The sequence below is a fragment of the Brevundimonas sp. genome, assembly GCF_030656255.1.
Taxonomy (GTDB): domain Bacteria; phylum Pseudomonadota; class Alphaproteobacteria; order Caulobacterales; family Caulobacteraceae; genus Brevundimonas.
This window is the reverse complement of the sequence record NZ_JAUSOE010000169.1, coordinates 1-52780: the sequence shown is the minus strand read 5'-3', so window position 1 is coordinate 52780 and position 52780 is coordinate 1. Positions and strand designations below refer to the sequence as shown.

At 68.4% G+C, this 52780-nt stretch carries 56 protein-coding genes; 38 read left to right on the top strand and 18 right to left on the bottom strand.

Annotation, left to right across the window (positions count from 1 at the left end; genetic code table 11):
* From Q7J26_RS16920 to Q7J26_RS16905, 4 genes are all read right to left on the bottom strand, one after another.
* On the bottom strand, positions 1-600 hold a 600-nt coding region (locus Q7J26_RS16920), incomplete at its 3' end, for an ABC transporter substrate-binding protein (RefSeq protein ID WP_304937521.1).
* Between the two features lie 44 nt (positions 601-644).
* Positions 645-1829, bottom strand: coding sequence for an energy transducer TonB (locus tag Q7J26_RS16915; RefSeq protein ID WP_304937520.1), 1185 nt, complete (start codon positions 1827-1829; stop codon positions 645-647).
* Positions 1830-2449: 620 nt separating this feature from the next.
* Positions 2450-3433, bottom strand: coding sequence for a sensor histidine kinase (locus tag Q7J26_RS16910; RefSeq protein ID WP_304937519.1), 984 nt, complete (start codon positions 3431-3433; stop codon positions 2450-2452).
* Positions 3434-3522: 89 nt separating this feature from the next.
* Entirely contained in the window at positions 3523-4503 is a 981-nt protein-coding gene (locus Q7J26_RS16905) for an alpha/beta hydrolase (protein WP_304937518.1), read from the bottom strand.
* A 95-nt stretch (positions 4504-4598) separates the two neighbouring features.
* Here Q7J26_RS16905 and Q7J26_RS16900 point away from each other — a divergent pair, with 95 nt between their 5' ends.
* The gene (locus Q7J26_RS16900) at positions 4599-4775 is read left to right on the top strand and encodes a hypothetical protein (protein WP_304937517.1); all 177 of its coding nucleotides are present in this window, start codon (positions 4599-4601) and stop codon (positions 4773-4775) included.
* On the opposite strand, the gene Q7J26_RS16895 is transcribed toward Q7J26_RS16900, so the two are convergent.
* Positions 4772-6589, bottom strand: coding sequence for an ABC-F family ATP-binding cassette domain-containing protein (locus tag Q7J26_RS16895; RefSeq protein ID WP_304937516.1), 1818 nt, complete (start codon positions 6587-6589; stop codon positions 4772-4774). The genes Q7J26_RS16900 and Q7J26_RS16895 overlap by 4 nt on opposite strands.
* A 193-nt stretch (positions 6590-6782) precedes the next feature.
* Between Q7J26_RS16895 and Q7J26_RS16890 the strand changes: the two genes are divergently transcribed.
* The 6 genes from Q7J26_RS16890 to Q7J26_RS16865 all read left to right on the top strand — a co-directional run bounded on the left by Q7J26_RS16890 (position 6783) and on the right by Q7J26_RS16865 (position 11128).
* Complete coding sequence (locus tag Q7J26_RS16890; RefSeq protein ID WP_304937515.1) at positions 6783-7361, top strand: TetR/AcrR family transcriptional regulator; 579 nt, start codon at positions 6783-6785, stop codon at positions 7359-7361.
* Between the two features lie 10 nt (positions 7362-7371).
* Entirely contained in the window at positions 7372-7710 is a 339-nt protein-coding gene (locus tag Q7J26_RS16885) for a multidrug efflux SMR transporter (protein ID WP_304937514.1), read from the top strand.
* A 108-nt stretch (positions 7711-7818) separates the two neighbouring features.
* A complete protein-coding gene (locus Q7J26_RS16880; RefSeq protein WP_304937513.1) occupies positions 7819-8865 on the top strand; it encodes a chemotaxis protein in 1047 nt (348 codons plus the stop codon).
* Positions 8866-8909: 44 nt separating this feature from the next.
* On the top strand, positions 8910-9371 hold the full coding sequence (locus Q7J26_RS16875) for a YcgN family cysteine cluster protein (RefSeq protein WP_304937525.1): 462 nt from the start codon (positions 8910-8912) through the stop codon (positions 9369-9371).
* A gap of 205 nt (positions 9372-9576) precedes the next feature.
* The gene (locus Q7J26_RS16870; RefSeq protein WP_304937512.1) at positions 9577-9987 is read left to right on the top strand and encodes a hypothetical protein; all 411 of its coding nucleotides are present in this window, start codon (positions 9577-9579) and stop codon (positions 9985-9987) included.
* The gene (locus Q7J26_RS16865; RefSeq protein WP_304937511.1) at positions 9959-11128 is read left to right on the top strand and encodes a DNA-packaging protein; all 1170 of its coding nucleotides are present in this window, start codon (positions 9959-9961) and stop codon (positions 11126-11128) included. The genes Q7J26_RS16870 and Q7J26_RS16865 overlap by 29 nt, the downstream gene beginning before the upstream one ends.
* Before the next feature lie 55 nt (positions 11129-11183).
* On the opposite strand, the gene Q7J26_RS16860 is transcribed toward Q7J26_RS16865, so the two are convergent.
* A complete protein-coding gene (locus tag Q7J26_RS16860) occupies positions 11184-11462 on the bottom strand; it encodes a type II toxin-antitoxin system Phd/YefM family antitoxin (RefSeq protein WP_304937510.1) in 279 nt (92 codons plus the stop codon).
* 94 nt (positions 11463-11556) lie between these two features.
* Between Q7J26_RS16860 and Q7J26_RS16855 the strand changes: the two genes are divergently transcribed.
* The 3 genes from Q7J26_RS16855 to Q7J26_RS16845 all read left to right on the top strand — a co-directional run bounded on the left by Q7J26_RS16855 (position 11557) and on the right by Q7J26_RS16845 (position 13555).
* Entirely contained in the window at positions 11557-12726 is a 1170-nt protein-coding gene (locus Q7J26_RS16855) for a phage portal protein (protein ID WP_304937509.1), read from the top strand.
* A complete protein-coding gene (locus Q7J26_RS16850; protein WP_008260383.1) occupies positions 12723-12950 on the top strand; it encodes a hypothetical protein in 228 nt (75 codons plus the stop codon). The genes Q7J26_RS16855 and Q7J26_RS16850 overlap by 4 nt, the downstream gene beginning before the upstream one ends.
* Before the next feature lie 182 nt (positions 12951-13132).
* Positions 13133-13555, top strand: a complete 423-nt coding sequence (locus Q7J26_RS16845) for an HK97 family phage prohead protease (protein ID WP_304937508.1) — start codon at positions 13133-13135, stop codon at positions 13553-13555.
* Between the two features lie 21 nt (positions 13556-13576).
* Here Q7J26_RS16845 and Q7J26_RS16840 read toward each other — a convergent pair whose 3' ends face one another.
* Entirely contained in the window at positions 13577-13954 is a 378-nt protein-coding gene (locus tag Q7J26_RS16840) for a hypothetical protein (protein ID WP_304937507.1), read from the bottom strand.
* 125 nt (positions 13955-14079) lie between these two features.
* Between Q7J26_RS16840 and Q7J26_RS16835 the strand changes: the two genes are divergently transcribed.
* From Q7J26_RS16835 to Q7J26_RS16800, 8 genes are all read left to right on the top strand, one after another.
* Positions 14080-15321: a phage major capsid protein gene (locus tag Q7J26_RS16835; RefSeq protein ID WP_304937506.1), complete on the top strand. Its 1242-nt coding sequence runs from the start codon at positions 14080-14082 to the stop codon at positions 15319-15321.
* Between the two features lie 193 nt (positions 15322-15514).
* The gene (locus Q7J26_RS16830; RefSeq protein ID WP_304937505.1) at positions 15515-15781 is read left to right on the top strand and encodes a head-tail connector protein; all 267 of its coding nucleotides are present in this window, start codon (positions 15515-15517) and stop codon (positions 15779-15781) included.
* Positions 15778-16074 carry a phage head-tail adapter protein gene (locus Q7J26_RS16825; RefSeq protein WP_304937504.1) on the top strand — a complete coding sequence of 99 codons (297 nt, stop codon included), beginning with the start codon at positions 15778-15780 and terminating at the stop codon, positions 16072-16074. The genes Q7J26_RS16830 and Q7J26_RS16825 overlap by 4 nt, the downstream gene beginning before the upstream one ends.
* A complete protein-coding gene (locus Q7J26_RS16820) occupies positions 16071-16484 on the top strand; it encodes a DUF3168 domain-containing protein (protein WP_304937503.1) in 414 nt (137 codons plus the stop codon). The genes Q7J26_RS16825 and Q7J26_RS16820 overlap by 4 nt, the downstream gene beginning before the upstream one ends.
* Positions 16481-16891: a phage major tail protein, TP901-1 family gene (locus tag Q7J26_RS16815; RefSeq protein ID WP_304937502.1), complete on the top strand. Its 411-nt coding sequence runs from the start codon at positions 16481-16483 to the stop codon at positions 16889-16891. Before Q7J26_RS16820 ends, Q7J26_RS16815 begins: the two co-directional genes overlap by 4 nt.
* Before the next feature lie 11 nt (positions 16892-16902).
* Positions 16903-17223 (top strand): GTA-gp10 family protein, encoded by a 321-nt coding sequence (locus Q7J26_RS16810; protein ID WP_304937501.1) that lies wholly within the window; start codon positions 16903-16905, stop codon positions 17221-17223.
* 20 nt (positions 17224-17243) lie between these two features.
* On the top strand, positions 17244-17420 hold the full coding sequence (locus Q7J26_RS16805) for a phage tail assembly chaperone (protein WP_370651962.1): 177 nt from the start codon (positions 17244-17246) through the stop codon (positions 17418-17420).
* Positions 17410-17940, top strand: coding sequence for a phage tail tape measure protein (locus Q7J26_RS16800; RefSeq protein WP_304937500.1), 531 nt, complete (start codon positions 17410-17412; stop codon positions 17938-17940). The genes Q7J26_RS16805 and Q7J26_RS16800 overlap by 11 nt, the downstream gene beginning before the upstream one ends.
* Positions 17941-17994: 54 nt before the next feature.
* Here the strand turns inward: Q7J26_RS16800 and Q7J26_RS16795 are convergent, their stop codons facing one another.
* Entirely contained in the window at positions 17995-18696 is a 702-nt protein-coding gene (locus Q7J26_RS16795; RefSeq protein ID WP_304937499.1) for a DUF805 domain-containing protein, read from the bottom strand.
* 183 nt (positions 18697-18879) lie between these two features.
* Between Q7J26_RS16795 and Q7J26_RS16790 the strand changes: the two genes are divergently transcribed.
* The 8 genes from Q7J26_RS16790 to Q7J26_RS16755 all read left to right on the top strand — a co-directional run bounded on the left by Q7J26_RS16790 (position 18880) and on the right by Q7J26_RS16755 (position 29093).
* Positions 18880-19491, top strand: coding sequence for a DUF2460 domain-containing protein (locus Q7J26_RS16790; RefSeq protein WP_304937498.1), 612 nt, complete (start codon positions 18880-18882; stop codon positions 19489-19491).
* Positions 19492-19494: 3 nt separating this feature from the next.
* Entirely contained in the window at positions 19495-20139 is a 645-nt protein-coding gene (locus Q7J26_RS16785; RefSeq protein WP_304937497.1) for a DUF2163 domain-containing protein, read from the top strand.
* Between the two features lie 95 nt (positions 20140-20234).
* Positions 20235-20666, top strand: coding sequence for an NlpC/P60 family protein (locus Q7J26_RS16780; protein ID WP_304937496.1), 432 nt, complete (start codon positions 20235-20237; stop codon positions 20664-20666).
* 168 nt (positions 20667-20834) lie between these two features.
* Positions 20835-24572: a glycoside hydrolase/phage tail family protein gene (locus Q7J26_RS16775; RefSeq protein ID WP_304937495.1), complete on the top strand. Its 3738-nt coding sequence runs from the start codon at positions 20835-20837 to the stop codon at positions 24570-24572.
* Positions 24573-24660: 88 nt separating this feature from the next.
* A complete protein-coding gene (locus Q7J26_RS16770) occupies positions 24661-25581 on the top strand; it encodes a DnaJ C-terminal domain-containing protein (RefSeq protein ID WP_304937494.1) in 921 nt (306 codons plus the stop codon).
* A 45-nt stretch (positions 25582-25626) separates the two neighbouring features.
* Complete coding sequence (locus tag Q7J26_RS16765) at positions 25627-26784, top strand: phosphoserine transaminase (protein ID WP_304937493.1); 1158 nt, start codon at positions 25627-25629, stop codon at positions 26782-26784.
* Between the two features lie 134 nt (positions 26785-26918).
* Positions 26919-28214, top strand: a complete 1296-nt coding sequence (locus tag Q7J26_RS16760) for an adenylosuccinate synthase (RefSeq protein ID WP_304937492.1) — start codon at positions 26919-26921, stop codon at positions 28212-28214.
* Between the two features lie 75 nt (positions 28215-28289).
* Entirely contained in the window at positions 28290-29093 is an 804-nt protein-coding gene (locus tag Q7J26_RS16755; RefSeq protein ID WP_304937491.1) for a response regulator, read from the top strand.
* Between the two features lie 47 nt (positions 29094-29140).
* Here Q7J26_RS16755 and rpoH read toward each other — a convergent pair whose 3' ends face one another.
* The 3 genes from rpoH to Q7J26_RS16740 form a co-directional block, all read right to left on the bottom strand.
* Positions 29141-30028 (bottom strand): RNA polymerase sigma factor RpoH, encoded by an 888-nt coding sequence (gene rpoH, locus Q7J26_RS16750; RefSeq protein ID WP_304937490.1) that lies wholly within the window; start codon positions 30026-30028, stop codon positions 29141-29143.
* A gap of 243 nt (positions 30029-30271) precedes the next feature.
* Positions 30272-30577 (bottom strand): GNAT family N-acetyltransferase, encoded by a 306-nt coding sequence (locus tag Q7J26_RS16745; RefSeq protein ID WP_304937489.1) that lies wholly within the window; start codon positions 30575-30577, stop codon positions 30272-30274.
* A gap of 8 nt (positions 30578-30585) precedes the next feature.
* Positions 30586-31605: an RluA family pseudouridine synthase gene (locus Q7J26_RS16740; protein WP_370651961.1), complete on the bottom strand. Its 1020-nt coding sequence runs from the start codon at positions 31603-31605 to the stop codon at positions 30586-30588.
* Positions 31606-31686: 81 nt separating this feature from the next.
* On the opposite strand from Q7J26_RS16740, the gene Q7J26_RS16735 reads away from it, so the two are divergent.
* Positions 31687-32331, top strand: coding sequence for a DUF2799 domain-containing protein (locus Q7J26_RS16735; protein ID WP_304937488.1), 645 nt, complete (start codon positions 31687-31689; stop codon positions 32329-32331).
* A 4-nt stretch (positions 32332-32335) separates the two neighbouring features.
* Here the strand turns inward: Q7J26_RS16735 and fba are convergent, their stop codons facing one another.
* The 4 genes from fba to gap all read right to left on the bottom strand — a co-directional run bounded on the left by fba (position 32336) and on the right by gap (position 36042).
* On the bottom strand, positions 32336-33421 hold the full coding sequence (fba, locus tag Q7J26_RS16730; protein WP_304937487.1) for a class II fructose-bisphosphate aldolase: 1086 nt from the start codon (positions 33419-33421) through the stop codon (positions 32336-32338).
* A gap of 111 nt (positions 33422-33532) precedes the next feature.
* Complete coding sequence (gene pgk / locus Q7J26_RS16725; RefSeq protein WP_304937486.1) at positions 33533-34729, bottom strand: phosphoglycerate kinase; 1197 nt, start codon at positions 34727-34729, stop codon at positions 33533-33535.
* Between the two features lie 5 nt (positions 34730-34734).
* Positions 34735-35034 (bottom strand): hypothetical protein, encoded by a 300-nt coding sequence (locus Q7J26_RS16720; protein WP_304937485.1) that lies wholly within the window; start codon positions 35032-35034, stop codon positions 34735-34737.
* The gene (gap, locus tag Q7J26_RS16715) at positions 35035-36042 is read right to left on the bottom strand and encodes a type I glyceraldehyde-3-phosphate dehydrogenase (protein WP_304937484.1); all 1008 of its coding nucleotides are present in this window, start codon (positions 36040-36042) and stop codon (positions 35035-35037) included.
* A gap of 251 nt (positions 36043-36293) precedes the next feature.
* Between gap and Q7J26_RS16710 the strand changes: the two genes are divergently transcribed.
* The 11 genes from Q7J26_RS16710 to Q7J26_RS16660 all read left to right on the top strand — a co-directional run bounded on the left by Q7J26_RS16710 (position 36294) and on the right by Q7J26_RS16660 (position 48037).
* Positions 36294-36446, top strand: coding sequence for a hypothetical protein (locus Q7J26_RS16710; RefSeq protein ID WP_304937483.1), 153 nt, complete (start codon positions 36294-36296; stop codon positions 36444-36446).
* A 90-nt stretch (positions 36447-36536) separates the two neighbouring features.
* Complete coding sequence (locus Q7J26_RS16705; protein ID WP_304937482.1) at positions 36537-38288, top strand: dihydroxy-acid dehydratase; 1752 nt, start codon at positions 36537-36539, stop codon at positions 38286-38288.
* A gap of 6 nt (positions 38289-38294) precedes the next feature.
* A complete protein-coding gene (gene ilvC, locus Q7J26_RS16700; RefSeq protein ID WP_008260071.1) occupies positions 38295-39308 on the top strand; it encodes a ketol-acid reductoisomerase in 1014 nt (337 codons plus the stop codon).
* Between the two features lie 18 nt (positions 39309-39326).
* Positions 39327-41039 carry an acetolactate synthase 2 catalytic subunit gene (gene ilvG / locus Q7J26_RS16695; protein ID WP_304937481.1) on the top strand — a complete coding sequence of 571 codons (1713 nt, stop codon included), beginning with the start codon at positions 39327-39329 and terminating at the stop codon, positions 41037-41039.
* 1 nt (position 41040) lies between these two features.
* Positions 41041-41292 (top strand): ACT domain-containing protein, encoded by a 252-nt coding sequence (locus Q7J26_RS16690; protein WP_135193447.1) that lies wholly within the window; start codon positions 41041-41043, stop codon positions 41290-41292.
* Positions 41292-42536 carry a 2-isopropylmalate synthase gene (locus Q7J26_RS16685; RefSeq protein ID WP_304937480.1) on the top strand — a complete coding sequence of 415 codons (1245 nt, stop codon included), beginning with the start codon at positions 41292-41294 and terminating at the stop codon, positions 42534-42536. The genes Q7J26_RS16690 and Q7J26_RS16685 overlap by 1 nt, the downstream gene beginning before the upstream one ends.
* Positions 42529-43998 (top strand): 3-isopropylmalate dehydratase large subunit, encoded by a 1470-nt coding sequence (leuC, locus tag Q7J26_RS16680; protein ID WP_304937479.1) that lies wholly within the window; start codon positions 42529-42531, stop codon positions 43996-43998. Before Q7J26_RS16685 ends, leuC begins: the two co-directional genes overlap by 8 nt.
* Positions 43991-44575, top strand: a complete 585-nt coding sequence (leuD, locus tag Q7J26_RS16675) for a 3-isopropylmalate dehydratase small subunit (RefSeq protein WP_304937478.1) — start codon at positions 43991-43993, stop codon at positions 44573-44575. The genes leuC and leuD overlap by 8 nt, the downstream gene beginning before the upstream one ends.
* Positions 44575-45681: a 3-isopropylmalate dehydrogenase gene (gene leuB, locus Q7J26_RS16670; protein ID WP_304937522.1), complete on the top strand. Its 1107-nt coding sequence runs from the start codon at positions 44575-44577 to the stop codon at positions 45679-45681. Before leuD ends, leuB begins: the two co-directional genes overlap by 1 nt.
* 215 nt (positions 45682-45896) lie before the next feature.
* Positions 45897-47246, top strand: a complete 1350-nt coding sequence (locus Q7J26_RS16665; protein WP_304937477.1) for an ammonium transporter — start codon at positions 45897-45899, stop codon at positions 47244-47246.
* A gap of 95 nt (positions 47247-47341) precedes the next feature.
* Positions 47342-48037 carry a TorF family putative porin gene (locus Q7J26_RS16660; RefSeq protein WP_304937476.1) on the top strand — a complete coding sequence of 232 codons (696 nt, stop codon included), beginning with the start codon at positions 47342-47344 and terminating at the stop codon, positions 48035-48037.
* A 56-nt stretch (positions 48038-48093) separates the two neighbouring features.
* Here the strand turns inward: Q7J26_RS16660 and Q7J26_RS16655 are convergent, their stop codons facing one another.
* The 3 genes from Q7J26_RS16655 to Q7J26_RS16645 all read right to left on the bottom strand — a co-directional run.
* The gene (locus Q7J26_RS16655; protein ID WP_304937475.1) at positions 48094-50463 is read right to left on the bottom strand and encodes a glucan 1,4-alpha-glucosidase; all 2370 of its coding nucleotides are present in this window, start codon (positions 50461-50463) and stop codon (positions 48094-48096) included.
* A 9-nt stretch (positions 50464-50472) separates the two neighbouring features.
* The gene (locus tag Q7J26_RS16650) at positions 50473-52008 is read right to left on the bottom strand and encodes an MFS transporter (RefSeq protein ID WP_304937474.1); all 1536 of its coding nucleotides are present in this window, start codon (positions 52006-52008) and stop codon (positions 50473-50475) included.
* A gap of 142 nt (positions 52009-52150) precedes the next feature.
* Positions 52151-52780, bottom strand: a 630-nt coding sequence (locus Q7J26_RS16645) for a glycoside hydrolase family 97 catalytic domain-containing protein (protein ID WP_304937473.1), incomplete at its 5' end; no start/stop codon positions are given.

The following is a 52780-nucleotide window of genomic DNA, read 5'->3' as shown; positions in this document are numbered from 1 at the left end:
CAGATAGCCCTGCTGCACCGCCCGCTCGTCGGCCAGGAAGGGCGCCAGGTTGAAGGTGTATTTGCGCACCTGGTCGTCGGTGAAGCCGTATTTGGCCTTCAGCCAGACCCAGAAGGCGTTGATCGAGGCGTCGGCCAGCAGGAAGGGCCGGCCGGCCAGATCGGCGATGGTCTCCAGCGCCGGATCGGGGTGGGCGATCAGGACCTGGGGGTCCTTCTGGAAGAAGGCGGCGACGGCCTTAACGGGTGCGCCGGCCGCGACCAGGTTCATCGGGATGAAGCTGTTGGACCCCATGCCCAGTTCGACGGCGCCCGAGGCCAGCAGCTGCGGCACGTTCACGCCCGGCCCGCCCTGGACGATCTGGACGTTCAGCCCGCGCTTCTCATAGGCGCCGGTCGCCAGGGCCTGGTAGAAGCCGCCCTGCTCGGCCTGAGCCCGCCAGTCGGTGGCGAAACGCAGCCGCACCCGGCCCTGCTCATCCACCGGCGCCTCTGAGCGGTCACAGGCGCGCAGGCCCAGCGCCGCCCCCCCGACCACGGCCGCACCGCCCGCGAGCAGGGCGCGGCGACGGGTCAGCAGGCGATTCCCAAGCTGGATCATGGCCCTGCTTTACGGGGGGATGGGGGCCTTGGGAAGGCGGGGGTTCAGTTCTGATCCACGTCGGGCGCAGCCGTTTCGTCCCGCAGCTTGTAGCGGACGGGAACAACGCACCGGACGCCGGCCTCGAACCCCGGCGTGGCCTGGCTGGACTGCACCAGCCGCAGGGCGTCGACGCCGAAGGCGGCGGCCGGCTGGGCCTCGATCACCGAGGCGTTGCCGATCTGGCCCCAGGGGGCGATATCGAAGCGGATCAGAGCCCAGCCCTCGATGGAGCGGTCGCGGAATGCTCTCGGGAAACCCAGATGGGATCGGACCTTGAAGCGTTCGGCGACAGCCGGCGGGCACTGCTGAAGAAGATCTTGCCGCTGGTCCTCCGGAGGCATGGGGGGAGCCTCCAGAGTCTCGCCCAGGCGGTAGAAGTTGTAGACGCAGCCGACGCGGGCCGGGCCGGGGTGCATACGGCTGTCGGCGGTGGCGCGTCGGGCCTCGGCGTCCAGATCGACGTCGCCGGACGAGCCCAGAGTCTCGACATCGGTCGTACGACCCTCGGCGTCGATGTTCCAACGGACCACGGTCCAGCTGCGTCCGCCGGGCGGCGGGCGATGACCTTTTTGGAAGTCAGGATAGGCCATGACGGCGGGGCGCCGTCCGCCGAAGCGGTCGCCGCAGTCGGCGCCAGCTCCACCCAAACGTTTAGCCACGGCGTCGCGCAGGGCGCCACGGTCGCGGTTGACGGCGAAATAGTTCAGCAGGTCGGGCGTTTCAGCTTCGTCTACGCCGACCGCGCGCCAGTGAACGGTCAGGCGGCAATCCTTGCGCGCCTGGGCCGGAAAACGCCAGGCGGCGAGCCCGGCCTGGAGGGTGTCGAACAGGATGGGCGGCCCCTCATCCGGGCGGATGTCCAGGGTCCGTCCGTCGGGGCCGATCGAGAAAGCCAGGACCGCGTCGCCGTACGACGCGCCTTGACGCTGTGGCGCGGCGGCAAGGGGATCGTTGTAGGTCGGAGCGACCACGACCCCTTCGCACGTCGCCTCAGCCTGGGGCACGCGCAGTATGGCGGCCTCGACCGGTTCGGCCAGAGCGCCTGTCCTTACGATGATGGGCGGAGGCGGGGGCGTCGGAATGATGACGGGTGGGCCGACATATTCCGGCAGTTGGTCGGCTTTGGCCGAACCTGCCGCAACTGCGGCGGCGGCCAGGGCGTAGAGAGGGAATTGTATCGCACGCATGACGGCCTCCAACTGCACGGCATGGGTGCAGATGGCGCGGCGTCTGTCTAGCGTAAGTGTGTGAAATCGGAGCCAGAATTGAGCGAGGGGACGAAGCGTTCGGGGGGAACCCGTGCTCTTCGTCCCCTCGCCAAGTCCGGGTTGGACTTGGCCGGCTGGGTCTGGACCTTGGCGTCAGCGCCGTTTCGAGCGAACCCGAAAGGGCGGTCGGCTGTATCCTGTCGCGCTCCGGGTCTCTGGCGTCCCACGGCATTGCGTCCGCGTCGTCCGTCGATCCCGATCCGGTTCCCCCGTCCTTGTCGATCCTTAGACCGTCAAAAGACCGGGGCCGTGGATCCCGCCCGTCGCCCGTTACGATCCGAAGATCGCCCGATCGCGCCGGGTCGTAGAGCCGGGCCGGTTCGCTTGAGGCCGGGGTCTCCCCCGATTTCCGCGCCGCCGTGTCCCTCGGCCCGTTGACGTTCTCGCGAAACCCGCTATGAGGCAAGCGCCCGAACTCGCCCCGATGTGCACGATTGGCCCGGCGGCGGTGGACAAGTCTGTGAACATCGGTGGACGGATCGAATTCGCGTTGGCGGATCAGTGTTTTGTCTTGTCCACAGAAACCCAGTTGCGCGATGTCAGTGCGCGGCGGGTCGGGGGTAGCTGAGAACACACAGGGCGCCGGGGGCGGCGTCGACGATGCTGAAGCGGCCGTGAAGCTGATCCGCCAGGCCGAGGACGATCCGCAGGCCCAGGCTGCGCCCCTTGGCGGGATCGAAGTCTGGCGGCGGTCCGGCCCCGTCGTCGCGCACCTCCAGGCGGCGTTCCGACCCCTGTTCATACAGGCGGACGTGGATGCGGCCGGGACTGTCGGGGAAGGCGTGTTCCAGGGCGTTGTTGACGCATTCCAACAGGATCAGGACGACCGGCGTGGCCTCGTCCGCCGTCAGGGCGTGCCGGGCTTCCTCGACAACGACGGTCACGTCCGTGCGGCCGGCGGCGTTCAGGGCGTCGAGGACCAACTGGCGCGCCAGGTCGTCGAAGGGCGCCGCCGAACCGTCGGCGTCGAGCAGGCTGCGCTGCACATTGGCGATCATGGCGGTGCGCGCCGAGGCGTCGGAGAGGGCGCGACGAGCGGCGGGGTCCTTCGACATCCCCGCCTCGAGCCGCAGCAGGCTGCTGACCACCTGGATATTGTTGGAGACCCGGTGCTGAACCTCCTTCAGCAGCAGGTCGCGGCTCTCGGCCAGGGCGGCGTTGCGCGCCACCTCGCGCCGCAGATTGTCGGTGGCCGAATTCATGCCCACGATGAAGAAGACGTCGACCGCGACCACGAAGACATAGAAGCCCAGGGCCAGACCCGTCGCCGTGCTCCAGTCAAAGCCCGGCGCGCCGATCCAGAACCACCAGGCGGTCAGGCCCGACAGGACGGCGGTCAGCACCGCCGGTCCCAGACCGGCGAAATAGGCGGCCACCACGACGGCGGGGAAGAAGGTCAGATAGGGGAAGCCGGGCGGGAACCAGTCGGCCAGCGACAGCCGCACGACAAAGGCCGTCAGCCAGGCGCAGATCGCCAGGCCATAGCCATAGATCGGCCTGCTGCGGACCAACGCCAGATTCAAGCTGTGCTCCCGACCCTTACCGCCGACGTGATGCGACGTTCTGCTCCTGCGGTAAGCGTAATCAAGGCCGGCGACAACGCGAAAGCGACTTAGGACCCCGTGGCGAGCCGAGCGTTCAGCCAATGCCGGATCGCGCCCCGCGCCCCCCGCGCGGCCGGGCCGCCGAAATGCAGGAAGCCGTGGGGGACTTCGGGCACGCGGATCAGGTCGGCGTCAGAGGCTTCGCCCCAGCGGGTGGCCATCAGCAGGCTGTCCTCGAACAGCGGGTCGTATTCGCCGGCCAGGAACAGGGCGGGCGGCAGGCCGGTCAGGTCGGCGTACAGGGGCGAGACGTCGGGACGGCGCAGGCCCGCCTCGTCACGGTCGGGCGCCAGCCGGGCCAGGTCGGACTGCATTGTGGGACCGTTGAACAACAGGGTCTCGGGACCGGCCGAGCGAACGCTTTCCGTGCTCGACAGGTCGAAGACGCCGTAGGTGAAGACACAGCCCTTGACCAGGTCGATCAGCCCCTGATCACGCAGGGCCACGGCGGTCAGGGCCGCCAGATGGGCGCCGGCGGATTCGCCGGTCAGGAAGACGGTCGCCGCGCCCAGCCGGTCCACATTGGTCACGGTCCAGTGGGCGGCGGCCAGACAGTCGGATATGGCGGCGTCGATATAGACTTGGCGCCGCTCGGACAGCAGGCGGTAATCCACCGAGACGACGCAGAAGCCGTGGCGGGCCAGATGGGCGTTCAGCCGGTCGTTCAGCCCGGCGCTGCCCAACACCCAGCCGCCGCCGTGGATGTCCAGGATGACGGCGCGAGGGGGACCTTCGGGCCGCAGGATGCGCAAGGGGACGGGCTGGTCGCCGTCGGTCTGGACGATCTCGACCGTGACGCCGCGCTTGCGCAGACGCGGCACGGTGATCGCCCCGGCCGCCGCATCCAGCCACAGCGACAGCCGCTGCCCGGCGTCGATCCGCCAGGCGTCGGTGCGCAGGCGCGGCGCCCGGGCCAGGACAGCGTTGATCCGCCGCACGGCCGCCTGCTGGGCGGGGGCGAAATCGACGACGTGGGTGCGCAGGGTCATGTCACTGGAGTGGGTGACGGCGGGATTGGTTTCAAGAGGGGCCCGATGGGTAGGTCAACTCGCCAAACACCGAAATCCGATCTAGGGTCGGCGCCATGAAAAAGCTCACTCCATTCGGCGTCCTCCTGATCTTCGGGCTGATCGGCCTGTTGACCAAGGATTTCGGCCTGTGGTTCGCCTTCGGCCTCGTCGCCTTCATCGCCGTGGGCGTGGCTCAGAACCGCCGCGGGGGATCCAAGACTCCTGCGGAAGGCGACGAAAAGGAAGGCTAGCCCGCCAGCGTCGCCTTCTTCTCTTCCAGCTCCAGCCATTCCAGTTCGGCGGCCTCGAGGTCGGCGCGGGCCTTGTCGGCGGCCTTCATGGCGGCGTCGAAGGCCTTGGGGTCGCAGGCGTAGAGGCCGGGGTCGGCCAGGGTCGCGTCGTGTCTGGCGATCTGGCCGGGCAGGGCCTCGATCAGGCTCTCCAGCTCTTTCAGGCGGTGGGCGTCCTTGAAGGTCAGCTTGCCAACCTTCTTGGCGGCCACGGCGGGCGCCGGGGCCTCGGCGGCGCGCTCGGCGGCGGCCTTGTCCTGGGGACGGGGATTGGCGCCGGGACGCAGGAAGCCGGGGTTCTGACGGATGAAGTCGGTCCAGCCGCCGGGGGTCTCGACGATGTCGCCGCGCCCGTTCAGGGCCAGGGTCGAGGTGGACAGCCGGTCGATGAAGTCGCGATCGTGGCTGACCAGGATCAGGGTGCCGTCATAGTTCTCGAGCAGCTCTTCCAGCTTGTCGAGCGTCTCCATGTCCAGGTCGTTGGTCGGTTCGTCGAGGATCAGCAGATTGGCGGGCTTGGCCAGGGCCCGGGCCAGCAGCAGGCGGTTGCGCTCGCCGCCCGACAGGGTCGAGATCGGCTGGCGCAGTTGGGCCTCGGAAAACAGGAAGTCCTTGGCGTAGGCGGCGACATGTTTGGACACGCCGCGCACGAGGATGCTGTCGCCGCCGCCCGGCGTCAGGGCGTCCCTCAGGGTCATGTCCGACTTCAGCCCCTCGCGCGACTGGTCCAGATAGACGGCCTCGAGGTTGGAGCCCATGCGGACGGTGCCCTCGTCCGGGGCCAGTTCGCCCAGCAGGGTCTTGACCAGGGTGGTCTTGCCCGCGCCGTTGGGGCCGACGACGCCCAGGCGGTCGCCGCGCATGATGCGGGTGGTCAGGTCGCGGAACAGGGTGCGGCCGGCGAAGCCCTTGGACACGCCCTTGATCTCGGCGACCAGCTTGCCCGACGTGCCGCCGGAATCGACGCCCAGATAGAGCTCGCGCGGGGCGTCCTTCATCTTCTCGGCGCGTTCGGCGCGCAGGGCGTCCAGCGAGCGGGCGCGGCCTTCGTTGCGGCTGCGGCGGGCGGTGATGGAGCTGTAGAAGGTGGCGGTCTCGCGCTCGATCGTCTTGGTCAGACGACGCAGGGACTCGGCCTCTTCCTCCGTGACCTTGGACGACCATTCGTCGAACTCAACGAAGCCCTTGTTCAGGGTGCGGACGCGGCGGTTCTCCAGCCAGTGGACGGTGTTGGTGACGCGGTTCAGGAAGGCGCGGTCGTGGCTGACGACCAGCAGGGCCAGCCGGGCCTGGAGCAGCTCGGTCTCCAGCAGTTCGATGGCCAGGATGTCCAGGTGGTTGGTCGGTTCGTCCAGCAGCAGCAGGTCGGGCTCTTCGGCGAAGGCCTTGGCCAGGGCGGCGCGGCGGGTCTCGCCGCCAGACAACCCTTGCGTCGATTTCTCGGGATCCAGGCCGAAGGTGGCCAGCCAGCTCTCGGCGGTCCAGGTCTCGGCCTCGCCGGACGAGGCGTAGTCCAGCAGGGTTTCGCCGGTGATGTCGGGTTCCTGCGGCACATAGGCGAAGCGGACGGCGGACTGGACCGAACGGTCGCCGCTGTCGGGCTCGATCAGACCCATGACCACCTTCATCAGGGTGGACTTGCCGGCGCCGTTGCGGCCGACGAGGGCGGCGCGGCTGCGCGGTTCGACCGCGAGGTCGACGCCGTCGAAGAGGGGGCGCTGGCCGTCCTGGAGGCGGACGTCCTTGAGTGCGACGAGAGGGGGTCTGGCGGCCATGTGACTTTCGATCCTCCACCGCGAAACGGGGGAGGGGGACCGCGCGCGGCGGTGGAGGGGGCGGAAACAGGGGTGATCTAAGGGGTCTGGCGCCGAGATTCCACTGGAAAGCTCAGTGTGGCGGTCGCGCGGCCGTAAGCACAGCGCCCGACTTCGGGATTGATCGCTTACCGTCCGGTTGGTATGTATCGGTATGGACACAACGACACGACGCCGCGCACCCGACGATACACGGGCCGAAATCATCGAAAAGGCGCTGGAAGTCGCCGCCGAACTGGGGGCTTCGGGCTTTACGCTGGATGCGGTGGCGGCGCGGACGACGGTCAGCAAGGGGGCCTTGCTGCATCATTTTCCCAGCAAGATCGCCCTGTTGGAGGGGATGATCGATCATCTGGGCGAGATGCACACCGACGGCATCCTGGCCGAGGCGGCGCGGGACCCCGAACCCTATGGCCGCAACGCCCGGGCCTATCTGCGGGCGACGGTGATCGAGCCGGTGACGCCGCAGGACGTCAGCATCGGCCGGGTGGTCATGGCCGCCTGCGCCATCGAGCCGGCCCTGGCCCTGCGCTGGAGGGGGTGGATCGACCGGGTCAAGGTCGACGACCCCAGCGATCCGGTCGGGGCCGACGACGCCCTGATGCTGCGGCTGCTGGCCGACGGCCTGTGGGTCTCGGACATGTTCGGCATCCATGACGTGTCCGCCGATCAGCGGCAGGCCCTGTTGTCGCTGCTGACGCCCGGACATCCGATCACGGCCAACGAGGCGTGAGCCCCCAATCATGAGTGTCGTCACCTGGGCGGCCCTGCTGGGAGCCATCGGGCTGGAGGTCGTGGGCACGACCCTGTTGCAGCAGAGCCAGCAGTTCACCCGGGTCTGGCCCACGGCGGGGATGGCGGTCTGTTACGGCCTGGCCTTCTATCTGCTGTCGGTCGCGCTGAAACAGATGCCGGTGGGGATCGCCTATGCGATCTGGAGCGGGCTGGGGGTGGTGGCGATCTCGGTGATCGGGGCCGTCGCCTTCCGCCAGAGGCTGGATTGGCCGGCGATCGCGGGCCTGGCGATGATCATCGGCGGGGTGGTGGTGATCAACCTGTTCTCAAAGACCGTCGGTCACTGAAAACATGGTTATATTGCATTAAGTTTTAGGGTTTTAGGTGCTTGGGCATCTTCGGTTTCGCCCCTCCTCCCCTTGTGGCGCGCCAGGGTGGCGAGGTGGGGATCTCCGATGACTGACGTGGGCGCGGGCGCCAGGCCCGAGCGTATTCTCGAACTGTCCGAACGGCTGAACACCGTGGCGGGCGAGAAGATCGGCGAGATCGCCTCGGTCAACCGAGCCGCCAAGATGCTGGTGGTCAACGCCCAGGTCGTGGCCGCGCGCAGCGGCGAGGCCGGACGCAGCTTCATGGTGGTGGCCGAGGAGTTCAAGCGGATCTCGGGCCAGATCGACGACATCGCCGGCGCCCTGGAGCAGCAGGTGCGGGGCGACCTGACGGAGCTGTCGGCCATCGGCGGGGCGATCCTGAGCCAGTTGCGCGGGCAGAGGCTGGCGGATCTGGCGCTGAACGCCATCGAGATCATCGACCGGAACCTGTACGAGCGGACGTGCGACGTGCGCTGGTGGGCGACCGACAGCGCGGTGGTGGACTGCGTCGCCGAACCCGACGCCGCCCGGGCGGAGCACGCCAGCCAGAGGCTGAAGGTGATTCTGGACGCCTATACCGTCTATCTGGACCTGTGGATCTGCGACCGGAACGGCGTGGTCGTGGCCAATGGACGGCCGGATCGCTACGCGGTCCAGGGGCAGTCGGCGCGGGACATGTCGTGGTTCCGCGACGCCATGGCGACCAAGTCGGGCGATGATTTCGCGGTGGCGGACATCGCGCGGCTGGAGGCGCTGAACGGGGCGCCGACAGCGACCTATGCGACGGCCATCCGCAAGGGCGGCCTGGCGAAAGGGGCCGTGATCGGGGTGCTGGGCATTCATTTCGACTGGCAGAGCCAGGCGCAGACTGTGGTGGACGGGGTGCGGCTGACGCCCGACGAGCGGACCCGGACGCGGGTGCTGCTGCTGGACCAGAAGCACCGGGTGCTGGCCGCTTCGGACGGGGTCGGGGTGCTGAGCGAGACGGTGAAACTGGATGTGGCGGGCGGCGGCATGGGCAGCTACGCCAACGGCGACCGGACCGTCGGCTACGCCCGCACGCCCGGATACGAGACCTATGAGGGTCTGGGGTGGTATGGGTGCCTGGTCCAGGACGCGGCCGCCATCTGATCGCCGCATCCACCGATTAGGCGCGCCGTCCCATGATCCCAGTCCTGTCCCCGCTTCAGCCCTATTGGGAAACCAAGACCCTGGTCGAGATGTCTCCGGCCGAGTGGGAGGGCCTGTGCGACGGGTGCGGCCTGTGCTGCGTGATCCGGTTCGAGGACGAGGATTCGGGCGCGGTGATCCCGACGCGGGTCCACTGCAAACTGTTCGATTCCGCCGCCTGTACCTGCGCCGACTATGCGAACCGCAAGGCCCAGGTGCCGGACTGCATCAAGCTGACGCCGCACAATATCCAGAGCCTGGCGTGGATGCCCAAGTCCTGCGCCTATCGCCGGCTGCACGAGGGGCGGCCGCTGGCGGCCTGGCATCCGCTGGTCTCGGGCGATCCGGAGACGGTGCATACGGCCGGGGTGTCGGTGCGGGGGCAGACTATCTCGGAGCTGTCGCTGGCCCAGCCGGAGGATGCGCTGGATTTCGAGGCGCCGGAGTGGGCGGTCGAACGCGGGTAGGGCTTTTTGCTGGGCCTACCGCGCTTCGCGCTGCTTGAGGCTGATTTTTGGCCTACCGCGCTTCGCGCTGCTTGAGGCCGATTATGTCAGGCTTCCGGCGTCAACTGTCACAATGACGCTGGTCCAAATCTCTTAAATACAAACGCTTATGCTTTTCTCGGGGCGAGTTTCCAGCCTGAGTACGCTGGTGCGCTATGGTTTGGGCATGGCGGGAAAAAGCGAAGAGAGCGGAACGGGCGGCAGCTGGCTGGCGTCCCTGTTCGAACGGCTGAAGACGGCGGTCGAGCGTGCGACCGACATGATCTGCAGCGAGGAACCCGAGACCCTGGACGAGGCGGAAAAGCTGGCGCGTCGCGCCGGGGTGATCGCGCGCGCCGCCAAGCTGGTGGATGCGATCCGGCCGCGCGTCGAGGCCGAAGACAGCGAAGAGGACGAGATGGGTGGACGGATCTACGACCCCGAAGAGGACGAGCGACTGCGACGCGAGTTGGCCGCTAACTGCGATCGGATCGAAGCGATCATCGAGAGCAAGCGAGATCGACAAGCTGGAGGGGGCCATCCTGAGACGGGAGGCCCGCAAGGCCCTGGTGAACGATCACCAGATCGAACCGCCTAAGCCCGGCTGGTCCACCTGGCTTTTGCTGGGCGGGCGGGGATCGGGGAAGACCTTCGCCGGATCGGTCTGGATCGACACCCTGGCGCGCAAGTCCAAGGTCAATTTGGCCCTGGTCGGACCCGCCCTGCACGATGTGCGCGAGGTGATGGTCGAGGGCGTATCGGGGATCAAGGCATTGGCCGAGCCTGGCGACCGGCCGCGCTGGGAGGCGGGGCGGCGGCGGTTGCTGTGGAAGAACGGCTCGGCCGCCTACGCCTTTTCGGCGGAGGATCCGGACAGTCTGCGCGGGCCGCAGTTCCACGCCGCCTGGGCCGACGAGTTCTGCGCCTGGCGCAAGCCCGAGGCGGTGCTGTCGAACCTGAGATTCGGTCTGCGTCTGGGGGAGGATCCCCGGCTGGCTGTGACGACGACGCCCCGGCCGATCCCGGCGCTGCGGCGGCTGATGGCCGAGGCGGGGACGCGGGTGGATCGGGCGGCCACGGCCCTGAACGCCAAGAATCTGTCGCCGGGCTTTCTGGCCCATCTGACCGATGTGTACGGCGGGACGCGGCTGGCGGCGCAGGAGCTGGAAGGGCAGGTGGTCGAAGGCGAGGGCGCCCTGTTCGGGATCGAGGATCTGAAACGGGCGCGGGGAAGCCGGCCGGCCGAGCTGGACCGGGTGATCGTGGCGGTCGACCCGCCCGCGAGCGCCCACGGCGACGCCTGCGGCATCGTGGTGGCGGGGCGCAAGGACCGGCAGGCCTTCATCCTGGCCGACCGGACGGTGCGGGGGATGTCGCCCGGCGGCTGGGCCGCGGCGGTGTGTCAGGCGGCGCGGGATTTCGACGCCCAGGGGGTGGCGGCCGAGGCCAATCAGGGCGGGGAGATGGTGCGCAACGTCCTGAGACAAGCCGACTGTCCGGCGCCGGTCGAACTGCTGCACGCCTCGCGGTCCAAGGCCGCGCGGGCCGAGCCGGTGGCCCTGCTCTATGAGCAGGGGCGGGTGGTGCATTGCGGGGACTTCCCGGCCCTGGAGGAGGAGATGCTGGCCCTGGGGTGCGAGGGCGGGCCTAGCCCGGACCGGGCGGACGCCCTGGTGTGGGCGGTGTCGCAACTGATGCTGGGGAAGGCGACGGAGGGGCCGAGGATCCGGCGACTGTGATGTTCGCGCACGAACAGGCTCCACATCGAAACGTGTGTGTCGAGCGTGCCGCCGCTCAACGATAGAGATGGTCTTCGTCTGCAGACTCAGACGCCTCTATGAATTCAGGGTCCGGCTGAAGGAAGAGGGTCGCTTCTTCGTCGGTCAGGGGGCCGAGGTGGGCCAGGGCGCCGATGCGGAGGCTGGGGCGGAGCGTTTCAGGGACCGTTGCGGCGCGGATGACGGCGACGGCCTGACCGTCGCGGGACAGGACGATTTCCTCGCCGTTCTCGGCCTGGGCGGCGAGTTCGGCCAGGGTGGCGTGCGACCGGGCGATGTCGACGTGGATCGTCATGGGTGAAGACTAGCACGGCACGGGGCGGGCCGAAACTGAGCGCCGATCCGGCGGCTCCACCTCGTCGGGGGAAATAGGTTTCAGGGAGAGTGTGATGGTTTCGATCCGGTGGCCGTTCGGCCAGGCGGGGCGCGGGCGTGCGCCAAATCGGGGGGCGCCCGAAGAGAAGGCCAGTCGGGCGGCGGTGCTGCTGTCAGGCGTGGGGCGGGCGCGGTGGACGTCCAATGACTACGCCAGCCTGGCGCGCGAGGGGTATCAGAAGAATGCGGTGGCCTATCGCTGCATCCGGATGATCGCGGAGGCGGCGGCCTCTGCGCCCTTTGCGGTGTTTGTCGAAGGGGTGAGGGACGAGGCCCATCCTTTGGCGCGGCTGATCCGCCGGCCCAATCCCGAACAGTCGGGGGCGGAGCTGATGGAGGCGGTCTATGGCGCGCTGCAGGTGTCGGGCAACGCCTGGGTCGAGGCGGTCGGTGACGAAGTCCCGGAGGAGCTGTGGGCGCTGAGGTCGGACCGGGTGAAGGTGGTTCCTGGCCGATCGGGCTGGCCCGAGGCGTGGGAGTATTGCGTCGACGGGCGGTCGGCGCGGATCGGACGGGCGTCGGACGGCTGGGGGCCGGTGATGCAGCTGAAACTGTGGCACCCGCTGGACGACTGGTACGGGCTGTCGCCGCTGGAGGCGGCGGCGCAGGGGGTGGATGCGCACAATGCGGCGGGGGCCTGGAACAAGGCCCTGCTGGACAATGCCGCGCGGCCGTCGGGGGCGCTGGTCTATGGGGCGCAGAAGGGCGAGCGGCTGACGGACGGGCAGTTCGAGGCGCTGAAGGACCAGCTGTCGTCCGCCTATTCCGGGGCCGAGAACGCCGGGCGGCCGATCCTGCTGGAGGGCGGGATGGACTGGAAGCCGCTGAGCCTGACGCCGGCCGAGATGGATTTCGTCGCCGGCAAACATGCGGCGGCGCGCGAGATCGCCCTGGCCTTCGGGGTTCCGCCGCAGCTGCTGGGGATACCGGGGGACGCCACCTACGCCAACTATCGCGAGGCCAACACGGCCTTCTGGCGGCAGACGGTCACGCCGTTGGTGCGCAAGGCGGCGGGGGCGATGACGGGCTGGCTGGGCGGACGGTTTCCCGGCTGCGAGGTGCGGGCGGACCTGGAGGCGGTGCCGGCCCTTCAGGTCGAGCGCGACAGTCTGTGGGCGCGGCTGGAGGCGGCCAGTTTCCTGACGAACGAGGAGCGGCGACGGATGGCGGGGGTGGGCGAATGAGCGATGCGGTGAAGAAGGCCGTGGCGGCCCTGATCGCCGCCCTGGCGGTGCAGACGGTCGGGGGGCTGGTCTGGGCCGGGGGCGCGGCGGCGCGGATCGCGACCCTGGAACAGAGGGTGGGCGAGCAGAGGCTGGTGGCCGAACGGCTGGCGCGGCTGGAGACGCAAGGGGAGGCGACGGCGGCGGCGGTGGAGCGGATCGAGCGGAGGCTGGAGGGCGGATGAGGGGATTGGCGCACGATCTTCTCCCTCCCCGTTCCGGGGAGGGGGCGCGCGAAGCGACCGGGTGGGGGCGGCAGGGCAAGGGCGCACAGACGGGGAATGCATCGCCTGGCCCTTCCCACCCGGTCTCGCCTGCGGCTCGACCCCCCTCCCCCGCAGGGGGAGGGAGAGGCGGCGAGCCGCTGGTGATCGAAGGCTACGCCTCCCTGTGGGGCGTGGCCGATCTGAACGGGGATGTGGTGCAGGCCGGGGCGTTTGCGGACAGTCTGGCGAAGACGGGCGCCGAGGGGGTGCGGATGCTGAACCAGCATGACGCGCGGGCGCCGGTCGGGGTCTGGGACACGATCATCGAGGACGAACGCGGTCTGTTCGTGCGTGGCCGGATCGAAGACTGGTCGGCCGAGGCGCGGTTCGCCGGGGCGCTGAGCCGGGCGGGGGCGATGGACGGTCTGTCGATCGGATACCGCACGGCGCGGGCGCGGCGCCAGGGGCGGCTGAGGGTGCTGAGCGGGGTGGAGCTTTGGGAGGTGTCGCTGGTGACGTTTCCCATGCTGCCGGGGGCGCGGTTTACGGCTGTTACGACCGGACCGTCGTCTCGACGGGGATAGACGTTTCGCGTTTCAGACCCTTCAGTCTTCGGCTGCGTCGGCTTCGATCTCGGTCTGGAGCGCCTGCATCTCGGCGGTGATGGCCTGCATTTCCGCAGTGCATTCGTCGGATGAGATGGTGGCGGCGCGCGGGGACGCCTTGCCCTTGTCATAGGCGTCCAGGAAAAAGGCCGCTGCGGCCTTCTTGTCCGGGTCGGTCTCGGCGGTCATCGAGGCGCGGATGCGAGCCCCGACTTCGGGTGGGAACTGACGTTCGCAGGTCCCCAGGGTTTCGAACATGCGGGTCATGCCGGCGAAGACCTTGCTGACCTGCGCGGCCTGTTCGGGCGGCAGGGTGGACACGTCAGGCGGGGTTTGAAACGCCAGCGCGCCGGAAAAGGCCAGAACAAGACTGAACATGCATGAAACTCCCAGATCTGAGCGGGGGTTAGCACGCTTTTTGACGGGCGGCAGCCGTCAATCACAGGTTTCGGGCGAGCCCGGATCACAAGGCGCCGACGACGGGCGCATTCAACGGAGACATCATGAAAGAGACCAAACAGGCTTCCGGCTCGCCCATTCTTGCGGGTTCTGGGGCGCAGGCTGTCGTGCATGAGATGATGGCGGCGTTCGAGGCGTTCAAAGGGGCGAACGACGTCCGACTGGGCGAGATCGAGAAGAAGGCGGCGGCCGATGTGCTGCTGGAGGAGAAGGTGGCGCGGATCGACCAGGCGGTGGCGGCGGCGCAGGCGCGGCTGGATCGGGTGATGAGCCAGGGCCGGCGTCCGGTGATTGGGGGCGAGCCGGTCGAACCGGCGTCTGCGCCGGAGGCGAAGGCGGCGTGGGACGGGTATCTGAAGACGGGTCAGTCTGGCGCCCTGGAGGTCAAGGCGGGGCTGTCGGGCGGGGCGACCTCGGGCGGCTATGTCGTGCCGTATGAGACCGAGCGGGCCATCGAGCGTCGGCTGATGGCGGCGTCGCCGATGCGCGAGATCGCCACGGTGCGGACAGTGGCGGCGGGTGTGTTCCGTAAGCCGGTGTCGACGGCGGGCGTGGCCTGCGGCTGGGTGGCGGAAACGGCCGCGCGGCCCGAGACGGACCCGGCGACCCTGGCCCTGCTGGAGTTCCCCTCGGCCGATCTGTACGCCAGTCCTGCGGCGACCCAGGCCCTGCTGGACGACGCCATGGTCGATCTGGACGAATGGCTGGCGGCCGAGGTCGAGGACGCCTTTGCGGCCCAGGAGACCCAGGCCTTCGTCAACGGCGACGGGGTGAACAAGCCCAAGGGCTTCCTGACCTATCCGACCGTGGCGGACGGGGACCAGACCTGGGGTCAGATCGGTTCTGTGGCGTCGGGCGCGGCGGGCGGGTTCGCCCCGACCAGTCCGGCGGACCGGCTGATCGACCTGGTCTATGCGCCCAAGGCCCAGTACCGGCCGAACGGGCGGTTCGTGATGAACCGCAAGACGGTCTCGGCCGTGCGCAAGTTCAAGGACGCGGACGGCAACTATATCTGGCAGCCGGCGACGCGGCTGGGCGAGACGGCGTCGCTGCTGGGCTATCCGGTCACCGAGATCGAGACCATGCCGGACGTGGCGGCCAACAGCCTGTCCATCGCGTTCGGCGACTTCCAGCGCGGGTATCTGATCGTGGATCGGGCGGGGGTGCGGGTGTTGCGCGATCCCTATTCGGCCAAGCCCTATGTGCTGTTCTACACGACCAAGCGGGTCGGCGGCGGGGTGCAGAACTTCGACGCGATCAAGGTGATGCGGTTCAGCGCGGGCTAGTCGCGGCGTGACGAGCGGCGAGTGTCGCTCGGTTTCTCCCTCCCCCTGCGGGGGAGGGCAGGCCGCGTGAGCGGCCGGGTGGGGGCGGCAGGGAAACCGAGTCCGGGTCGCCTGGCCCGCCCCACCCCGTCGCTGCGCGACGCGCCTCCCCCGTGGGGGAGGGAGAGTTCTGAATTCGACAAGGGAGATTGCCATGGCGCAGCCGGTGACGGTGGCGGAGGCGAAGCTGTTTTTGCGGGTGGAGCATGAGGCGGAGGACGGACTGATCCAGACCCTGATCGCGGCGGCCCAGGCGCGGGTGGAGGCGGATGTGGGGTTGAGCCTGACCTCCACCTCGCCGGCGGGGTTGAGACTGGCGATCCTGATGCTGGTGCTGCGGGCCTATGAGCGGGGAGAGGCGGATGTCGCCCTGGCGCCGGTCGATGATTGGGTCGCGCCCTACCGAGGGGTGCGGCTGTGAGGACGCTGGCGGGCTTGTTCCGGGCGGTGGAGGCGGAGACGCCTTACGGCGGGCGGAGCGTGACGTTTGAGGCGGTGGGGTCGGCCTGGCTGAAATGCGGGACGCGGCGCCGGACCGAGCGGGGCGAGGGGGATCAGAGGCGGACGGTGGAGACCCTGGACGCCGAGGCGCGGGCCGATGGGCGGCTGACGGTCGGGCGGGTGCTGCGGTTCGGCGGGGCGGACTGGGCCGTGGTCACGGCTCAGGATCTGCGGCCGGGGCGGGTGAAGCTGGGGCTGGAGCGGCGCCGATGAGGGATCATGAAAGCGCGCTGCAAAAGGCCGTGCTGGCGGCGCTGAAGGGGGATGCGGCGGTGGCGGCCCTGGTGGGCGGGCGTGTGTTCGATCAGGCGCCGGAGGGGGCGGAGCATCCGCATCTGGTGATCGGCCGGTGCGACAGCCGGCCGGTGGCGGCCGACGGATGCGGGGTCGAACAGAGGCTGACCCTGACCGGGGTGTCGCGCTTCGCCGGATCGGAAGAGGCCAAGGCGGTGGCGGCGGCCGTGCGGGCGTGTCTGCACGAGACGGTGCTGGAGGCCGACGGGGTGCGGACGGCGACCCTGAGAGCGGCCGCCGCAGAGGTGGTCCGGGCCGGGGATGGGCGGCGGACCTATGCGGTGGTGCGGCTGAGGGCGGTGACGGAAGACATGGGAGAAGGCCGATGACCGCACAGGCGGGCAAGGACATGCTGCTGAAGGTCGAGGGCGCGCCGGGCGTGTTCACGACGGTGGCGGGGTTGAGGGCGCGGACGATTTCGCTGAACGCGCGAACGGTGGATGCGACCGACGGCGACAGCGCCGGGCGGTGGCGCGAGCTGCTGGCGGGGGCCGGGGTCAAGTCGGCGGCGGTGTCCGGGCAGGGGATCTTCCGCGACGCGGCGTCCGACGCCCTGGTGCGCGAGGCCTTCTTCGATCAGGCGGCGAAACGGTGGCGGCTGGTGGTGCCGGACTTCGGCGTGCTGGAGGGACCGTTCCTGGTGGCGGCGCTGGAATACGCCGGCGAGCATGAGGGGGAGGCGACGTTTGCGCTGAGCCTGGCCAGCGCCGGGGAGATCGGGTTTTCGGCGATATGAGCGGCGGGGATTTGCCCCCCTCAGGCCGCGGGGCGGCCCTCTCCCCCCAAGGGGGGGAGATTGGTGCGCGCGGCGAGGCGGGGGTGATGCTGGGCGGGGTGCGGCGTCGGGTGTGTCTGACGCTGGGCGCGTTGGCGGAGATCGAGACCGGCTTGGCGGTCGAGGGGCTGGCGGCGGTGGCGGAGCGGATGAAGCTTCTGTCGGCGCGCGACCTGATGGTGGTGCTGGCGGCGGTGCTGCGCGGGGGCGGGGAGGCGTTGGATGTGGCCGGGGTCGAGCCGCGCGAGGCGGCGCGGGCGGTGGCGGCGGCGTTCGAGGCGGCGGCGCGGTGACGGCGGAACAGACGTCCCAATTGACCCCGTGGGGCGAGATGCTGCGGGCGGCGATGCGGATGGGGGTGACGCCCGAAGCCTTCTGGCGGCTGTCGCTGAAGGAATGGCGGATGCTGACCGAGGCGCCGCGTGGGACGGCGCCGATGGGGCGGGCGGGCCTGGCGAAACTGATGGAGGACTGGCCGGATGGCGGATGAGTTCGGGCGGAGCGGGATCGATGATGTGCCGCTGAAGGCCGCCGAGGCGGCGGCGGCGCTGGAGGCGCTGAAGGGGCCGGCGGAGGATGCGGCCAATGCGATCGAGGCGGCGTTCGGACGGGCGGGCGACAGTCTGACCCGGTCGCTGGCGCGGGCGGCGGCGGACGGGGAGGTGTCGCTGTCGGAACTGGCGAAGGCGGTGCTGAATGCGGTGAACGCGGCGGCGGGATCGGGTGGATCGGGCGGCGGACTGAGCGCGGCGATCCAAGCGGCGATGAGCAGTTTCAGCGGGGCGCGGGCCGACGGGGGGCCGGTGCTGGGCGGTGCAGCCTATCTGGTCGGGGAGCGCGGACCGGAGGTGTTTCGGCCCGCGACGAGCGGCGAGGTCGGGCCGGTGTCGAGCGGCGGGGTGACGGTCAATGTGGCGGTGGACGGCGGGGCGCAGGCTCTGCTGCGGTCCGAGGCCCAGATCGCCCAGATGCTGGCGCGGGCGGTCAGCCTGGGGGCGCGGCGGATGTAGAAACGCCGCCCCGTCGAGGACGGGGCGGCGCGTAAGTCATTCAGGCGATGAGGCTTATTCGCCCTTGGGGTTCGGGCCGAAGCGGTTCTCGCCCTTCTGGCTGTCGACCAAGCCGATCCAGAGCAGGAAGCCCAGGCTGACCAGACCGGCGAGACCGATCAGGCCAATGGCCGGGCCCATAACGGCCAGGGCGGCCTCGGGATTGTCTTCGTAGTAGTCGGCCGTTCCGCCGGTAGCGATGACATTGCTGATCATGATGCCAAAGGCGATGAAGGTCAGGACGATGTTGACGCCGAAGGGGATGGCGATCAGCCAGCCGCTCTTGCCCATGTCATGCAGGCGTTTCACGGAGATGGCCAGGTTTGGCCAGATCAGGAACAAGGACACGAGGCCGCCGAGCACGGGAATCCAGCCCAGCACGAGGCTGGCGCCGAAGATGATCAGGAAGCCGATCCAGAAATGCGACCGGCGGAGCCGACCGTTGAAGGAAAACATGGCGCTGGTGAAGTCGAAGCCGGCGCCGGTCGCGGTCGGGGCGGCCAGGCCGCCGGCGACGCCGACGGTCGAGGGGGCGCCGGCCAGGATCAGGATCTGGGTCGCCGTGTCGGCCTCGGGCACGAAATCGACGCGGAGGCCGGCGGCGGGGACGGCCGGCGACTGGAGCGCGGCGGCCGTGAAGCTGTAGCGGGCGCCGTCGTCGCCGCTGATCAGGCCGGATTGGGTCGTGCCGTCGTAGCTGAGAATTTCGCCGCGCACCTGGATCTCCATGTTTGGCGCCGAAGCTTGGCGCGGGGTCAACATCGCCGAGCTTCGCCGCTCGAGCAATCGGTAAAGGCCAAGCTGGCGACTGGTTCCCCGATTTCCGCCGTAATGCGCGGCCGGGGCGAACAAGACTGTGGGCGAATAGGCCGCCCGTTTCTGAACAGGAGGAAGATGCGGATGGCCTTTCACGAGGTGCGCCTGCCTGCGCGGCTGGCGTTCGGTTCGACCGGCGGGGTCGAGCGGCGGACGGAGATCACCACCCTGGCGTCGGGGTTCGAGCGACGGTCCACGCCGTGGGCCCTGGGGCGGCGGCGGTATCTGATCGGGGCGAACCTGAGATCGTTGGACGATATGGCCGCGCTGATCGCCTTCTTCGAGGCGCGGCGGGGGCGGCTGTACGGGTTCCGGTTCAAGGATTTCGCCGACTTTAAATCGTGCGCGCCGGGCGGGACGGTTTCGGCCGGAGATCAGGCGCTGGGCGTCGGCGACGGGGTGCGGACCGAGTTCGCCCTGGTGAAACTGTACGGCGACGTGGCGCGGCCGATCGCCAAGCCGGTCGAGGGATCGGTGCGGGTGGCGGTGGAGGGGGTGGAGGTCTCGGGCTTCGTCGTCGATGCGGCGACGGGGATGGTGAGGCTGGCCGGCGCGCCGGCGGCGGGCGCGGGGGTGACGGCGGGCTTTCAGTTCGACACGCCGGTGCGGTTCGACAGCGACCGGATCGAGACGACGCTGGAGAGTTTCGACGCCGGGCGGATGGCTGCGGTTCCGTTGGTCGAGGTGCGGGTCTGAACCATGAGACAGGTACCGGACGAAATGGCCGCCCGCATCGAGCGCGGGGCGGCGACGCTGTGTCATGTCTGGCGGCTGGAGCGGGCCGACGGGGTGGTGACGGGGTTCACCGATCACGACCGGGACCTGATGGTGGACGGGGTGGTCTGTCGGGCCGGGAGCGGCTGGACGGCGGGGGCGGCGGAGAGCGCCGTGGGTCTGGCGGCGGGGGCGGCCTCGGCGGCGGGCGCGCTGGATGATGCGGCGATCACCGAGGCGGATGTGGCGGCGGGCCTGTTCGACGGGGCGAAGGTCGAGCTGTGGCGGGTGGACTGGTCGGAGCCGGGGCTGAAGGTTCGGCTGTGGGCCGGGACCCTGGCGCGGATGCGGCGCGAGGAGGGGCGGTTCCTGGCCGATCTGGAAGGGCCGCTGGCCAAGCTGGAGCGGGTGGTCGGGCGGACCTATGGGCGGATGTGCGACGCGCGGCTGGGGGACGAACGCTGCGGGGTCGCGGCGGCGGGACGGCGTTGTGACAAGCAGTGGGAGACCTGTGTCGGCACGTTCGGGAATGGGGTGAATTTCCGGGGGTTTGCGGATGTGCCGGGGGATGACTTCCTGACGGCCTATCCGGCGGGAGGCGCGCGGAACGACGGCGGGAGCCGGCGGTGAGGGGGGCGGCAGGGGGAGCGGGCGCGGGTCGCCTGGCCCTTCCCACCCGGTCTCGCCTGCGGCTCGACCCCCCTCCCCCGCAGGGGGAGGGAGAAGTGTGCGCGGCGGCGGTTGTTGTTGCGCGGTCCTGGCTGGGGACGCCGTATCGGCATCAGGCCAGCATGAAGGGCGTGGGGGCGGACTGTCTGGGGTTGGTGCGCGGGGTGTGGCGCGAGGTGGTCGGGGCGGAGCCGGAAGGTCTGCCGGCCTATTCGCCGGACTGGGCCGAGACCGGCGGGCGCGAGACCCTGCTGGAGGCGGCGGGGCGGTGGCTGAGGCCGGTTTCGGTCCAGGCGATGCGGGCGGGGGACGTGCTGTTGTTCCGGATGTCGCCGGGGGCGGCGGTGAAACACTGCGCCATCCTGAGCGACTGCGGCGGGCCGGAGCCGAGGATGATCCACGCCTATTGGGGACGGGCGGTGGTGGAAAGCTGGATGGGGACGTGGTGGCGTAGGCGTTTGGCGGCGGTGTTCCGGTTTCCGGATTGAATATCTCCCTCCCCGACCGGGGAGGGCAGGGCGAGCCGTAGGCGAGACCGGGTGGGGCGGGCAAGGCGATACACGCTCGGTCCGTGCGGCCTTGCTGGGCCGCCCCCACCCGGCCGCTGCGCGGCCCCCCTCCCCCGCGGGGGAGGGAGACGATTTGAGGAGGCGTAGATGGCGCAAGTCGTACTTAGCGCGGTGGGGCAGTCGATCGGAGGGCCGGTCGGACGGGTGATCGGGGCGACGATCGGGCGGGCGATCGACAATCGGGTGGTCGGGTCGCTGTCGCCGGCGCGGCAGGTCGGGCCGAGGCTGGAGACGCTGAAGGTGCAGGGGACGGCGGAAGGGGCGCCGATGGCCTGTGTGTTCGGGCGGGCGCGGGTGACGGGGCAGGTGATCTGGGCGGCGCGGTTCCTGGAGGGCAAGGCCAAGGGGCGGGCCGGCAAGGGCGGGCCGAAGACGGTCGACTATGTCTATTCGCTGAGCTTCGCCGTGGCTTTGTGCGAGGGGGAGATCGACGGGATCGGCCGGGTCTGGGCCGACGGGCGGCTGATGGACCTGAACGGCGTGGCGATGCGGGTGTATCGCGGGGGCGAGGCGCAGACGCCGGATCCATTGATCGAGGCGGTGGAGGGGGCGGCGCCCGCCTATCGCGGCACGGCCTATGTGGTGTTCGAGGATCTGCCGTTGGGGCCGTTCGGGGACCGGGTTCCGCAGTTGAGTTTCGAGGTTTTCCGACGGCCGCGTGGGGAACAGCCGCGGTTGGAGGATCTGCTGGAAGGGGTGTGTCTGATCCCTGGGGCGGGGGAGTTCGCCCTGGCGACCGAGGCGGTGGTGCGGCGCGAGGGTTTGACGCGGACGGCGGCGGAGAATGTCCACAACGGCGAGGGGCGGGCGGATCTGGTGGTGTCGCTGGAGCAGGTGCAGGCGCAGCTGCCGAACCTGAAAAGGGTCAGTCTGGTGATCGGCTGGTTCGGGGATGATCTGCGGGCGGGACAGTGTCAGGTGCGGCCGGGGGTGGAGCGGCGCGACAAGCCGACCGAGCCGATGGATTGGGCCGTGGCGGGCGTGGAAAGGCATGAGGCTTACGAGGTCAGTCGGGCCCCCTCCGTCGGCTCTGCCGACACCTCCCCCAGTGGGGGAGGATCTGCCCCGGCCTATGGCGGGACGCCGTCGGACGAGAGCGTGCGGCAGGCGATCCGCGAGCTGAAGGCGCGGGGGCTGGAGGTGACGCTGTATCCGTTCGTCTTCATGGACTGTCCCGGCTATCCGTGGCGCGGACGGGTGGCGGGCGTGGACGGGGCGGGGGCGACAGCGGAGATCGCAGCGCTGTTCGGCGGGACCGAGGATTGGGGGCTGCGCCGGATGGCGCTGCACTATGCCCGGATCGCGGCCGAGGAGGGGGCGGACGGTCTGTTGATCGGGTCGGAGATGCGGGGCGTGACCTGGACGCGGGATGCGGCCGGGGGTTTTCCGGCGGTGGCGCAGTTCCGGGCGCTGGCGGCGGAGTGCCGAGCAGTGGTCGGGACGGGGGTGAAACTGTCCTATGCGGCCGACTGGAGCGAATATTTCGGGCGGCAGACGGGCGGGGAGGTGGTGTTCCATCTGGACCCGCTGTGGGCCGATCCGGACATCGATCATGTGTCGATCGACTGGTATCCGCCGCTGACCGACTGGCGTGAGGGCGACGGCGGCGTGGATTCCGTGGCGTTCGCTGGGGCGGCGGACCCGGCCTATGTAGCGGCGGGTGTTGTGGGCGGCGAGGGGTTCGACTGGTACTATGCGGATGAGGCGGATCGGGCGGCGCAGTTGCGGACGCCCATCGTCGATACGGCGCATGGCGAGTACTGGCTGTTCCGGCCCAAGGACCTGAAGGGGTGGTGGTCGAACCTTCATCATGATCGTCCGGGTGGCGTGCGGGCGGCGACGCCGACGGCCTGGGTTCCGGGGATGAAGCCGGTGCGGCTGTCGGAGTTCGGCTGTGCGGCGGTGGACCGGGGCGGGAATGCGCCCAACCTGTTTCAGGACCCCAAGAGCAGCGAGAGTAGCCTGCCGCCGGGATCGACCGGCGCGCGCGATGACGCGGTGCAGCGAGCGGCGCTGGAGGCGGTGCTGGGGCATTATGCGGCGGCTGAGAACAATCCGACATCAGCCGTCTATGGCGGGCCGATGCTGGAGGGGGCGGACGCCTGGTGCTGGGACGCGCGGCCCTATCCGGCCTTTCCGGCGCGGGGGGATGTGTGGGCGGATGCAGGGGCGTGGCGGGCCGGGCACTGGCTGAACGGACGGCTGGCGGGCGACGGGCGCGACCTGATCGCGGCGGTGCTGGCGCGGGGCGGTCTGGCGGCGGACGAGAGGGCGGTGGAGGGCGTCGAGGCGGCGGCGGCCGGCTATGTGATCGACCGGCCGATGCGGACGCGCGATGCGCTGGAGCCGCTGCTGGCGGCGTTCGATGCGGTGGCGGCTGAACGGGACGGGCGGGTGGCGGTGCTGGGGCGGACGGCGGCTTGCGCCGATCTGGGGCGCGAGGCCTTGGCCCTGCCGGATCAGGGGGCGGCGGAGACGGCGACGCGCGCGCTGGAGCCGCGACCCGGCGAGGCGCGGGTGCGGTTTATCGACGAGACGGCCGATTATCAGACCGGGGCGGTGGTCGTGCGGGCGGACGACGCCGGAGCGGCGGCGACGGGCGGCGGGGTCGATATGGATCTGCCGCTGGCGTGCGGCGGCGGTCTGGCGAGGGCGGCGGCGGAGCGGGCGCTGGACGGGGCGGGGGCGGAGACGACGACCCTGTCGCTGGGGCCGCTGGAGGCTCTGCGGCTGGAGCCGGGGGATGTGGTGAGGTTTGACGGCCGCGACGGGGATTGGCGGGTGACGCAAACGACGGCGGATGAGACGCCGTCGGCGGTGCTGGAACCGGTCGGGGTTCGGCGGGCCTATGAGGATCAGGCCGGCGGGCGCGGGCGCGGGGGCGAGGCGCCGGCCGTGGTCGGGGCGCCCTTTGTGCGGGTGATGGACCTGCCGCCCTTGATGGGCGGCGAGGACGACGGGCGGCCGGTCGTGGTGGCGGCGGCGGAGCCGTGGCGGGCGATGCGGTTGCACGCCGGGGCCTCGGCCGAGACCCTGACGGCACGGGGCGACTTGGAGACGGCGGCGACGGTCGGGGTATTGGTCGAGGCGCTGGAGCCGGGGGTTCGGCATCGTTGGGACGAGGTGCAGGCGCTGACGGTGCGAGTCGAGGGAACAGCGCCGCAGAGCATCTCGGCGCAGGCGGTGCTGGGCGGGGCCAACGCCCTGGCGGTCGAGACGGCGGCGGGTTGGGAGGTGGTGCAATATCGGTCGGCGACCCTGGTCGGGGCGGAGACCTGGCGGCTGACAGGCTTGCTGCGCGGACAGCAGGGCACCGAGGTCGAGATGCAGGCCGGGGCGGCGGCGGGATCGGTGGTGGTGTTCCTGGACGAACGGCTGGCGCGGGCGGAGATCGGGCGCAACGAACGGGGCCTGCCGCTGATCTGCCGCGTCGGACCGGCGGGGGCCGCGCCGGGCGGGGCGGGGTTCCGCGAAGTCGGCTTCACCTTGCAGGGTCTGTACGCCCGGCCGTGGTCGCCGGCGGGGCTGGTCGTCGAAGCCGGGGCGGAAGGGTGGACGGTGCGGTGGACGCCGCGCGTGCGCCTTTATGGCGACGGCTGGGACGGGGAGGCTGGGGCGGTCGATCTGATACGGTTCCGGCTGCGGGTTAGGGACGCCGGGGCGGTGCGACGGACGATGGAGGTCGAGGGGACGAGTGTTCTGTATTCAGCCGCCGAGCGGGCGGCGGACTTTCCGAGCGGGGTGACGCCGACGGCGCGGATCGGCGTGGCGCAGTGGGGCGAGGGGTTCGGCTGGGGCGTGGAGGCGGAAATCGGACTGGTCTGAGCAAATATGCCGGGTCCGGCCCTTTGCGGCGGCGGGGGCATGGCTTAACTGACGGCCTCTTGGTTTTTTAGTTGGAGCGGCAACGCACGTGGCAGGCGATCCCTATAAGGAACTGGGCGTTTCGAAGGGCGCGAGCGCGGACGAGATCAAGAAGGCGTTCCGCAAGCTGGCCAAGGAGCTGCACCCCGACAAGAATCCCGGCGACAAGATCACCGAGGACAAGTTCAAACGGGTGACGGCGGCCTTCGACATTCTGGGCGACGCCGAGAAACGCGCCAAGTACGACGCCGGCCAGTTGGATAACGACGGCAACGAGCAATATCGCGGCTTCAGCGGCGGCGCGCGGCCGGGCGGGAGCCCGTTCGGCGGCGCGGGCGGCGGGTTCGGCGGCGGACCGGGCGGGCGGGCCAATTTCGAGGGCGTCGATCTGGACGACCTGTTCGGCATGTTCGGCGGGGGCGGACGTCAGCGCGGGGCGCGGGACTTCACCGCGCGCGGCCAGGACGTGAAGGCGACGCTGGACATCAGTCTGGAAGACGCCATCGCCGGGGCGACGAAGCGGATCCAGTTCTCGGACGGCCGGACCCTGGACGTGACCATTCCTAAGGGGGCGGCGGACGGCCAGACCATTCGCCTGCGCGGCCAGGGCTCGCCGGGACGCGGGGCCGAGAACGGCGACGCCCTGATCGAGCTGAAGATTGAGCCGCATCCGATCTACAAGCGCGACGGGGCGGACCTGACCATGGACCTGCCGGTGTCGGTTCCCGATGCGGTGCTGGGCGCCAAGGTGCGGGTGCCGACGCCCGAGGGCGCGGTGCAGATGACGATTCCGGCCGGCTCCAACTCGGGCAAGCTGCTGCGGTTGAAGGGGCGGGGCGCCTTCGCCCAGGGGCGGCGCGGCGATCTGCTGGCGCGGCTGGTCGTGACCCTGCCGGACGAGCCGGACGCGGCCCTGGTCAAATTCGCCGAAGACTGGCGCGCCAAGCGGCCGTATACGCCGGGGCGTTGAGCCGCGTCCAAGCCGCGCGAAGTGCTGCGGCGCAAGGGGAGAGCGATGATCGCAAAGCCTGATGTGAAGCCGGCGCGGCCGTGGTTTTCGGCCGGGCCGACGGCCAAACGGCCCGGCTATAGTCTGGCGGGCCTGCCGCAGGACCTGTTGGGGCGGGGCATTCGCGCGCCGGAAGTGGTGGAGCGGTTCGCCCATGGCCTGCGGCTGACGCGGGCGGTGCTGGAGGCGCCAGAGAGCCATGTGCTGGTCTATACGCCCGGGTCCGACACCGGGGCGGTGGAAGCGGCCCTGTGGGGGATGCTGGGGGCGCGACCGGTGCAGGTTGTGGCGTTCGAGAATTTCGGCCTGACCTGGCTGGCGGACGTGAAGGATCATCTGGGGCTGGAGCCCGAGGCGCTGACGGCGCCCTGGGGCGAACTGCCGGACCTGAGCCGGGCAGACTGGTCCAAGGACGTGGTGTTTCCGTGGAACGGCACGACCTCGGGCGTGCGCGTGCCGGACGCCGACTGGATCGCCGACGACCGCGAGGGGCTGGCCATCTGCGACGCCACCTCGGCCGCCTTCGCCATGCCTTTGCCTTGGGACAAGCTGGATGTCGTGACCTTCAGCTTCCAGAAGGCGCTGGGCGGGGAGGCGGGCATAGGCGTGATGGCCCTGTCGCCGCGCGCGGTGGCGCGTCTGGATACATATCAGCCGGATCGGGCCATTCCCAAGCTGCTGCGGCTGACGGACGGCAAGGGGTTCGACCGGGCCCTGGGGCAGGGGGTGGCGATCAACACCTTCTCGATCCTGACCATCGAGGACTGGATCGACGCCCTGAAGTGGGCGCAAGGGATCGGGGGACTGAGCGAACTGATCCGGCGGACGGACGCCAACTACGCCGCCCTGGCCGAATGGGTGGCGCGGACCGACTGGATCGATTTCCTGCCCGAACGGCCCGAGATCCGCTCGACCACCTCGGTCTGTCTGAAGTTCACCGACCCGCGCATCGCGGCCCTGGACGCCAAGGCGCAGAAGGCCTTCGTCGTGCGGTTCAAAGCCTTGCTGGAAAGCGAGGCGGCCGTGTTCGACATGGAGCCCCACCGGAATGCGCCGCCGGGACTGAGGCTGTGGTGCGGTTGCACGGTCGAGGTCGCCGACGTGGTCGATGCGACGCCGTGGCTGGAGTGGGCGTTCGAGACGGCCGTGGAGGAACTGTCGTAAAATACGACGGTTCGGGACGACACCGGACGATTCCCCCGCTATAGGCTGCGCCCGCATTCAGATCGTCGCGTTGCTGCGGCGCCTGCTGGTTTTGACGCGTTCTCCGAGGAGAACGCTAAGGCGGAGTACGGACTTTGGCGAACGTAGCGGTGGTCGGCGCCCAGTGGGGCGACGAGGGCAAGGGCAAGATCGTGGACTGGCTGTCCAACCGCGCCGACATGGTCGTGCGGTTCCAGGGCGGACACAATGCGGGCCATACGCTGGTCGTGGACGGCAAGGTCTATAAGCTGGCCCTGCTGCCCAGCGGCGTGGTGCAGGGCAAGCCGTCGATCATCGGCAACGGCGTGGTCGTGGATCCCTGGCACCTGGTCGGCGAGATCGAGAAGATCGAGGCCCAGGGCGTGGCGATCAGCCCCGATATCCTGACCATTGCCGACAACGCCTGTCTGATCCTGCCGATCCACCCCGCGCTGGACGTGGCGCGCGAGGCGGCGGCCAGTGCGCCGGGGGCCAAGATCGGCACGACCGGGCGGGGCATCGGTCCGGCCTATGAGGACAAGGTCGGTCGGCGCGCCATTCGGGTGTGCGACCTGGCCAATGAAGACGACCTGAAGGTCAAGATCGAGCGTCTGCGCTCGCACCATGATCCGCTGCGCGCGGGCCTGGGCCTGGAGCCGATCGACCCCGAGGCGCTGCTGGCGTCGCTGCTGGAGATCGCGCCGAAGATCCTGCCCTATGTGAAGCCGGCCTGGCGGGTGCTGGACCAGGCGCAGAAGGACGGCAAGCGGGTGCTGTTCGAGGGGGCGCAGGGCGCCTTCCTGGACGTGGACCACGGCACCTATCCTTATGTGACCAGTTCGAACACCGTGGCCGGACAGGCGGCGGCGGGGTCGGGCATCGGGCCGCGCGGCGTCGGCTATGTGCTGGGCATCGTGAAGGCTTATACGACCCGCGTCGGCGAGGGCCCGTTCGCCTGCGAGCTGGACGACGAGGTCGGACAGCATCTGGCGACCGTCGGCCGTGAGGTCGGGGTGAATACCGGGCGGGCGCGGCGCTGCGGCTGGTTCGACGCCGTGCTGGTGCGCCAGTCGGTGGCGATCAACGGCATCGACGGCATCGCCCTGACCAAGCTGGACGTGCTGGACGGGTTGAAGACGCTGAAGATCTGCGTCGGCTACAAGGTCGATGGTGAAGTTCTGGACTATCTGCCGTCCAGCCTGAAGGCCCAGGCGGCGGCGGAGCCTGTGTTCGAGGAACTGGAAGGCTGGAGCGAAAGCACCGCGGGGGTGCGCAGTTTCAAGGACATCAACGCCAACGCCATCAAATATGTGCGCCGGATCGAGGAACTGATCGGCGCGCCGGTGGCCCTGCTATCGACCAGCCCGGAACGTGACGACACGATTCTGATGCGGGATCCCTTCCAGGGCTGACGCGAAGGGGCTGTCGATTCAACGGGCCTTAACCAGCCTGGTGTATGGCTTTGGGTGAAGCCGGAGCAGACGCCCTTGTTCACCGCCGACGCCAGAACCCTAAGCCGTCTCGAACCCGCTGTGCGGCGGGTCGTGATCGTCGAACCGAACGCGGCGTCGGCGCGATTGCTGTCCGACATCATGAAGGGGCTGGGCGCGCGCGAGGTCTATACCGAGGGCGACGAGGAACGGGCGCTGGAGCTGGTGCGCGACGTCGAGCCGGGCGTCATCTTCACCGAACGTTCGGGCGAGACCCTGAACGGCGAAACCCTGGCGCGGCGCGTGCGCCGGTCGTCGATGGGCTGCCGCATGGCGCCGATCATCATGGTGACGGGTGAGGCGACCGCCGCCGCCATCAAGGGCGCGCGCGACGCCGGAGTGCATGAGTTTCTGCGCAAACCCTATACGACCGGCGACCTGTTCAAACGGGTCGAGAATGTCGCGCTGAAACCGCGACCCTGGGTCGAGGCGGTCGGCTATGTCGGGCCGGATCGGCGTCGGTTCAACTCGGGCGAATATTCAGGCGCGCGAAAGCGCCGGGCTGACGGATCCACAAGCGGACCTATCGACGTCAAGGATCAGGCGCTGCGCATCCTCGTGTCGGCGATGAGCCAATTCGACCAGGATCCGGCGCAAGCCATGCGCGCCATTCGCCAACAGGCCCAGACGCTGAAAACCGTCGCGGTCAAGACCGGCGACGCCAAGCTGGCCATCGCGGCCGGTGGGTTGGAAGCCTTTATGGGAGCCGGCGCCGTCACCAAGAGCGGTCTGGCCCAGCCCATCGGCGCGATCATGGCCTTGGTCCAGCCGGCGCCGGCGCAGATAGCGCGCGCGTCCTGAACGACATCGCGCCCCCCGCCCCTTGAGCGGGAGGCGCGACAGCCGGGTCAGGCGTCGACCAGATTCCGTTCCTCGGCGGCGGCGCGCATGGCTTTCTGCAGCTTCTCGAAAGCGCGGACCTCGATCTGACGCACGCGCTCGCGCGAGACGCCGTACTGGCCGGCCAGTTCTTCCAGAGTGACGGGATCGTCCTTGAGGCGGCGTTCCGTCAGAATGTGTTTCTCGCGGTCCGTCAGCTCTTCCATGGCCTCTTGCAGGAGGCTCATGCGGATGCCCTTTTCCTCGTCGTCGGCCAGCTGGGTTTCCTGGGACACGGCCGTGTCGTCGGCCAGCCAGTCCAGCCATTCGCTCTCGCCGTCGGCGCGCAGCGGCGCGTTCAGCGAGGCGTCGCCGCCGAGGCGGCGGTTCATGTTGGTGACCTCTTCCTCGCTGACGCCCAGTTTGGTGGCGATGGCGGCGAGGTGTTCGGGGTGCAGGTCGCCTTCCTCGAAGGCCGAGATCTGGCTCTTGGCCTTGCGCAGGTTGAAGAACAGCTTCTTCTGCGCGGCGGTGGTGCCCATTTTCACGAGCGACCAGCTGCGCAGGATATATTCCTGGATCGAGGCGCGGATCCACCACATGGCGTAGGTGGCCAGGCGGAAGCCCTTGTCGGGATCGAATTTCTTGACGGCCTGCATCAGGCCGACATTGCCCTCGGAAATCACTTCGCCGATCGGCAGGCCGTAGCCGCGATACCCCATGGCGATCTTGGCCACGAGACGAAGGTGGGAGGTCACGAGACGGTGGGCGGCTTCGGGATCCTGGTGTTCCGACCAACGCTTGGCGAGCATGAACTCCTCGTCCTTGGTCAGCATCGGGAACTTGCGGATTTCGGTCAGATAACGCGACAGCCCTTGTTCAGGCGACATCACCGCGAGCGTACTATTGGCAGCCATATGGTCCCTCCGACCGTCAAAACGAGCGGGCGCTTCGACATCGACCACCCATGTGCGCCGACGTCTCACCCCTCAACCGATGAAGTAGCGATGGGTTGCCGCCGTTTTTAGAGGCGGGGGGTCACACGAAAGCGTGACCGTGGCCCAGGCGCCACTTGCGCCGATCAGCGTCCCCTATAAATCGGAGTCAGTTTTGATTCAAGACTTACTAATCGGGTGCGCCGGCCCCGAGGCAGGCCGACCTCAAATTCCCAGCAGACCTCGGTAGGTCGGGTGGACGACGTCCGCCTGTTCGGGATGCTTCTTCAGATAGGCGGAGAAGAAGGGACAGACGGGCAGGATCAGCAGGTCGCGGGCCTTGGCGTCGGCGAGGACGTGTTTGGCCAAGCGGCTGGCGATGCCCTGGCCTTCAAGACGTTGCGGGACCAGGGTCTCGGTGATCATCAGGTTCGGGGGTGAGAGGTTGTAGGTCACAATCGCCACCTCGCCATCGACCGCCAGTTCGTAGCGGTGGAGCTCCGGATTGTCGTGGATGTCCGGGTCGAGCATGGCGAACCTCAAAGGTCGGAGAGCAGGGTTTCGAGGCGAACCATATCAGCAGGGGGGGCGGTTTCGAAGCGCAACAACTCGCCCGTGACCGGATGGACGAAGCCCAGGACGGCGGCGTGCAGGGCCTGGCGGGTCAGGCCGACCTCGGCGACGGCGGCGCGGACCGAGGCGGCGGGGCTGCCTGAGCCATAGGTGGCGTCGCCCAGGATGGGCGACCCCTTTGACGACAGATGGACCCGGATCTGATGGGTGCGGCCGGTGTGCAGGGTGCAGGCGACCCGGGCGGCCAGGGGCGCTCCGCTCGTCTTGGGCGGTTGGCCGAAGGTCGCCTGGACGACATAGTCGGTGATCGCTTCGCGCCCCCCGGCCTTCAGGACCGCCATCTTCTTGCGGTCGGCGGTGGAGCGGCCGATGCGGGTCTCGATCCGGCCCTTGGACGGCGACGGGGCGCCGCGCGTCAGGGCGATATAGGTGCGTTCGATGTCGTGGGTGGCGAACAGGGCCGAGAGGCCGGCGTGGGCGCGGTCGGTCTTGGCCGCGACCATGACGCCCGAGGTGTCCTTGTCCAGCCGGTGGACGATGCCGGGACGGGCGACGCCGCCGATGCCCGACAGGCTGTCGCCGCAGTGGGCGAGAAGGGCGTTGACCAGAGTGCCGTTCGGCGTGCCGGGCGCCGGGTGGGCGGCCATTCCGGCGGGCTTGTCGATCACGATCAGGTCGGCGTCCTCATAGAGGACCGTCAGGGGGATGGCCTCGGGCTGGGGCGTGGCCGGGGCGACGGGCGGCAGGGCCACGACATAGAGGCCGGGCTGGGCCTTGGCCGAACCGACGGTCAGGGACAGGCCGTCGCGGCTGACGGCGCCGGCGGCGATCAGGGCCTGGAGACGGGCGCGCGACAGGGTGGGGAAGGCGTCGGCCAGGGCCTTGTCCAGACGCAGGCCGGGCGCGTCGATGCGGGCCTCCAGCAGGTCGGCGGGGGCCGCGGCAGGGGGCAGGTCTTCGTCGTCGATCAGATCAGGGTCGGACACAGGGCTTCCTAGCACGGCGCACGACTTGCGCGAGGGCGTGAGGTCGTTCGATAGTGAAGCTTGGGGCCTTGGGGATAGGCAATGAAGCGTTTGATGATCGTCGGCGCCTTGGTCGGGGTGGGAGTCGGGGCTGGGCTTCTGGCCAGTTGCACGACCATGAGCAAGGACGAATGTCTGGTCGGCGCCTGGGGGGAGAAGGGTTACGCCGACGGGGCGGCGGGCTATCCGATGAGCCGGTTGGACGATCATGCCCAAGCCTGCGCCAAATATCAGGTGGCGCCCAATCCGTCAGCCTATGGTTCGGCGCGCGAAGACGGCCTGCGGACCTATTGCACCTTCGAGCGGGGCTGGATCGAGGGTCGGGCCGGCAACACCTATTACGGGGTCTGCCGACCTGAAGAGGAGGCGGCGTTCGTACCCGCCTATCGGGACGGACTGAGGCTGCACGAGGTCGAGGCGGCCGTCGAGGCGGCGGAGGGTGCGTTGAACCGCGCCGAGGCCCGGATCGACAATCGCCAGGACAAGCTGGAGGCCAAGCAGAACGAACTGCGTGGCGAAAACCTGACGGACGAGGAGCGCGAACGCATCCGCGACCGGATCCAGGAGGTTCGCGGCGAGATCCGGGATGCGCGCCGCGACGCCCGTGAGGCGCGCGACGCGCTGGATCGCGCGGAAGCGGATCTGTTCCGGGTGCGGCGCGAACTGAGCGGCCGCTACCCGGTCTGAGCGATCAGGCCGCCTTGACGGCGGCGTTGCGGAAGGACGGGTCCAGGTCGCCCGAGGCGTAGCGGTGGGCCATCTTGGCGGTGGACAGGGGGCGGATCCGGGAGGCCTGGCCTTCGCAGCCGAACTGCTGATACCGCTCTATGCACAGCTTCTTCATCGCCTCCTTGGCGGGCTTCAGATAGGCGCGCGGATCGAACTCCCGGGGATTTTCCATCAGGGCCTTACGGACGGCGCCGGTGATGGCCATGCGGTTGTCGGTGTCGATATTGACCTTGCGCACGCCGTGGCGGATGCCGCGCTGGATTTCCTCGACCGGGACGCCCCAGGTCTGGGGCATTTCGCCGCCGTACTGGTTGATGATGTCCTGCAGGTCCTGCGGCACCGACGAGCTGCCGTGCATCACCAGGTGGGTGTTGGGCAGGCGTCGGTGGATTTCCTCGATCACATTCATGGCCAGGACTTCGCCGTCCGGCTTCTTGGTGAACTTGTAGGCGCCGTGGCTGGTGCCCATGGCGATGGCCAGGGCGTCGACCTTGGTGGCGGCGACGAAGTCGACGGCCTGGTCCGGGTCGGTCAGCAGTTGCGAATGGTCCAGCTTGCCCTCGAAGCCGTGGCCGTCTTCGGCCTCGCCCATGCCGGTCTCCAGCGAGCCCAGCACGCCCAGTTCACCCTCGACCGAGACGCCGCAGGCGTGGGCCATTTCGGTGACGCGGCGCGTGACCTCGACATTATATTCGTAGGAGGCGGGGGTCTTGGCGTCCTCTTCCAGCGAGCCGTCCATCATCACCGAGGTGAAGCCGTACTGGATGGCGGTGGCGCAGGTCGCCGGACCATTGCCGTGGTCCTGGTGCATGCAGACCGGAATGTCTGGATAGAGTTCGGCCAGGGCGTCGATCAGCTTGGCCAGGACGACGTCGTTGGCGTAGTTGCGGGCGCCGCGGCTCGCTTGAATGATCACGGGGGCATTGACCTCGTGGGCCGCCTCCATGATCGCCAGACCCTGTTCCATATTGTTGATGTTGTAGGCCGGCAGGCCGTAGCCATTCTCGGCCGCGTGGTCGAGCAGCTGTCGCAGCGTGATGCGCGCCATGATGAAATCTCCTGAGCCGAATAGTCTTTTTTGATTGGGCGGGAGATTAGCGGCGAGGCGCGACGAAGTCACGCCGCCAGCCGCCGCTTTCCAGAGTCCGCAGGTCGGGCGTCAGATGCGCAGGGCCTCGACCCCCGGCAGGGGTTTGCCCTCCATCCATTCCAGGAAGGCGCCGCCGGCGGTGGAGACGAAGGTCATGTCGTCCGAGACGCCTGCGTGGTTCAGGGCCGAGACCGTGTCGCCGCCGCCGCCGACGGCGACCAGCAGCCCAGCCTTGGCCAGGGCCGCCGCATGGCGGGCCACGGTCACGGTGGCGGCGTCGAAGGGCGGCACCTCGAACACGCCCAGGGGGCCGTTCCAGATCAGGGTTTTCGAGGCGGTCAGGGCCTCCAGCAGCCGCGCGACCGTGGCCGGGCCGGCGTCTAGGATCTTGTCGTCGGCCGACAGGGCGGCGCCGGCGATGACAGGGCGGGATGCTGCGCCGGGCTTGACCTCGGTCGCGACCACGAAATCGACGGGCAGCAGCAGTTTGCAGCCCTGCGCCTCGGCCTCGGCCATGATCTCGCGCGCCGTGTCGGCCATGTCGCGTTCGGCCAGCGAGCCGCCGATGTCGATTCCCTGGGCGAATAGGAAGGTGTTGGCCATGCCGCCGCCGATGGCGAGGCGGTCCAGCTTGCCGACCAGGTTCTTCAGCAGGTCCAGCTTGGTCGAGACCTTGGCCCCGCCGACGATGCCCAGAACCGGCTTCTGAGGATTGCCCAGGGCGGCGTCGAGCGCATCGAGCTCGCGGCGCATGGATTCGCCGGCGTAGGCGGGCAGGTGGTGGGCGATCCCTTCCGTCGAGGCGTGGGCGCGGTGGGCGGCCGAGAAGGCGTCATTGACATAGAGGTCGCCCAGATCGGCCAGCTTCTGGGCGAAGACCGGGTCATTGGCCTCTTCCGCCGCATGGAAGCGCACGTTCTCCAGCAGGACCACGCCGCCGGCGTCCAGGTCGCGGATGGCGTCCACGGCGTCCGGTCCGATGCAGTCGTCGGCGAAGCGGACGGGGGCGCCGAGCAGGTTTTCCAGATCATCCACGACCGGCTTCAGGCTCATCGACGGGACGCGCTGGCCCTTGGGACGGTCGAAGTGAGCCAGCAGCGCGACCTTGGCGCCGGCGTCGCGCAGACGCTGGATCGTCGGCAGGGCGACGCGCAGGCGGGTGTCGTCCGTGACCTTGCCGTCCTCCATCGGGACGTTGAAGTCCACGCGGACCAGGGCCGTCTTGCCTGCGAGGTCGTGAGCGTCGTCGAGGGTGCGGAAGGTCATGAAATCTACCGGGTCATGATGCCAACGGCCAACAGGAAGAGAGACGCGGCGACCGACGATGCTGCGGCCACCACGCCAATTAAAATTCTTCCGCCTGACAGGGCGAGTTGCGGGGACTCGTATCGCGAACCGGCATGGTCCACGGGACGAGCGTTAAAAAATGCCAATGCGAACGCTGCGGCGGCGCTTATCGGAAGCCAGAAGGTGGCAAGCCAGCGAGCGACGTTCAAGTCGTAGAGACGGCCGACCACCAGGCCGGCCGCCACAAGAAGAAGCAGACCGAAGATGCGACCTGCAAAAAGCATTCAGAGGAACTTCGCCATCACCAGGGCCGTGTCGGCCATGCGGGTCGCGAAGCCCCATTCGTTGTCGTACCAGCTGAGCACGCGGGCCAGCTTGCCGTCGACGACCTGGGTTTGGGGCAGGGCGGCGGTGGAGGACGCGGCGATGTGGTTCATGTCGTGCGAGACCAGCGGCTCGGTCGTCGTGAACAGGACGCCCTTCATCGGGCCGTCGGCGGCGGCCTGAAGCGCGGCGTTGATCTCGTCCGCCGAGGTGTCGCGGCTGGAAACGACCTTCAGGTCGACGACCGAGACGTTCGGGGTCGGGACGCGGATCGACGAGCCGTCCAGCTTGCCCTTCAGTTCCGGCAGGACCAGGCCCAGGGCCTTGGCGGCGCCGGTCGAGGTCGGGATCATCGACAGGGCGGCGGCGCGGGCGCGGTACAGATCCTTGTGCATCGTATCCAACGTCGGCTGGTCGCCGGTGTAGGAGTGGATGGTGGTCATATAGCCGCGCTCGATGCCGAACAGGTCGTTCAGCACCTTGGCCACCGGGGCCAGGGCGTTGGTGGTGCACGAACCGTTCGACACGACGATGTCGTCGGCGCCCAGGGTCTCATGATTGACCTTGAAGACGATGGTCTTGTCGGCGCCCTCGGCGGGGGCCGAGACCAGGACGCGCTTGGCGCCGGCCTTCAGGTGGGCGCTGGCCTTCTCCTTGGAGGTGAAGATGCCGGTGCACTCGAAGGCGATGTCCACCTTCAGTTCGGCGTGGGGCAGGTTGGCGGGGTCGCGCTCGGCCGTGACCTTGATCTTGCCCGTGCCGACGTCGATCCAGTCTTCGCCCGAGGTCACCGTGCCGGGGAAGCGGCCGTGGACCGAATCATAGCGCAGCAGGTGGGCGTTGGTCTCGACCGGGCCCAGATCATTGATCGCCACGACCTCGATGTCCGTGCGGCCGTGCTCGACGATCGAGCGAAGGACAAGGCGGCCGATGCGGCCGAAACCATTGATGGCGACGCGAACGGTCATGGGGGAGGCTCCTCTGAACGATTATGTTGTTGGCGTCTCAATGGAACTCTCGCGCCCCGGTTTCAACCCCGACGCCGCGCCTTAGCCCTAACATGGCGTGAGCAAGCGTTACGGTTAGATGAGGTGACGGCGTGTCCGGCAAGAAACACCTCTGCCGGGGCGGTTTTCGGTTCATTGAGCAAAATTTTTGCGACAGGGGTTGTGCGGCCCCGGTCCATATGGTTTCTTGGCGTCAGAACAGGGAGCCACCCGTGGCCACGATGACGCGCGACATTATGAAGGGACGCACCGCGAAGGCGGTGGCGGCCGTTCGCGCGCCGGTCGGCCTGGAAGGCCCCGTATTCCTCATTCTCCTCGTACTCCTCGGCCTGCTTACGCAAGCGGCGTGGATGCACGCGACCTGACCTAAACACACTCAGGATCGCCTCGCACCACCCCGCTCCCGAAAGGAAGCGGGGTTTTTCGTGCTTGGCGGTTCAAAAAGAACCGGACCGATGACGCAAGATTCTACCTCAGAGCCCAACAAGCCCAATGCGCGCAGCGCGGCGGTGACGCATGGCCCGAACCGGGCGGCGGCGCGGTCGTATCTGCGGGCGGCCGGGATGCAGGACGCCGACTTCGACAAGCCGATGATCGGCATCGTCAACACCTGGTCGACGGTCACGCCGTGCAACATGCACCTGGACCGGCTGGCCAAGGACGTGCGGGCGGGCATCGTCGCGGCGGGCGGCTATCCGGTCGATTTCAACACCATCGTCGTCACCGACGGCATCTCGATGGGCACGGCGGGCATGAAGGCCTCGCTGATCAGCCGGGAGGTCGTCGCTGACTCCATCGAGCTGGCCATCGAGGGCCACCAGCTGGACGGCGTGGTCTGCATCGTCGGCTGCGACAAGACGATCCCGGCGGCGGCCATGGCCCTGGCGCGGATGGATATCCCGGGCCTGGTCTATTACGGCGGCACGATCATGCCCGGCGTGATCGGGACGAAGGAGGTCTCGGTCCAGGAGGTGTTCGAGGCCATCGGCGCCCATTCGGCCGGCGCGCTGGACGACGCCGGCCTGAAGGCGGTCGAGACCGCCGTCTGCCCCGGCGCCGGCGCCTGCGGCGGTCAGTTCACGGCCAACACCATGGCCATGGCTCTGTCGGTCATGGGCATCTCGCCCATGGGCGCCAATGACGTGCCGGCGGTCGATCCGAACAAGGCGGCTGAGGGCGAACGCTGCGGCCGGCTGATCGTCGAGCGGGTCTTCGCCGGCGACACGGCCCGCAAATACATCACCCGCGCCAGCCTGAAGAACGCCGCCGTCGCCGTCTCGGCCTCGGGCGGATCGACTAATGCCGTCATGCACCTGACGGCCATCGCGGCCGAGGCCGGCGTCGAGTTCGGCGTTGAGGACTGCCACCAGGCCTGCGTCGAGGCGCCGGTCATCTGCGACCTGAAGCCGGGCGGCCGCTTCCTGGCCTCGCACCTGTTCGCCGCCGGCGGCACCCGCCTGGTCACGCAACGGATGGCCGAGGCCGGCAAGATCGTGAACACCCCCACCGTCAGCGGCCGCAGCCTGTTCGCCGAGGCCGGCGACGCCGAGGAAACCCCCGGCCAGGTGGTGGTGACCAGCTTCGACGCGCCGGTCATGGACCGCGGCAGCTTCGCCGTCATCTATGGCGACGTCGCCCCTGAGGGCGCCGTCATCAAGCTGACCGGCCACAAGGTCGATAAGTTCGAAGGCCCGGCCTGTGTCTTCGACAGCGAGGAAGACGCCTTCCACGCCGTTCAGGACGGTTCGGTCGGCGAAGGCGACGTCATCATCATCCGCTACGAAGGGCCCAAGGGCGGCCCGGGCATGCGCGAGATGCTGCAGGTCACCGCCGCCCTGAAGGGCCGCAAGATCGACAATGTCGCCCTGCTGACCGACGGCCGGTTCTCGGGCGCCAGCTACGGCTTCGTCGCCGGCCACGTCTCGCCGGAAGCCGCCGTGGGCGGCCCGATCGCCCTCATTCGCGATGGTGACCGCATCACCATCGACGTCACCAACCGTCGGATCGACGTCAATGTCGATCTGGCGACGCGCCGGGCGGGCTTTACGCCCCACGTAGTCCGCCCGGCGCGAGGTGTCTTCGCCAAATACCGCGCCTCGGTCGCCTCGGCGGCCCAGGGCGCGGTCACCATTCCCAACCCGCCGCCGGCCCAGATTCCCGATTTTGGCCAGGCGTCTCACAAATCCACTGCTGCTCAGGACGCCTGAATTCTCATGGCCATCACCATCTACACCAACGAAGACATCAAGCCGGGCGCCATCGCCGGTCAGCGCATCGCCATCATCGGCTATGGCTCGCAGGGGCGCGCCCATGCGCAGAACCTGAAGGACAGCGGCCATGACGTGGTCGCCGGCGTCCGTCACGGCGGCACGGGCTGGAAACACGCCACGGCCGACGGCGTCCCGACCGCCGAGCCGGCCGAGGCCGTCAAGGGCGCGGACATCATCGCCATCCTGACCCCGGACATGGTCCAGGGCGACGTCTATCGCGACATCATCGAGCCGAACGCCAAGGAGGGCTCTGCCCTGCTGTTCGCCCACGGCTTCTCGATCATCTACGAGCGCATCACCCCGCGTCCCGACATGGACGTGATCCTGGTCGCGCCCAAGGGACCGGGCGATCTGGTCCGTCGCGAGTTCCAGCGCGGTCGCGGCGTGCCCTCGCTGTTCGCCATCGAGAAGGACGTCACCGGCAAGGCCCGCGACCGGGCCATGGGCTACGCCAAGGGCAACGGCGGCGCGACCGGCGGCCTGCTGGAAACCACCTTCCGTGAAGAGACCGAGACCGATCTGTTCGGTGAACAGGCCGTCCTGTGCGGCGGCGCCAAGGAACTGGTCATGCAGGGCTTCAACACCTTGGTCGAGGCCGGCTACCAGCCCGAGATCGCCTATTTCGAATGCCTGCACGAACTGAAGCTGATCGTGGACCTGTTCTACGAAGGCGGCATTTCGAAGATGCACCACTTCATCTCTGAGACGGCCAAATACGGCGCCGTCGCCAGCGGCCCGCGCGTCGTCAACGAAGAGACCAAGGCCCGCATGAAGACCATTCTGGACGAGATCCAAGACGGCACCTTCGCGCGCAACTGGATCGCCGAGAACGAGGCCGGCAAGCCGCAGTACGAAGCCTGGCTGAAGGCGGACCGCGAAAGCCAGATCGAACAGGTCGGCGCCCGTCTGCGCGAGCGGATGGCCTGGCTGAACACGCCCAAGTCCGAAGCGGCCTGAGCCCAAGCGAAAGACCGGATGACCCTGATGACCGCCGCCGCCTTCAAATCCTCAGCCGAGGCCGCCCCGCAATCGGGGGCGCGCCTGCTGGTCTCCACCCTGGAGCGGCTGGGCGTGGAGGTGGTGTTCGGTTATCCGGGCGGCGCCATCATGCCGGTCTATGACGCCCTGGCCGGATCGAAGCTGAAGCACATCCTGGTCCGCCACGAGCAGGGCGCGGCCTTCGCCGCCGACGCCTATGCGCGCAAGAGCGGCAAGGTCGGGGTCTGCATCGCCACCTCCGGCCCCGGCGCCACCAATCTGATCACCGGCATCGCCAATGCGCTGATGGATTCCGTGCCGATGGTCTGCATCACCGGCAATGTCGCCCAGGGTCTGATGGGGACCGACGCCTTCCAGGAGATCGACATCCTGGGCGTCACCCTGCCGATCGTGAAACATTCGATCCTGGTCCGGTCCGCCGCCGATGTTCCGGCCGCCATCGAGGAAGCCTTCCATATCGCCGCCTCGGGCCGGCCGGGTCCGGTCCTGGTCGATCTGCCCAAGGACGTGCAGTTCGCCACGACCAGCGAGGACTACGGCTTCCACATTCCCAACGACACGCCGCGCATTGATCACGACGCCATCGCTGCGGCTGAGGCCGCGATCCGGGCGGCGAAGAAGCCGTTGGTCTATATCGGCGGCGGGGTGAAGATCGGCCGCGCGACCGAGGCCCTGCGCGCCTTCGTCGCCGCGACCGGCATCCCCCAGGTCTCGACTCTGAACGCCCTGGGCACCATCCCGACCGACGCGCCGGGCATGTTGGGGATGCTGGGCATGCACGGGACGCGCGCCGCCAATCATGCGGTGCAGGACAGCGATCTGCTGATCGTCGTCGGCGCCCGGTTCGACGACCGCGCCACCGGCAAGCTGGCCGAGTTCGCGCCCAACGCCCGGATCGTCCATTTCGACATCGACGCCTCGGAAGTCGGCAAGCTGCGGGCGGCCAATGTCGCCGTCGTCGGCGAGTTGAAGGACGGGGTCGAGGCCCTGACGGCGCGGATGGCCGGCGGCCCTGCCCTGGACATCCAGCCGTGGGTTGTCGAGTGCGCCCAGGCCGCCGCGACCCATGCCTATCGCTATGACGCGCCGGGCGAGGGGGTCTATGCCCCGGCCCTGCTGAAAGAAGTGTCCGAAGCGGCGGGCGATGATTTCGTCGCCGCCTGCGACGTGGGCCAGCATCAGATGTGGGCGGCCATGCACTGCCGCTTCTCGCGGCCCGAAGCCCACATCACCTCGGGCGGCCTGGGCGCCATGGGCTTCGGCCTGCCCGCCGGCATCGGCGCAAAGCTGGCCGATCCGTCGGCGACCGTCGTCACCATCGCCGGCGACGGCGGCTTCATGATGAACATCCAGGAACTGGCGACGCTGAAGCGTTACGGCATCCCGCTGAAGATCGTGCTGATCGACAATTCCTCGCTGGGCCTGGTGCGCCAGTGGCAGGAGCTGTTCTTCGCCGAGAACTATTCCGAGATCGACCTGTCCGACAATCCGGACTTCGTGAAGGTGGCCGAGGCCTTTGGCATCGAGGCCTTCCGTATCGATCGCCGCGATCAGGTGTCGGACGGCATCCAGCGCCTGCTGGCCGCCGACGGCCCCTGCCTGGCCCATGTGGTCATCGATTCCAGAGACAATGTCTGGCCGCTGGTTCCGCCGGGCAAGAACAACGCCGAAATGATGGAGGGCTCCTGAGATGAGCGACACGATCCACATCCAGATCGACCGCGCGGACGGTTCGCTTCAGCGTCTCATCGGCCTGGTGGAGCGTCGCGGCTTCCATATCGACGGCATCAACATGGCTGATGAAGGGGCGTTCCGTCATATCGCCCTGACCGTGCGCGGCCGCGACGCCGGGCGCTGCATGGACAATCTGGGCCGCCAGATCGACCGCCTGTTCGGCGTCCGCCGCATCGGCAACGACATTATTCAATCCGAGGCCGCGTAATGATTACCCCCGAAGACGTACGAGTATCGGGCGTATCCCGAACGGCGCAGATCGCCGCCGATCCCAACCGCGTCATCGTGTTCGACACGACGATGCGGGACGGAGAACAGGCTCCGGGCTTCTCGATGAGCGCCCAAGCCAAGGTGAAGATGGCCCAGGTCCTGAAGGACCTGGGCGTTGACGTTATCGAGGCCGGCTTCGCCGCCGCCTCGCCCGGCGACGAAGACTGCATCCGCCGCGTGGCGAGCGAGATCGAAGGGCCCATCTTCTGCTCCCTGTCGCGCGCCAACGAAAAGGACATCGACGCCAGCTTCCGCGCCCTGCAACCGGCGCCCAAGTCGCATCGTCGGTGCCACACCTTCATCGGCACCAGCCCGATCCACCGCACCGCCAAGCTGAAGATGTCGACCAACGAAGTGCTGTCGACGGCCGTGCGCTCGGTCGAATACGCCGCCAGCCTGTTCGACGACGTCGAGTTCTCGGCCGAAGACGCCTTCCGCACCGAGCCCGAGTTTCTGGCCGATGTGATGGAGGCCGCCGCCGATGCGGGCGCCCGGACCCTGAACGTGCCCGACACCGTCGGCTATGCGACCCCGGAAGAGGTGCGTGAGACCTTCCGCGCCCTGGCGGCGCGGATACATAAGCGTCATCCGCATGTGATCTTCTCGGCCCACTGCCACGACGATCTGGGCATGGCGGTCGCCAACTCCCTGGCCGCCATCGAGGGCGGGGCGCGTCAGGTCGAGGGGGCGATCAACGGGATCGGCGAACGCGCCGGCAATGCCTCGATCGAAGAGGTCATCATGGCCCTGAAGGTCCGCGAGGACCGTTACGGCGTCACGACCGGCGCCGACAGCCGCCATCTGGTGCGCGCCTCAAAGATCCTGTGCGAGATCACCGAGACGGTCATCGCCCGCAACAAGTCGGTGGTCGGCATCAACGCCTTCGCCCACGAGGCCGGCATCCACCAGCACGGCATGCTGGCCGACAGCCGCACCTATGAGATCATGCGGCCCCAGGACGTCGGGTTCGAGGGCAGCTGGTTCGTGCTGGGCAAACATTCCGGCCGTCACGCCATCGCCAAGCGGGCCGAGACCATCGGCCGGCCCATCGAGGGCGAACGCCTGGCGGCCGTGGTCGTCGGATTCAAGCAGCGCGCGGATCAGATCGGCGAGATCAACGACGCCGAACTGATCGCCATCATCGACCGGGTCGACGGCGTGGCGGTGGCTCAGTATGCGTGAGATCGGGCCGAACCCTCGGACCCTGTTCGACAAGGTCTGGGACGCCCACGTCGTGCGGTCGGAAACGGCCCATACGCCGGGCGTGCTGTATATCGACCTGCACCTGGTCCACGAAGTCACCAGCCCCCAGGCCTTCAGCGAGATCGAGGCGCGCGGCCTGAAGGTGCGCCGCCCCGACCGGACCTATGCGACCCTGGACCATTCGACCCCGACCCTGCCGGCGGGTCTGAACGGGCTGAAACCCTATGTCACGGCCCAGGCTGAGGCTCAGGTGCATCGGCTGGAGAAGAACTGCGCCGCGCACGGCGTGCCCCTGGCGGGCTGGGACTCTGATGATCGCGGCGTGGTCCATGTGATGGGACCGGAACTGGGCCTGACCCAGCCGGGCATGACTGTGGTCTGCGGTGACAGCCATACCGCCACCCACGGCGCCTTCGGGGCCCTGGCCTTCGGCATCGGCACCTCGGAAGTCGGCCATGTGCTGGCGACCCAATGCCTGTTGCAGCGCAAGGCCAAGGCCATGCGGGTCACGGTGGAGGGGCGGCTGCAGCCCGGCGTCTCGGGCAAGGATGTCGCCCTGGCCGTCATCGCCGCCATCGGCTTCGGCGGCGGCACCGGCTATGTCATCGAATACGCCGGCGAGGCGGTCCGGTCGCTGGACATGGAAGGGCGAATGACCCTGTGCAACATGTCCATTGAGGCCGGCGCGCGCGCGGGCATGATCGCTCCGGACCAGACCACCATCGACTGGCTGCGCGGCCGCAAACACGTTCCCGCCGACTATGAGGCGGCGACGGCGGAATGGCTGAAACTGTCCAGTGATCCGGGCGCGGTCTTCGACAAGGAAGTCGTCATCGACGGCGCCTCGATTCGTCCGATGGCGACCTGGGGCACGACCCCCGACGCGGGCGCGCCGATCGGCACGCCCGTGCCCCAGCCCCAGTCGGACTCTGACCGCAAGGCCATCGCCTATATGGGCTTCACCGCCGGAGAGGCGACGACCAGCCAGCCGGTGGACGTGGTCTTCATCGGCTCCTGCACCAACGGCCGCTTGCCCGACCTGCGCGCCGCCGCCGAGGTGCTGCGCGGGCGCAAGGTCAAACCGGGCCTGCGCATGCTGGTGGTGCCGGGCTCGGAAGCCGTGCGTCGCGACGCCGAGGCGGAAGGCCTGCACGAGGTCTTCATCGCCGCCGGCGCCGAATGGCGGATTCCCGGCTGTTCGATGTGTATCGCCATGAACGGGGATTTCGTCGCGCCGGGACAACTGGCCGTCTCGACCTCCAACCGCAATTTCGAAGGCCGCCAGGGCAAGGACGCCCGCACTATTCTGGCCAGTCCCGCGACGGCGGCGGCGACGGCGGTGGCCGGGGTGCTGACCGATCCGCGCGTCTTTTTGAGCGAGGCAGTCGCCCTCAAGCAGTCGAGCGCCGTGCGCGAGACGGTAGGAGCGCAAAATGTCTGAGCCCTTCCAGGTCCTGACCTCGAAAACTGTGACCCTGAGCCAGGCCAATATCGACACCGACCAGATCATCCCCGCGCGCTTCCTGACCACGACGTCGCGCGAAGGCCTGGGCAAGGCGGCCTTTTATGACTGGCGCTATGAGACGGACGGTTCAGAAAAGCCCGAGGCGATTCTGAACCGGATCGACCCGGCTGAGCACCGCATCCTGCTGGCGGGCAAGAATTTCGCCTGCGGTTCGTCTCGCGAACACGCGCCCTGGGCCCTGTACGACTATGGGTTCCGGGCGGTGATCTCGACCGAGATCGCTGACATTTTTACATCTAACGCGTTGAAAAACGGCCTGCTGCCCATCGTCGTCAGCCAGGACGTCTGGGACGATCTGGCGTCGCAGCCGGACCAGCCGGTCACGATCGACCTCCAGGCCAATCAGATCCGGCGCGGCAATGCTCAGCCTGTGCCGTTCGCGGTCGAATCCTTCGCGCGCGAATGCCTGTTGAACGGGGTGGACACCCTGGGCTGGCTGCAATCAAACCTGCCTGAGATCGAAGCCTATGAGCGTTCGAGAGAGACCGTATGATGCCGAACACCGCCCCCAAGACCTATAATATCGTCCTGCTGCCCGGCGACGGCGTCGGGCCGGAGGTGACGCGCGCCGCGCGCGATGTTCTGGCCGTCATCGGCGACTTCTACGGCCACAGCTTCAACTTCACCGAACATCTGATCGGCGGGGCGGCCATCGATGAGACGGGCGAGCCCCTGCCGGAAGCGACGCGGGCGGCCTGCGTCGCCTCCGACGCCGTCCTGCTGGGCGCGGTCGGCGGGCCCAAGTGGGACGGAAGCAAGCGTCGGCCCGAGGAAGGCCTGCTGGCGATCCGCAAGGCCATGGGCCTGTTCGCCAATCTGCGTCCGCTCCAGGTGTCGCCGGTGCTGGCGCACCGTTCGCCGCTGAAGAAGGAGATCGTCGAAGGAGTCGATCTGATCGTCTTCCGCGAACTGACGGGCGGCGTCTATTTCGGCGAGAAGACCCGCACCGCCGACCGCGCCACCGACCTGTGCGAATACACCGTGCCCGAAATCGAGCGCGTGACCCGCGCCGCCTTCCAGACCGCCCGGTTGCGGCGCGGCAAGGTGACCTCGGTCGACAAGGCCAATGTCATGGAGACCAGCCGCCTGTGGCGCGAGGTCGTGACCCGTATCCATGCCGAGGAGTTCCCCGAGATCGAGCTGGAGCACGCCCTGGTCGATTCCATGGCCATGCACCTGATCAGGAAGCCGCGCGAATACGACGTCATCCTGACCGAGAACATGTTCGGCGACATTCTGTCGGATGAAATCTCGGTGCTGGGCGGCTCCATCGGCCTGTTGCCGTCGGCCTCGCTGGGTACGGAAGGGCCAGGCCTGTTCGAGCCGATCCACGGCTCAGCGCCGGACATAGCCGGCCAGGATCTGGCCAACCCGGTCGGGACGATCCTGTCGGCGGCCCTGCTGCTGCGACACAGTCTGAAACTGGAAGACGAGGCCGATTCGATCGAGGCCGCCGTCGCCGCCGTTCTGGCCGCCGGCGCCATGACCGTCGATCTGGGCGGATCCCTGGGCACGCGGGCGGCGACCGAGGCCGTGATCGACGCCATCCGCGCCATCCACTGGGCGGCGGCGCATCGGGTGCAGATGCACTGGGCCTGACCTGATCGGGCTGCGAAATTCGTACCGCGAACGGCGTTACCGAGAACACGATTTTAAGGCTTAGGCCTCGCATGATGCACTGATCATGCGAGGCTTAACTTTTCTTGAATGACCGTTGCAAGAAAGTTGCACCGTTTACGGCCAAGCCCCTTGCGTTGGAAGCGATTGCAGTAAAACCTTCGCATCTGCGAGATTGCTAAGGGGGATTTTTGCTCATGTCGCGTGTCTGGAATCGACTTCCGGGAGCCGCCGCGCTCCTGTTTCTGACCATCGGTCTCTTCTATGCGGGCGGCGCCTTCGCCCAGACGCCCGAGGCGGCTCCGGCCCTGCTGGCGCACCAGTCCGTGCTTGAATTGGACGGCGCCGGCACGGCCTGGCTGGGCACTTCGACGGCTCTGGTCCTGCTGATGACCCTGCCGGGTCTGGCCCTGTTCTACGGCGGCATGGTGCGCCGCAAGAACGTCATCGCCACCATCACCCAGTCGGTCGGCGTCTTCGCCGTCGTCTCGCTGGTCTGGTTCATCGCCGGCTACAGCATCGCCTTCGGCGCCAACCCCGACGCCGCGCTTCAGCCCTATGTCGGCGGCCTGGACATGCTGTTCCTGAACGGCGTGACCCTGGGCACAGCCAACAGCCTGCTGACCGGCATTCCCGAATATCTGTTCATCGCTTTCCAGATGACCTTCGCCATCATCACCCCGGCCCTCGTCACCGGCGCCTTCGCCGAGCGGATGAAATACTCGGGTCTGCTGCTGTTCACGGCCCTGTGGTCGCTGCTGGTCTATTCGCCCATCTGTCACTGGGTGTGGGGCGGCGGCTTCCTCGGTTCGGCCGGCGTGTTGGACTTCGCCGGCGGCGCGGTCGTTCACGTCAACTCGGGCGTCGCGGGCCTGGTCTGCGCCATCTTCCTGGGTCGTCGTAAGGGCTATGGCGCCGAACCGATCATCGCCCACAACCCCGTCCTGACCATGATCGGCGCCTCGCTGCTGCTGGTCGGCTGGATCGGCTTCAACGCCGGTTCGGCGGGCGCCGCGAACGAACTGATGGGCGTCGCCCTGCTGAACACCGTCCTGGCCGCCGCCGCCGCCGCCCTGACGTGGAAGGTCATCGAACTGATCGAGAAGAAGAAGGTCTCGCTGATCGGCATGCTTTCGGGCGTGGTCGCCGGCCTGGTCGCCATCACCCCGGCCGCCGGTTTCGTCGATCCCAAGGGCGCGGTCATCATCGGCCTGATCGCCGGACCGGTCTGCTACATCTCGTCGGTCTGGATCAAGAAGCTGCTGCGTTACGACGACTCCCTGGACGCCTTCGGCATCCACGGCGCCGGCGGTCTGATCGGCGCCCTGCTGACCGGCGTGTTCGCGACCACCGCGATCAACAGCCTGTCGGAAGGCGCCAATGTCGGCTCCCAGGCCCTCGGCCTGGCGTGGACCATCGCCTACAGCGCGGTCGGCACCTTCATCATCCTCGTCATCTGCAAGTTCACCACAGGCCTGCGCGTGAGCGAGGCGGAAGAAGCCGCCGGTCTGGACACCTCGCTGCACGGCGAGAGCCTGGACCACTGACTAACGCTCGGGCGCGGCCCGCCGGCCGCGCCCGAGATCTCCGACATTCGTGTCGGTTCTTGAAAATAAATCTATAAAAATAAGGGGATATCGTAATGAATGTCAGGTTTTTGAGTTCGGTCGCGGCCGTAGCCTTGTCCTTGGGTCTGATCGGCCTGGCCGCTCCTGCGTCGGCTCAGGCCGACACTGAGGTCGATGTTGCGTTCAATGTCGGCGTCTTCAGCGACTATGTTTACCGGGGCTTCAGCCAGACCAATGAGGATCCTGCGATCCAGGGCGGCATGGATCTGACAGCCGGTAAATTCTATGCGGGCGTCTGGGCCTCGAACGTCGACTTCGGCGATGACACCGATGCTGAGGTCGATTTCTACGCCGGCTACCGTACCGAGGTGCAGGGCTTCGCCGTCGATGGCGGCGTGATCGCCTACAGCTATGTGAACGCCCCCAGCTTCACCGACTATAACTACACCGAGTTCAAGCTCGCCGCCTCGCGGGCGGTCGGCCCGGCCACGGTTGGCGCGGCGGTCTTCTACTCGCCTAGCTATCTCAACGAACAGACGCTGTACTACGAGATCAACGGCGGCTTCTCGCCGATGGACAAGCTGACCGTGTCCGGCGCGGTCGGCCTGCAAACCTACGAAGACAGCGATGAGTACACGACCTGGAACCTCGGTGCGACCTACGCCCTGATGGACAATCTGGGTGTCGATGTCCGCTACTATGACACCGATGTGGACGAGGTTCAGAACGCCGAAGACCGCGTCGTCGCGAGTCTGAAAGTGATGTTCTGATCCTTCGGAACTGAAGTTGAGAGGCCCCGGAGAGCGATCTCCGGGGCCTTTTTCGTTCAGCGGGCGTAGCGATCGTGGACTGGGTCGTACCGGTCCCACACCTTGCTGTCGGCCAGCGACCGCAGCAGTTTCAGATATTCGGCGTGTGTCCAGGCCAGGGGTGTCGCCGAGTCCGTGTTCTGACCCAGGGCGTAGTCGCGGACGGTCGGATCGCCGACCCCATCCCAGACCTGTTCGGCCAGCATCAGCCCGTCATTGGCGAACCGCTCCATGCCGCGCACATAGGTCTGGCGGATGGCGGCGATGTCGGCGGCGGACGGCGTCCCGTTCACGCTGACGCGGGCCAGTTCATAATGGCCGCGTTCGCCGGTGAAGAAGGGCCAGACCCGGCCGCGCTGACCGGGGCTCATCTGACCGCCGACGCCGTAGTTGGCGCCCGTGACATGGTCTTCGCCATAGCCGTCGACGCCGTATCGGCGCCAGCCCGGCGTCTTGTCGCCCTCGGGACCGAAGTCGTAGCGGACGCGGTACAGGGGCTCCAGCGACTGGTCGTCATAGACCGGCAGGGTGGAGACGATGTGGGCGTCGTCCGCCTTGCGCACGCCGTAGCGGACCAGTTCCAGGAAGCCGCCGTCCACCACCCGGTCCTCGGCCGGGGCGATCTGACCGTTGGCGGCGCCAATCGGGGCCTTGTCGTTCGGGTTCTCGTTCTGGCTGATGCGGATGTAGTAGCGGCCGTCGCCGAAGTCGCCGTTGGTGGTGAACATCCGCTCCTCGATCTTGGAGGCGTAGCTGTCGGCCGCCATCTGATAGCGGACGGCGCCGGCCGCATCGCCCGAGGCGCGCGCCATATCCGCGGCGACCGTCAGGCCGGCGACCACGGCGGCGGTGCTGGACGGTGAATACCCCTGCTGCTCTTCCCAACGTTCCTGTTGGGTGAAGGGCGGCTTGATCTCGGCGTCGTTCCACAACAGGCCGACCTTGCCGCCGTCCACCAGGAAGTCGGCCGCCGGCTTCAGCATGGATCGATAGTGGTCGGCCATTTCCGCGTCGGACAGCCAGCCCATCTTCCACAGACGATAGCCCAGCATGATCGGCATAGCCGTCTGGTCCAGCTGAACCGCGACCCATTCCAGTTCGCCATCGACGTGGGTCTTCTGCAGGAACCAGCCGCCGACGCCGGTGTTGCCGGGCGTGTTCGCACCGACCTGGACCTGGGGCAGATAGTTGAAGGCCGCCAGCGGCGTCTCCCTGTCGCCCAAGGCCGCCAGGGCCATGGCCACCTGATAGAAGTCGCGCGGCCAGACCGCCTTGTAGCCGGTCGAGGATTTCGACGCGTCCACCGTGTCGCCCCAGGGGTTCGACAGCGACGCGATCAGGGCGCCGGCGTGGGTGCGGTCCTCCTGCACCTTCAGCATCAGGGCCGAGGCGTAGGCCAGTTTGCCGCCGTCGGTCGCCTGTTCAGCGATGCGCGGCAGCTCGCTCAGCGAGGCGACATAATCCTCCCAACCCGCGCGCTCGCCCTCGCCGTTGAAACGGGCCAGGACCTCGTCCAGTCCGGTCGCGAAAGCGCCGCCCGCCGCCGCCTGGGCCGCCGCCTCGCTGTCGCCGAAGCCGATGACGAAGTCGCGGCTGACGCTCTGGCCCATGCGGATGGTCGGCAGGGCGCCGGTCATCATCGTGTTGCCGGCGGTCTCGCCGGTCGAGGCGTAGGTCCAGTCGAGTTTGCCGTCCTTCAGATCGGTCAGGCCGTCCGACACGCCGACGAAGCCGACGCTGGCCGCAGTGAAGGCCTCGCTGGGCTTCAGCACCAGATGGGTCGAACCTTCCCAGGCGTGGAAGCCCTGGGGCGTGACGGCGCCGCGATCCTCGACGCCGGTATTGGCGATGTGCGGCTCCAGCAGCAGATAGGGCGTGGCCTCGCCGCTCAGGGCCGTGATGACGACCCGCAGCACCAGGGCGTTGCGGTCGGGGTCGGTAAAGATGCGCTTCTCGATCTCGAACCGGCCGGCCCTGTCGCGGGTCGTGACCTTGTAGGCGGGGGACAGCGGGCGCCCCTCGGCGTCCACGTGCATGTATTCGGTCTTGGCCGTGGTGTCGTCGCCTTCCAGCGCCAGACCATCCGGCGTGACGACGGCGAAGCGGAGCGCCTTGATCTGGGCCTCGTGGATCAGGCCGTACATGGTCTCCGTCAGAACGCCGTCGGCGATGGAGAACCAGACCTTGGACACCGCCCCGGTCGGGCCGCCGTCGCGATATTGGCCGTCGACATAGGCTTCATACGACGCGCCCGCGCCGGTCTTGGCGGCGCTGGACCAGGTCGGCAGATCACCCGGGGCGCCCTGCGCGACGGACTGGGCGGACGCGGCCGAGGCGACGGCGAGACCGGCGGCGCCGGCCAGGCAAAGGGTTTTGAACTTACGCATGGAGAAGCCTCACGGGTTGCGCGTGGGGGAGGGGGAATGTTCGCGCACCAGCAGGGCGCTCGCCGCCGCCAGCACGAAGGAGACGGCGCCGAGCACCAGGGCCCAGATGGCCTGGCCGTCGAACAGGGTCTTCAGGATCAGGCCCAGGACGGTGGCGGCCAGCAGTTGGGGCACGACGATGAAGATGTTGAAGACGCCCATATAGACGCCCATCTTCCGGTCCGGCACCGCCGCCGACAGGATGGCGTAGGGCATGGAGACGATCGAGGCCCAGGCGAAGCCGACGCCGATCATCGGCAGCCACAGCAGGGCTGGATCGCGGATTAAGAAGACCCCGAACAGGCCCGCGGCGCCCAGCAGCAGCATCAGGGCGTGGGTCGCCTTGCGGCCGATGCGCTTGGCCAGAACCGGCAGGGTGAAGGCCGCCAGGGCCGCCACGCCGTTATAGACCCCGAACAGAACCCCGACCCAGTCGGCCCCGGCGGCATAGGCGGCCGAGGTCGTGTCGGTCGTGCCGTAATGGACACGGGTGACGGCGGCGGTGGTGTAGATCCACATGGCGAACAGGGCGAACCAGCTGAAGAACTGGACGACCGCCAGGCCCCGCATCGTCTCGGGCATACGGAAGATGTCGTTCAGAATCTCGGTGGCGGCGTTGACGATGCGGCGGCGCTGCATCATGCCGACCGCGATCTGCAGCAGCCCGAAACCGGCGAAGAAGCCGGCCAGAACCAGCAGTTCCTTCTCCAGGTTCAGCGCGCCGATCAGCACGAAACCCAGGCCCCCGAGCACGGCGCAGACCAGGCCCGACGTCATCCACCCCTGCACGCTGCGCGCCGGCGCCTCGGGGCCGTCGTCAGCAGGCGCGCCCAGCGCTTCCTGTTTGGCGCGCTCAAAGGCGGCGATCTGTTCGGGGCTGTATTCCTTGGTGCTGAGCACGGTCCACAGCACGGCCGAGAACAGGCCGGCGGCGCCGACATAGAAGGCGATCTTGACCGACAGGGGCACGACCCCCGCCTCGGCCGTCGAGACCACGCCGAACACGTTCGACAGCAGCCAGGGCAGAACCGAGGCGAAGACGGCCCCGGCGCCGATGAAGAAGCTCTGCATCGCATAGCCGGCGGTGCGCTGTTCCTCCGGCAAGTTGTCGCCGACGAAGGCGCGGAACGGCTCCATGGTGATGTTGATCGAGGCGTCCATGATCCACAGCATGGCTGCGGCGAACCACAGGCTGGGGCTGTTGGGCATGGCGATCAGGGCCAGGGTGGTCAGTATGGCCCCGACCAGGAAATAGGGACGCCGACGCCCGAACCGGGTCCAGGTCTTGTCGCTGAAATGGCCGATGATTGGCTGAACCAAGAGGCCCGTCAGCGGCGCGGCGATCCACAGGATGGCTAGGCTGTCGACCTCGGCCCCCAGGGTCTGGAAGATCCGGCTGGTGTTGGCGTTCTGCAGGCCGAAGCCGATCTGGATGCCGAAGAAGCCGACGCACATGTTCCAGATCGCCAGGCCGGACAGGCGCGGGCGGTGGGCGAGCAGGGTCATGTGGTCCTCCCCCAACCCGTCATCCTCGGGCTTGACCCGAGGACCGGGCGCCGGTCGGACTGTGCGTCGCCCCTTCGCATGAGCGGCTGATCATCCGATCCTCGGGTCAAGCCCGAGGATGACGGGGGAGAATGGGGCAGGCTCACCGACGCCTCCGCCCCAGCGGCACAAACCGGATCGCCTGGCCGCCGCCGGGCGCCAGGGCCAGCGACAGCGTGTCCGCCGAAGTCACCTCGCGCTGCTCGATGACGATGTCCTCGCGCTTGCTCTTGTAGTCGGCCTCGGGACCGTCGCGATAGATTTCGGCCCGATAGCGACGTCCGCTGTCTAGGAAGTTCAGCGGCGCGGACAGGACGCGCGGATGCTCGTCGGTGACGGCCCCCAGGGCCCAGATGTCCGTGCCGCGTTCCTTGCGGGCGGTGACGACGTAGTCGCCCATTTCGGCGGCCAGGGTGCGGCTCTCGTCCCAGTCGACCGGCACGTCCTTGATGAACTGGAACGGGCCGGGATTGTTCTCGTAGTTGACCAGCAGGTCGGCGGCCATCTGGATCGGGCTGTAGATGACGACGTAATAGGCCAGCTGCTTGGCCCAGGTGGTCTGGATGCCCTGCGGGCTGCGCGTCTCCATGCCGAAGATGCCGGGCGTATAGTCCATCGGCCCGGCCAGAAGGCGGGTGAAGACCAGGTTCGGCACGTGCTCGGGCGGGTTCGACGGGTTGCCCCAGGCCGAATATTCCATGCCGCGCTGGCCCTCGCGGCTGATGATGTTCGG

Bases quoted from the DNA above. Each gene is read 5' to 3' on its own strand.
- Q7J26_RS16915 (WP_304937520.1), bottom strand. From the start codon at position 1,829: ATGCGTGCGATACAATTCCCTCTCTACGCCCTGGCCGCCGCCGCAGTT.
- Q7J26_RS16905 (WP_304937518.1), bottom strand. From the start codon at position 4,503: ATGACCCTGCGCACCCACGTCGTCGATTTCGCCCCCGCCCAGCAGGCG.
- Q7J26_RS16900 (WP_304937517.1), top strand. From the start codon at position 4,599: ATGAAAAAGCTCACTCCATTCGGCGTCCTCCTGATCTTCGGGCTGATC.
- Q7J26_RS16895 (WP_304937516.1), bottom strand. From the start codon at position 6,589: ATGGCCGCCAGACCCCCTCTCGTCGCACTCAAGGACGTCCGCCTCCAG.
- Q7J26_RS16890 (WP_304937515.1), top strand. From the start codon at position 6,783: ATGGACACAACGACACGACGCCGCGCACCCGACGATACACGGGCCGAA.
- Q7J26_RS16885 (WP_304937514.1), top strand. From the start codon at position 7,372: ATGAGTGTCGTCACCTGGGCGGCCCTGCTGGGAGCCATCGGGCTGGAG.
- Q7J26_RS16880 (WP_304937513.1), top strand. From the start codon at position 7,819: ATGACTGACGTGGGCGCGGGCGCCAGGCCCGAGCGTATTCTCGAACTG.
- Q7J26_RS16870 (WP_304937512.1), top strand. From the start codon at position 9,577: ATGGCGGGAAAAAGCGAAGAGAGCGGAACGGGCGGCAGCTGGCTGGCG.
- Q7J26_RS16860 (WP_304937510.1), bottom strand. From the start codon at position 11,462: ATGACGATCCACGTCGACATCGCCCGGTCGCACGCCACCCTGGCCGAA.
- Q7J26_RS16855 (WP_304937509.1), top strand. From the start codon at position 11,557: ATGGTTTCGATCCGGTGGCCGTTCGGCCAGGCGGGGCGCGGGCGTGCG.
- Q7J26_RS16850 (WP_008260383.1), top strand. From the start codon at position 12,723: ATGAGCGATGCGGTGAAGAAGGCCGTGGCGGCCCTGATCGCCGCCCTG.
- Q7J26_RS16840 (WP_304937507.1), bottom strand. From the start codon at position 13,954: ATGTTCAGTCTTGTTCTGGCCTTTTCCGGCGCGCTGGCGTTTCAAACC.
- Q7J26_RS16835 (WP_304937506.1), top strand. From the start codon at position 14,080: ATGAAAGAGACCAAACAGGCTTCCGGCTCGCCCATTCTTGCGGGTTCT.
- Q7J26_RS16830 (WP_304937505.1), top strand. From the start codon at position 15,515: ATGGCGCAGCCGGTGACGGTGGCGGAGGCGAAGCTGTTTTTGCGGGTG.
- Q7J26_RS16820 (WP_304937503.1), top strand. From the start codon at position 16,071: ATGAGGGATCATGAAAGCGCGCTGCAAAAGGCCGTGCTGGCGGCGCTG.
- Q7J26_RS16815 (WP_304937502.1), top strand. From the start codon at position 16,481: ATGACCGCACAGGCGGGCAAGGACATGCTGCTGAAGGTCGAGGGCGCG.
- Q7J26_RS16800 (WP_304937500.1), top strand. From the start codon at position 17,410: ATGGCGGATGAGTTCGGGCGGAGCGGGATCGATGATGTGCCGCTGAAG.
- Q7J26_RS16790 (WP_304937498.1), top strand. From the start codon at position 18,880: ATGGCCTTTCACGAGGTGCGCCTGCCTGCGCGGCTGGCGTTCGGTTCG.
- Q7J26_RS16785 (WP_304937497.1), top strand. From the start codon at position 19,495: ATGAGACAGGTACCGGACGAAATGGCCGCCCGCATCGAGCGCGGGGCG.
- Q7J26_RS16775 (WP_304937495.1), top strand. From the start codon at position 20,835: ATGGCGCAAGTCGTACTTAGCGCGGTGGGGCAGTCGATCGGAGGGCCG.
- Q7J26_RS16765 (WP_304937493.1), top strand. From the start codon at position 25,627: ATGATCGCAAAGCCTGATGTGAAGCCGGCGCGGCCGTGGTTTTCGGCC.
- rpoH (WP_304937490.1), bottom strand. From the start codon at position 30,028: ATGGCTGCCAATAGTACGCTCGCGGTGATGTCGCCTGAACAAGGGCTG.
- Q7J26_RS16745 (WP_304937489.1), bottom strand. From the start codon at position 30,577: ATGCTCGACCCGGACATCCACGACAATCCGGAGCTCCACCGCTACGAA.
- Q7J26_RS16735 (WP_304937488.1), top strand. From the start codon at position 31,687: ATGAAGCGTTTGATGATCGTCGGCGCCTTGGTCGGGGTGGGAGTCGGG.
- fba (WP_304937487.1), bottom strand. From the start codon at position 33,421: ATGGCGCGCATCACGCTGCGACAGCTGCTCGACCACGCGGCCGAGAAT.
- pgk (WP_304937486.1), bottom strand. From the start codon at position 34,729: ATGACCTTCCGCACCCTCGACGACGCTCACGACCTCGCAGGCAAGACG.
- Q7J26_RS16720 (WP_304937485.1), bottom strand. From the start codon at position 35,034: ATGCTTTTTGCAGGTCGCATCTTCGGTCTGCTTCTTCTTGTGGCGGCC.
- gap (WP_304937484.1), bottom strand. From the start codon at position 36,042: ATGACCGTTCGCGTCGCCATCAATGGTTTCGGCCGCATCGGCCGCCTT.
- Q7J26_RS16705 (WP_304937482.1), top strand. From the start codon at position 36,537: ATGACGCAAGATTCTACCTCAGAGCCCAACAAGCCCAATGCGCGCAGC.
- ilvC (WP_008260071.1), top strand. From the start codon at position 38,295: ATGGCCATCACCATCTACACCAACGAAGACATCAAGCCGGGCGCCATC.
- ilvG (WP_304937481.1), top strand. From the start codon at position 39,327: ATGACCCTGATGACCGCCGCCGCCTTCAAATCCTCAGCCGAGGCCGCC.
- Q7J26_RS16690 (WP_135193447.1), top strand. From the start codon at position 41,041: ATGAGCGACACGATCCACATCCAGATCGACCGCGCGGACGGTTCGCTT.
- Q7J26_RS16685 (WP_304937480.1), top strand. From the start codon at position 41,292: ATGATTACCCCCGAAGACGTACGAGTATCGGGCGTATCCCGAACGGCG.
- leuC (WP_304937479.1), top strand. From the start codon at position 42,529: ATGCGTGAGATCGGGCCGAACCCTCGGACCCTGTTCGACAAGGTCTGG.
- leuD (WP_304937478.1), top strand. From the start codon at position 43,991: ATGTCTGAGCCCTTCCAGGTCCTGACCTCGAAAACTGTGACCCTGAGC.
- leuB (WP_304937522.1), top strand. From the start codon at position 44,575: ATGCCGAACACCGCCCCCAAGACCTATAATATCGTCCTGCTGCCCGGC.
- Q7J26_RS16665 (WP_304937477.1), top strand. From the start codon at position 45,897: ATGTCGCGTGTCTGGAATCGACTTCCGGGAGCCGCCGCGCTCCTGTTT.
- Q7J26_RS16660 (WP_304937476.1), top strand. From the start codon at position 47,342: ATGAATGTCAGGTTTTTGAGTTCGGTCGCGGCCGTAGCCTTGTCCTTG.
- Q7J26_RS16655 (WP_304937475.1), bottom strand. From the start codon at position 50,463: ATGCGTAAGTTCAAAACCCTTTGCCTGGCCGGCGCCGCCGGTCTCGCC.
- Q7J26_RS16650 (WP_304937474.1), bottom strand. From the start codon at position 52,008: ATGACCCTGCTCGCCCACCGCCCGCGCCTGTCCGGCCTGGCGATCTGG.